A 57,671-nucleotide genomic window follows, 5' to 3' on the forward strand; every position below is an offset into this window, starting at 1 on the left:
TTTATGGGCTGGCTACAATAGATCCTCCAAAAATATGAGTAACTTACAGAACCCCCCCACATTGAATTCACTCAGCCCACTGGGGTTTTGGGATGGTGCACTTGGTGCGCTAGCTCGCGAACTGTCCCCCCAACAATTTAAGACCTGGATTCAGCCGTTAAGCTTGGTTTCCTATGATGAAAGTGGGCAATCACTCATACTGGGAGCTCCAAATAGATTCAAACTTGATTGGATCAAGAAAACTTTTTCTGATCGCTTCCAGGAGATGGCAGACCAGTATTTTGGCTATCCAATCAACCTAAGCTTTGTACTCAATGTAGAAGGTTCGGGCACGCAATCACCTGAGATTGGCTCGCCTCCCCAGGATAAGCTTGAGCAACAAGAGGTTTTGCTAGACGCAGACAGCAGCTCTACAGAAGAGCAAGCTTTTGAAATTGAAGATCACTCTAAATTAAACCCAAACCTTACTTTTGAGACCTTTGTAACAGGTAAGGCCAACCAACTTGCAAGGGCTGCATCTATTCAGGTTGCCCACAACCCTGGCACCTCCTATAACCCAATGTTTTTATATGGCGGGGTTGGTTTGGGCAAAACACATCTAATCCATGCTATTGGGAATCACCTCCTAAAAGAGAAGCCGAATGCTCGAATTCGATACATTCACGCCGAACAGTACGTTTCTGATGTTGTTAGGGCTTATCAACAAAAAGCTTTTGATCGCTTTAAGCGCTATTACCACTCCCTTGACCTGCTTTTAATTGACGATATTCAATTTTTTAGTGGCAAGTCTAGGACGCAAGAGGAATTTTTCTACGCTTTTGAGGCGCTCTTGAGCAATAAGGCTCAAGTCATCATCACCAGCGACACTTACCCAAAAGAAATGGCGGGAATAGATGATCGACTAATTTCCCGTTTTGACTCAGGACTTACAGTTGCAATTGAGCCGCCGGAACTAGAGATGCGAGTCGCTATTCTGATGAAAAAAGCTCAAAATGAGGGCATCCCCATGGGTGAGGATGTGGCTTTTTTTGTAGCAAAGCACCTTAGATCCAATGTGCGTGAGCTTGAAGGAGCGCTAAGGAAAATCTTGGCATTTGTTCGCTTCCATGGCAAAGAGGTGACGATTGATGTGGCCCGGGTGGCTCTAAAAGATTTGCTCTCCATTCAAAATCGACAAATTTCTGTTGAAAACATCCAAAAAGCGGTTGCAGATTTTTACAGCATTAAGGTGGCCGATATGTACTCGAAAAAGCGTCCAGCAAATATTGCCCGACCCCGGCAAATTGCGATGTTTATGGCCAAAGAATTAACCCAAAAGAGCCTGCCAGAGATTGGTGAGTTGTTTGGTGGAAGAGACCACACAACCGTTCTACACGCAGTCCGGAAGATTGGTGCAGAAAGGTCACATGATGGGCAACTCAATCACGAAATCCACGTTATTGAGCAAACCCTGAAATCCTAAGTTTTTTACTTGTGGATAAGCCTGTGGACAGTTCAATGGATAACTTTGGGGACAAGGTGTGGATAAATTGTGGAAAGCTCCCGCTTCATGCAAAAATAGGGTATGCATGAAAAGTTATCCAATATTTACTCAGCGTTTATACAAAAGTTTTCCACAGGTTTTTTAGGTTTTAAGGGGTTGTTTTAAATAAGGTTTTTGAGTTATCCACTGAAAAAAGAAGCCTTATTACTACTACTAATAAGATATATACAAGGATTTAAAAGCAATGCAACTCGTAAACACATCGCGTGATAGTTTATTAAAACCACTTCAAGTTGTTAGTGGCATTGTTGAACGGCGACATACTTTGCCAATCTTGGCAAACCTGTTATTTAAAAAACAAGGTGACAAAGTATCTTTTGTTTCAACGGATATAGAAATTCAAATTACAACTAACGCTAGTTTTGGTGTTGGTGCTGAAGACGTTACTACAACTGTGGCTGCAAGAAAGCTATTGGATATTTTGCGCGCTCTACCAGAGGGGCCTGTTGCTTTAAATCTCAAAGACAACAAGTTGGTTGTTCAGAGCGGTAAAAGCCGTTTCTCTTTGCAAACTCTTTCAGCAACCGAGTTTCCTGTTATGCAAAGTGTTGGTGAGGTAACTGCTAGTTGGAAGATGACTCAAAAAAGTTTTCGCCAACTAGTTAGTCAAGTTCATTTTGCAATGGCGCAACAAGATATTCGTTATTACCTTAACGGCATGTTGTTGGTTGTTGAGGGTAAACAGGTAATTGCGGTTGCTACCGATGGTCATCGCCTAGCTTATTCTCAAGTTGAGTTAACTGATGCTCCAGTGGGGTCTGGTCAGAGACAGGAAATCATCATTCCTCGTAAAACCATTCTGGAGTGCCAACACCTACTTGAGGACTCAGATGAACCACTGGAGATGAGTCTCACATCAAATCAAGTGAAGTTTACGTTTGGTGATATCGAGTTGATTTCTAAATTGGTTGAGGGAAAATTCCCTGACTTTCAGCGCGTGATTCCCAAGGGGCATAAAAACTCCTTAGTAGTTGGGCGCGATGTATTGCAATCAGCCCTACAACGCGCAGCAATTCTGACAACAGATAAATTTAAGGGCGTACGCTTTTCTTTGTCACCAAATCGAATTACTGTTCAATCCACCAATGCTGAGCAAGAAGAGGCTCAAGAAGAGATTGAGACTGAATATGGTGGTGATGTTGTTGAGATTGGGTTCAATGTGAGCTACTTATTAGATGTTTTATCAAACCTAAAGAATGAAAAAATTCAAATTAGTTTGGGTGATGCCAACAGTAGTGCTGTGATTACGTTGCCCGGTTCGGAAGACTTCAAGTATGTTGTGATGCCAATGCGTATTTAATTTAGAAAAAAATGACTGAAGAAAAAAAAGTAGTAGAGCAGTATGGTGCATCATCGATTCAAATCTTAGAAGGTCTCGAGGCTGTTCGTAAACGTCCAGGTATGTATATCGGGGATACCTCCGATGGAACAGGCCTGCACCACCTAGTTTTTGAGGTTTTAGATAACTCTATTGATGAGGCCCTAGCAGGATATTGCTCTGAAATTACCGTCGTTATACAAACCGATAACTCTATTTCTATAGTTGATAACGGGCGTGGTGTACCTACAGGTATTAAATACGACGATAAGCATGAGCCAAAAAGAAGTGCAGCTGAGATTGTGATGACTGAGCTGCATGCTGGTGGTAAGTTTGATCAAAACAGTTATAAGGTTTCTGGTGGTTTACATGGTGTGGGTGTTAGTTGTGTAAACGCACTCTCTAAGTGGTTAAAGCTCACTATTCGTCGCGATGGTAAGGCGCACTACATGGAGTTTGCGCGCGGCGTGATTCAGAACCGCAATATTCAAGAAGAAAATGGTGTTGCGGTTTCACCAATTACTATTATTGGTGACACAAGCTTATCTGGCACTGAAGTACATTTCTTGGCTGACGAAGAAATCTTTGGAAGTATTGAATTCCATTATGAAATTCTTGTTAAGCGTATTCGCGAACTCTCATTTTTAAACAATGGAGTTCACATTAAGTTAATTGATCAGCGCTCTGGTCAAGAAGAGGATTTTGCTTTTTCAGGTGGTGTTAAAGGTTTTGTTGAATACATTAACCAAACAAAAAATGTTTTACATCCGAATATTTTTTATGCAGAAGGAATTCGTCCATCTGATTTGGGCGGCAACATCACCGCTGAAGTATCCATGCAATGGAATGATAGTTTTAGTGAGCAAGTTTTGTGTTTCACTAACAATATTCCACAACGTGATGGCGGTACCCATCTAACAGGTCTTCGCGCAGCCATGACTCGCGTCATTAATAAATATATTGATGAACACGAAGTTGCTAAAAAAGCAAAGGTTGAAATTTCTGGCGATGATATGCGTGAGGGACTTGCTTGCGTCTTATCCGTCAAGGTCCCTGAGCCTAAGTTTTCGAGCCAAACAAAAGATAAGTTGGTCTCTAGTGAGGTTCGTGGTCCGGTAGAAGAAATTGTTGCTGAGGCTTTGAGTGCTTATTTGCAAGAGCGCCCTGCCGATGCAAAAATTCTTTGCGGAAAAATTGTAGATGCTGCGCGCGCTCGTGAGGCGGCTCGTAAAGCTCGCGACATGACTCGTCGTAAAGGTGTTCTTGATGGTTTGGGTCTTCCTGGGAAGTTGGCAGACTGCCAAGAGAAAGATCCAACTAAATCTGAATTATTTATTGTCGAGGGAGACTCCGCGGGCGGTTCTGCAAAGCAGGGTCGCGACCGACGCTTTCAGGCGATTCTTCCGCTGAAAGGAAAAATTCTCAATGTTGAGAAGGCTCGATTCGATAAGATGTTGGCTAGCCAAGAGGTGGTTACTTTAATTACCGTTCTTGGAACCGGTATTGGTGTTGAGGAGTACAAGGCTGACAAGTTGCGCTATCACCGCATCATCATCATGACCGACGCGGACGTTGATGGTAGCCACATTCGCACGCTCCTACTCACCTTCTTCTATAGACAAATGCCTGAGTTGATTGAGCGTGGCCACATTTATATTGCGCAACCACCCTTGTATAAGGTGAAGTTTGGCAAGAATGAGCAATACATTAAAGATGATGCGGAGTTGAATCAACTACTGTTAAAGATTGCATTAGAGTCGGCCTCACTTCAAACCCCCGCGGGAGAAATTATTGAGGGCGAAGCATTGGGTGAGCTAGCCAAACACTATCAAGTCATTCAATCGGTTGTTGATCGCTTATCTCGCACCATTGACGAAGATGCTTTGCGTGCCATTGCTTCTGGTACTCAACTCAACCTAGATGCTGAGAAGTCTGCACATGAATCGGCTGAGCGCTTGCGTGTCGCGCTTGCTGATTCTTTAAATCCTTTAGCACTACCCCCAGAGATTATTGTGCAAAAGGAAGAGCGTACCGATCGCTATAAGTTGCTTCTCTCCCGTCGCATTCATGGCAATTTGAAGTTATCGGCAATCAATTCTGATTTTGTTCATGGTGATGATTACCAAAGCCTGTCAAATGCCGCTGCGGTTCTATCGGGCAAGGTGTTGCCGGGTTCAAAGGTTCGCCGTGGCGATCCAGACAAAAACCAAAAAGAACAAGCAATTCAAGATTTCAGGGCCGCTTTCTCCTGGCTGCTCTCTGAGGCCGAGCGCGTGCTCAGTCGTCAGCGCTATAAAGGTCTTGGTGAGATGAATCCATCCCAGCTGTGGGAAACCACCATGGATGCTGGTTCAAGAACATTACTCCAAGTCAAAATCGAAGATGCGATTGCAGCCGATCAAGTCTTCACCACCCTAATGGGGGATGAGGTTGAGCCACGTCGTGCCTTTATTGAAAAAAATGCCTTGATCGCTCGTAACCTGGACGTCTGATTTAAATGGCTAAAAAGAAATTGGCGGTTCCAAAAATTGATCGCTCACGCATTGTTGTGAAGTCTTCCCCGATTCATGGCAAAGGAGTGTTTGTTGTTAAGCCAATTAAAAAGGGTGATGCGATTATTGAGTACAAAGGGGAGCGCATTAGTTGGAAGTTGGCCGAGAAGCGCCATCCACATGACCCTAAAGACCCAAACCATACTTTTTATTTCTCTCTTGAGGATGGCCGTTGCATTGATGCTAAATACGGCGGCAATGCAGCACGCTGGATTAACCACTCCTGTAAGCCTAGTTGTGAAACTCGAGAAGATATTTTTGACGGTGAGCCACGTGTATTTATTTATGCGAAACGCGACCTTAAGTTGGGTGAAGAACTTTTTTATGATTACTCGCTCGATATTGGCGGCCGCGTTACCAAGAGGTTAAAGAAGGACTATGAGTGTCGCTGCGGCGCAAAGAAATGCCGTGGAACGATGTTGTCTCTCGACACCAAATAATTTTAAAAAATGTTGTTTCTCAGTATTCAAGATTTAGAGGCGGCTATTAATTATTGGCGCAGCCAATCGCCCGCGGCTGGAGAAGAATTGCATTTGTGCCCAGAGGCCGCTGCGCTTGCAAAACCTTATGCACTTATGATTGTTCAAGGGTCGCAGAGGGTTCCCATGGATGTCTTGGATGAAATAGCAAAATCAGCAATCCAAAAGTTTTTTAAAACCAAACAAACGAACTAAACAACCCATCCTTTGTGTGTTTAGGGTTATCTCTATATTAGTGAACACTCTCTTGGAGTATCCTCAAACTCTTGCCCAAAGATGTGCATGAGGATTTAAGTTTGCAAGAAACAATATTAAAAACAATTGGTCTTGGGAAAACTTTTAAAGGGTTTTCTGCGGTGAGTGACGTCAATCTAGATGTCACTCGTGGAACTATTCACGCACTTATTGGGCCCAATGGGGCAGGCAAAACCACCTGTTTTAATTTGCTCACCAAATTTTTAGAGCCCAGCGCCGGTCAAATCCTTTTTAATGGCTTTGACATCACAAAAGAGAGGCCGGCCCAAATTGCAAGGCGGGGTGTGGTTCGATCATTTCAAATCTCCGCTGTTTTCCCCCATCTAACTGTTCTGGAAAACGTTCGTGTTGCACTGCAGCGAGGATTGGGTACGGAATTTCACTTTTGGAAGTCTGGCGACTCACTAAGTGTGCTCAATGAGCGTGCTGAGGAGTTGTTGTGTGAGGTTGGCTTGGCAGACTTTGCCCACGAAGAAACCCTAAATTTGGCTTATGGGCGCAAGAGAGCCTTAGAAATTGCCACGACCATGGCCATGGAGCCCGAATTAATGCTGTTGGATGAGCCAACACAGGGTATGGGCCATGAAGATGTCGAGCGTGTTACAGAATTAATTGATCGGGTGTCTAAGGGTCGCACCATCTTGATGGTTGAGCACAACATGAAGGTGGTTTCCTCAATTGCCGACAGAATTACGGTGTTGCAGCGGGGCTCGGTATTGGCTGAGGGTTCATATCATGAGGTATCAAACAACCCCTTGGTGGTTGAGGCTTATATGGGCAGCCATGGGGGTGACAACTTATGAGCACCATGGCATTGGAGGTTAAAAATCTCGAATCTTGGTATGGCGAGTCTCATATCCTTCATGGTGTGAACTTTTCAGTTTGTGATGGTGAGGTAGTTACGCTGCTGGGTCGCAATGGAGCTGGCCGAAGCACGATTTTAAAAACTATTTTAGGTTTAACAAGCAAAAGAACGGGTTCGGTAGAGATATATGGCAACCAAACCATTGCCATGCCAACCTATAGGATTGCTCGGCTTGGTGTTGGCTTTTGTCCTGAGGAGCGCGGCATCTTTGCCAGCTTAAGCGCCGAAGAGAATTTGTTGTTGTTGCCTGAGATCGCCCCTGGCGGCATGGGCTTAGATGAGATTTATGAGATGTTTCCTAACCTTTATGAGCGACGCAATAGTCCAGGCACAAGGCTCTCTGGTGGCGAGCAGCAAATGCTTGCAATGGCACGCATTTTGAGGACGGGTGCCAAATTACTGTTGCTGGATGAAATTACCGAAGGTTTGGCGCCGGTGATTGTTCAAAAGTTGGGTGAGGTGGTAACAAGCTTACGTAACAAAGGCTTCACTATTGTGTTGGTGGAGCAAAACTTCCGATTTGCTGCACCTCTAGCAGATCGTCATTATGTGGTTGAGCATGGCAATGTGGTCGAGGTTGTCAATCAAAGTGAGTTGGCTGAGAAGGCAAGCTTATTAAATGAGTATCTTGGTGTTTAGTGGTTATTTATAGGAGGCTTAAATGAAGTTAAAGCAAATTACCGCGTGTCTGGTGGCGGCAACTTTTTTTGGTTCAAACCCAGCATTCGCGCAAACATCTAAAGTTAGTGGTGATGTAATTAAGATCGGTGTTTTAACTGACCTTTCTTCTACCTATTCTGATTTGGCTGGTCCTGGTGCGGTGATTGCCGCAAAAATGGCAATTGCCGACTTTTCAAAAGATGGCACTGTTATTGGCAAGAAGATTGAACTTGTTAGTGCTGACCATCAGAACAAAGCAGATATTGCCGCCAACAAAGCGCGCGAGTGGTACGACAAAGACGGTGTTGATGTGATTGTTGAGTTGGTTTCGACCAACGTTGCACTTGCTGTTATGGAAGTCGCGGAACAAAAGAACAAGATTACTTTGGTGTCTGGTGCAGCATCATTACCAATTACCAATGAAAAATGTACTGCTAATAACGTGCATTGGACTTATGACACTTATGCGCTTTCAAACGGTACTGCCAAGGCTGTTGTTAAGCAAGGCAAAAAGAACTGGTACTTCTTGACTGCTGACTATGCTTTCGGAGCGGCCCTAGAGAAAGACTCAACCAACGTTGTTAATGCTAACGGCGGCAAAGTGCTTGGTACAAGTAAGCACCCATTCCCCAATAGCGACTTCTCTTCATACTTGCTGAAGGCTCAGGCCAGTGGCGCTGATGTTGTTGCATTAGCAAATGCTGGTCAAGACACCATCAACTCCGTTAAACAAGCCTCAGAGTTTGGTATCAATAAAAAACAAACCGTTGTTCCTTTGCTCATGTTTATTTCTGATGTTCACTCTTTGGGTTTGAATGCAGCCCAAGGTATGTACTTAACAGAAGGCTTCTACTGGGATAGAGATGAGAAGACCCGCGCGTTTGCTAAACGCTTTATCTTGCAGCATAAGCGTATGCCAACCAGCGTTCAAGCTGGTGTCTATTCATCAGTTCTTGCTTACTTAGCTGCAGTTCAAAAAGCTGGTACAGATGATACTCAAGCAGTTATGAAGGCCTTGAGATCCACCAACATTGATGATGGATTATTCAAAGGAAAAATCCGTGCCGATGGTAAGTTTGAGCATGACATGTATTTGCTCGAAGTGAAGAAACCATCTGAATCTAAGAGCCCATGGGATTATTACAACGTCAAAGCAGTGATTCCGGCTGCTGAGGCAACACAACCACTTTCATTGTCACGATGCAAGCTGGTTACTAACAAGTAATCCATTTTTAATTAAGCATGTTTGAACTTCTTGGAATTACCCCACAAGGGCTGGTTGCTCAGCTCTTGGTGGGGCTTATCAATGGCTCCTTTTATGCCATTTTGAGTTTGGGTTTGGCCATTATTTTTGGCCTACTCAATATCATCAATTTTTCCCATGGTGCTCAATACACGATGGGTGCATTTGTTGCATGGATTGGTTTAACTCAGGTAGGCCAATGGTTTGGCTTTCCTGAGTTTTCTATTAATTATTGGTTTGCATTAATTTTGGTGCCCTTGGTTATGGCAGGCTTTGGTTTGATTCTTGAGCGCACTATGCTCAAGCGCCTTTACCACCTAGACCACTTATATGGCCTTTTATTAACTTTTGGTTTGGCACTCATTATTGAGGGAATGTTCCGTCACTGGTACGGAATTTCTGGTGAGAGCTATCCAGCGCCAGAGATATTGCAGGGTGCTATCCCATTAGAGTCGATCGGCATCATCTTGCCTAAATATCGTTTGTGGGTTGTAGTTGCCTCTTTAGTGGTTTGCTTCTCTACTTGGTATGTTATCGAGAGAACGAAATTGGGCTCTTATCTTCGTGCTGGAACTGAAAACCCAAAACTACTCCAAGCATTTGGCATCAATGTGCCTTTAATGATTTCTTTGGCCTATGCTTATGGCGTGGGTCTTGCCGGCTTTGCTGGAGTTTTGGCTGCGCCAATTTTTCAAGTGAATCCATTGATGGGTTCGAATCTTATCATTGTGGTTTTTGCAGTTGTCGTGATTGGTGGCATGGGTTCTATTATGGGATCCATTTTGACCGGCCTAGCTTTAGGCTTAATTGAAGGCCTAACTAAAGTTTTTTATCCAGAAGCATCTGGCGTAGTTATTTTCGTAATCATGGCAATTGTTTTGCTTATTCGTCCTGCTGGACTTTTCGGCCGGGAGAAATAAGGTGAACTCAAAAACAAAATTACTGTACGGCATTCTAGTTTTAATTGCCCTGTTGCTGCCCTTCCAAGATTTCATTTATCTTGTGTTTGCAATGAAGGTTTTATGCTTTGCACTCTTTGCTTGCGCCTTCAATTTGTTGCTGGGTTTTACGGGCCTTCTTTCTTTTGGGCATGCAGCATTTTTTGGAACCTCTGCTTACATTACCGCGTATCTTTGCAAAGAGGCTGGTCTGTCCCCTGAGTTTGGAATTGCTTTGGGTGTTCTTGGCTCAGCTTTCTTGGGTTTTTTAATTGGCTCTTTAGCAATTCGCAGGCAAGGTATTTATTTTGCGATGGTTACGCTTGCTCTTTCTCAAATGGTCTACTTCCTCGCAGTGCAACTTCCCTTTACTGGTGGTGAGGATGGTATTCAGGGTGTACCACGGGGCATGTTGTTTGCTTTGATTGACTTAAAAGATGATGTCAGCATGTATTACTTTGTTCTGGCTGTTTTCTTGCTGGGGTTTGCGTTGATCGTTCGTACAGTGCACTCACCATTTGGCCAGGTCTTAAAAGCTATTCGTGAAAATGAGCCGCGTGCAGTGTCTTTGGGTTATGACGTTGATCGTTTTAAGTTAATTTCTTTTGTAATTTCTGCTGCGCTCGCCGGTCTTGCTGGTTCTTTGAAAACACTGGTATTCCAGTTGGCAACTTTGACTGATGTGCATTGGCATATGTCTGGCGAAGTTGTTTTGATGACCTTGCTCGGCGGCATGGGAACCATTCTTGGTCCGGTTGTCGGCGCCGGCATTGTTGTTGGTTTACAAAATTATTTGGCCAATATTGGATCCTGGAGCACTATTGCAACGGGATTTATTTTTGTAATTTGCGTATTAGCTTTCCGTCGTGGTGTTGTTGGCGAAATCACCCATCTCTTCAAGAAGAAAAGCTGAATTAGTTTTTTTCTTATTAGCTTTTAGTACGGCGCTGCGGCGCCGTACTCATTTAAGGCTCGTAGCCCCATACAGCTACCGTGTTAAATATCCCCGGGCGTTATTCATTGATTCTCCCCAATCCCATTAATTCGATGTGATTTTATAAAAAATATAATTAAATCAATGACTTATAAAATAATCATAATAGATATTGTTATTTGTTTGCAGATTTGTTTCACGTGAAACCCACAAAATGCTATGATCATCGCCCTATCTGAGGCAAATCATGCGTTATACAAAGAACTTCGATGTCATTGTGGTTGGTGGTGGTCACGCCGGGACCGAGGCCGCCCTCGCAGCTGCACGTATGGGATGCGACACCCTCCTGATTACACACAGTATTGAGAGTTTGGGTGCCATGAGTTGTAACCCCTCAATTGGTGGTATCGGCAAGGGTCACCTAGTTAAAGAAATTGATGCGATGGGCGGCGCTATGGCGGCCGCTACCGATGAGGCCGGTATTCAGTTTAGGATCCTCAATTCAAGCAAGGGCCCCGCTGTTCGTGCAACGCGTGCACAGGGCGATCGTATTTTATATAAGGCGGCGATCCGCCGTCGCCTCGAAAACCAAGAGAATCTGACCCTTTTCCAGGTCGCCGTAGATGATCTTCTGGTTGTGGGTGATGAGGTTCAGGGCGTAGTTACACAAATGGGCCTGAAGTTTATGGCCAAGAAGGTGGTGCTTACCGCGGGTACCTTTTTGGATGGCAAGATTCACGTTGGTTTAAATAATCATGCAGGGGGCCGTGCTGGTGACCCAGCAGCAGTTTCATTGTCGGCTAGATTAAAAGAGCTGAAGCTTCCTCAGGGAAGATTAAAGACTGGCACCCCACCACGGATTGATGGGCGAACCATTGATTTCTCGGTGATGTTGGAGCAGCCGGGGGATTTAGACCCTGTCCCCGTTTTCTCCTATCTGGGTCGTCCAGAGCAACACCCAAAGCAAGTCCCTTGCTGGATTTCCCACACGAATGAGCAAACACACGACATTATTCGGGGTGGCCTGGATCGTTCCCCTATGTATACCGGTGTTATTGAGGGGGTTGGTCCGCGCTATTGCCCTTCTATTGAAGACAAGATTCACCGCTTTGCCTCCAGAAATAGTCATCAGATCTTCTTAGAGCCTGAGGGCCTAACAACGAATGAGTTTTACCCGAACGGCATTTCTACCAGCTTGCCATTTGATGTTCAATGGAATTTGGTGCGTAGCATTCGTGGCTTGGAGTCTGCCGTCATTGTCCGCCCTGGTTATGCAATTGAATACGATTTCTTTGACCCACGTCATCTACGCCATAGTTTGGAGACCAAGGCAATTGCTGGCCTCTACTTTGCAGGTCAGATTAATGGGACAACGGGCTATGAGGAGGCTGCCGCTCAAGGCATGCTTGCTGGAATTAATGCTGGCTTGGCGGCACAGGGCAAGGAGCCTTGGCTGCCCAAAAGAAGTGAGTCCTATATTGGCGTTTTGGTGGATGACCTGATTACTTTGGGTGTTCAAGAGCCATACCGTATGTTTACTAGCCGCGCTGAGTACCGCTTAAGTTTGCGTGAAGACAATGCTGATTTGCGCTTAACCACCATTGGACGAGAGCTTGGTCTAGTAGACGACTACCGTTGGAATACGTTTTGCAGAAAACAAGAGGCTGTTTCACGTGAAACATCTCGCTTGCAAGATATTTGGATTGGGCCAAAGCATGTATCAGCCAAGGCCGTTTCAGAGCTTTTGGGGCAAGATTTATCGCACGAGTGTAGTTTGGCCGACCTTTTAAGGCGCCCTGGCATCACTTATGAGGCGGTTATGGGCTTGGCAGAAGGCCTTTGGTCGCCAGGAACATTGGACGATGACCTAGGTTTGGCCCAACAAATTAGAGACCAGGTTGAGATTTCCATTAAATATCAAGGCTATATAGATAGGCAGGCGGTTGAAATTGCTCGTCAAGAGCATAACGAGAGCTTTCCTTTGTCGGAGTCATTGGATTACACCCAGGTTCTGGGTTTATCGAAAGAGGTGCAACAAAAACTCAATTTGCATAAGCCGGGAACCCTTGGCCAGGCTGGAAGAATTTCTGGGGTGACACCCGCAGCCCTCTCCTTGCTGTTGGTCCATCTTAAAAAGGGCTTAGGTCGCACCCAAGAAGAAACGCATGAGTAACGATTTAGTTTCTTTGGGGATTGAGAGTTTAGGCTTGAATCTTGGCGCCGCCAATATTGCCGATTTAGAACTCTTTTTGCAGGAAATGGGTCGCTGGAATCAGGTCCACAATTTGACTGCAATTGAGGGTGAAAAGAACTCCATTCGTCTGCATCTCATTGATTCTATTACAGTTTTACCGATCATGCGCCAATTTCTAGACCAAGAAAACCCCAAAATTGCAGATCTTGGCTCTGGTGGTGGATTGCCAGCCATACCCATCGCGATTTTGCAGTCAGGTTGGCATGTAACCCTGATTGAGGCGATCCGTAAAAAGACAGCATTTTTGCGGCATGTACGCGGCAAGTTGGGCTTAAAGAATATTGAAGTCTTGAGTGAGCGTGTTGAGATGGTGGCGAAATCACAGCCGGGACAGTTTGATGCAGTGATTTCTAGGGCATTTACCAATCTTGCGCATTTTTTGGAGCTTGCCCACCCACTTCTCAAGCCAAATGGTTTGGTGTTTGCAATGAAGGCCAAGCGGGCAGATGAAGAGTTGCAAGAGGTTTGCATGGATGATTGGCGATTAGTTGCTGATGAGCCTTTGCAGATTCCAAACTTAGCGGTGGAAAGACGACTTTTGGTTTTATCCCCCGTGAGAAAATCACCCCTTTAAAGCACGACCCTTTTTAAGAAAAATTATGGCCAAAATATTTTGTATTGCTAATCAAAAAGGTGGGGTTGGAAAGACCACCACCGCAGTTAATTTGGCCGCAGGTTTGGCTGGGCATCAGCAGCGCGTTTTGTTGGTGGATTTAGATCCACAAGGTAATGCAACGATGGGGTCTGGAGTTGAAAAGGCAGACTTGAATAGCACCGTGTATCAAGTCTTAATTGGCCTATCAACAGTAAAAGAATCCGCAGTACCTTGCGAGAGCTCTGGCTATGATGTGTTGCCAGCCAATCGTGATTTAGCTGGCGCAGAAATTGAGTTGGTGGACTTAGATTCTCGCGAACAAAGATTGAAAGATGCGCTCGCTTTAGTTGCAAATGATTATGACTTTATTTTAATTGACTGCCCTCCCGCACTATCTTTGTTAACGCTCAATGGATTGTGTGCCGCGAATGGTGTGATCGTGCCAATGCAGTGTGAATATTTTGCACTGGAAGGATTGTCAGATTTAGTGAACACCATCAAGCAGGTTCACGCCAACTTAAATCCTGATTTGGTGATCATTGGTTTGTTGCGCGTAATGTTTGATGCGCGCATGACATTGCAGCAACAAGTTTCCGATCAATTGCTTGAGCACTTTGGCGACAAGGTATTTAAGAGCATCATTCCCCGTAACGTTCGCCTGGCAGAAGCCCCGTCATATGGGCTTCCTGGGGTGGCGTTTGATAGGTCATCTCGTGGCGCTAAAGCATATTTAGATTTTGGTGCCGAGATGATTGAGCGCATTAAGCAAATGTAAAACCTAGGAACAATAAAAAAATTATGGTTGCAATAAAGAAAAAAGGTTTGGGTCGCGGCTTAGAAGCGCTGCTTGGTGATAAGGCTCAGAAAGAAACTACAGCAGAAATTAATCGTTTGCCGTTGACTGCATTGCAGGCGGGTAAATATCAGCCGCGTCAAAAAATGGAAGCGGTGGCATTACAAGAGTTAGCTGAAAGTATTCGTGAGCAAGGAGTGATGCAGCCATTGTTGGTGCGTTTGGTTGCTCCTGGCAAATACGAAATTATTGCGGGTGAGCGTCGCTTTCGTGCCGCAACTTTAGCGGGCTTAAAAGAGGTGCCAGTTTTAGTTTCTGGTGCTAATGATCAGGCTGCTGCAGCAATGGCCTTAGTCGAGAATATGCAGCGCGAAGATTTGAATCCGCTAGAAGAGTCCCAAGGACTTGCAAGGCTGATTGAAGAGTTTGGTTTTACGCATGAGCAAGCTGCAAAAGCGGTGGGAAAATCACGCAGCGCTGTAACCAACTTGTTGCGCTTAAACCAGCTGGCAAAACCAGTGCAAGCCATGCTTTTGGCGGGCGACATTGATATGGGTCATGCTCGTGCACTTTTGCCTTTGCCAGGAGCAAGTCAGGTAGCTTTGGCGCAAAGAATTGCGGCTCAAGGCCTTTCTGTTCGTGAGGCCGAAAGAATGTCTACCGCCTTGGCGCTGGCCGGCGGCCAAATCGGGGATAAAAAAGCCAAAACGAAGGCTGAGGGGGGTAAGCCAACCCATGACCCAGATATGCGTCGTTTAACACAAGAAATCGCCGATTTAATAGGTTTAAATGCTGAATTCAAGTTTAAAGGCAAGGGTGGCGAGCTTAGAATCCGCTTTAGCCAATTCGACGAGCTAGATTCTTTGTTAAAAAAACTGGGTGTTGAGGCCTAAAAAGTCTTCAAAAATAGCCCTAAAACATTTGACCTATTGCACTGCACACATTAAACTCACGGGGCTAAATTGATTCCTCAAAAAAATCGATTTTCCGAGGTAAATGACTGGGATGAGCCCGAAGAAGAGATATACCGGGTTTTAAGTAAAGAGGAAATGGCGGCCTTGCAAGCTAGCAATGCCGTTAAACACCCCCCGCTGTCGCCTTGGAGGATTTTGGCCGCACAAGTACTGGTTACCGTGCTTAGTATGGCGATTTGGTCATTTTTTGGGGAGCCGATTGGGGTTAGCCTTTATACTCAGTCGGCCTTTTTAGGTGGTTTAATTAGCGTATTGCCCTCTGCCCTTTTCCTAGTTCGGCTGGAGTTGGCGAAGAAAACGCAGATATTGAATCCAGGGAATTATTTGGCGGCATTGGTTTCTGGCGAATTTATCAAAATCGTCGTTACCTTAATGCTGTTTTTAGGGGTCGCTTATCTGATCCCGGGCGTGTTGTGGGTCCCATTATTGGTGACTTATGTGCTAGCCCTTAAGTGTGTTTGGCTAGCGTGGTTGTGGCGCTAAAAGTAATAAATGTGATTGAACCAAAGGACTTTTAAGAGATGTCTAGCGAAGTAAACCAAGCCCACGCGGCTGCTGAGCAAATGACGCCAACGGCGTACATTTCAGAGCATTTACAAAACCTCAACAATACAGGTGGACCACAGACGTCCATCATTGATTTCAGCATTATCAATTTAGATACGATTTTTTGGGCATCAGCCATGGGCTTGCTCGCCGTATTTATCTTATTGATTGCAGCACGTCGTGCAACACCTGGTGTGCCTGGCCGTTTCCAGTGTTTTGTTGAAATGATTGTAGAGATGGCAGAGACACAATCAAAAAGCATTGTTCATGGCGACCGCTCTTATATTGCCCCGCTTGCACTATTTGTATTCTTTTGGATCATCCTACTTAACACCTTAGACTTAGTGCCGGTAGATTGGGTTTTAGGCGTTAACCATTTTATTGAAAGCTTTGGGGTGCATGTACCTCACCATAAAGTGGTTCCTACTACTGACCTCAATGCAACGATGGGTATGTCCATGTCCGTCTTGTTATTGGTTTTCTTTTATAGCTTCAAAGTCAAAGGTTTCGGCGGCTTCTTACATGAACTCATTTCCGCCCCGTTTGGTGCGAAGTGGTACTTGGCCCCATTCAACCTCGCTTTGAATATCATCGAATATCTTGCTAAAGGTGTTTCATTGGGAATGCGACTATTCGGCAATATGTACGCCGGAGAGCTGGTTTTCTTGCTGATCGCATTGCTGGGTAGCGTGTGGACATTTAGTTTAGATTTATCCCTGTTCGGATTGGTGGGCCATGTTATTGCAGGATCGGCTTGGGCCATCTTCCACATTTTGGTTATTTTGTTGCAAGCCTTTATTTTCATGATGCTGACCTTGGTCTACATCGGGCAAGCGCATAGCCACCACTAAGATTTTTATTTTTAACTTATCTCTTTAACTTCAGGAGTCAGCAACATGCAACAATTTCTCGCAAACATTCAAGGTTTTACAGCAATCGCTATCGGCATCATCATCGGCCTCGGCGCGATCGGTGCTTGTTTAGGTATTGCATTGATGGGCGGTAAGTACATCGAAGCTTGTGCACGTCAACCAGAATTGATGGAGCCACTCCAAACTAAGATGTTCCTTTTGGCTGGTTTGATCGACGCTGCGTTCTTGATCGGCGTTGGTGTTGCAATGTTGTTTGCATTCGCAAACCCACTGCTCGCAGTTATTAAGTAATTGTTTTGGCGTGGGTGACCATCGGGTCATCCAACCGTTCTCAACAATACTGAAAGGAATATCGTGAATCTGAACGCGACCCTATTCGCGCAAATGATCGTTTTCTTCGTCTTATGGTGGGTTGTTGCACGCTTTGTGTGGCCGCCGCTAGTAAAGGCGTTAGATGAGCGTTCAAGCAAAATTGCTGACGGCTTAGCTGCTGCCGAGCGCGGTAAAGAAGCACTCGCATTAGCAAGCAATGAAGCAGAGCAAGAATTAACTAAAGCACGTCAAGAAGGTGTGCAGCGTGTTGCTGAAGCAGAAAAACGTGCGCAAATGTCCGCCGAAGAAATTCGCGTCAACGCACAAGCAGAAGCAGCCCGCATTATTTCTCAAGCCAAGCAAGATGCAGATCAACAAGTTACTCGCGCACGTGAAGTGTTGCGCGCTGAGGTTGCAGTGTTGGCTGTTAAAGGTGCAGAGCAAATTTTGCGTCGTGAAGTTGATGCAAAAGCCCATGGCGCATTGCTTGATCAACTAAAGGCAGAACTTTGATATGGCTGAATTAGCCACAATTGCACGCCCTTATGCTGAAGCGCTTTTCCAAAGCGCTAAGCCTGCTGAGCTTGCCACTTGTTTAGAGCAGTTAAATGAATTGGCGCAGCTTGCTGCATTGCCAGAAGTTGCTGCTTTATCAAATAATCCTAAAGTATCCGCAGATGATTTAAGCAAATTGCTTTCCGGCATGGTGAAGACAAAGCTGGACGGCAAGGTTGCGAGCTTTTTAAATCTTGTAAATCAAAACCATCGCTTATCTGCCATTCCTGAAATTGCTCAGCAATTTGAAGCAATGAAGAATCAGAGCGAAGGTGCAGCAGAAGTAATGATTACTAGCGCATTCCCATTAGAGGGCCCTGCGCTAAAAGATTTGTTGTCAAGTTTGAAGAAGCGCTTTGGGGGTAAAGAATTGCGCCCAACTATTCAGGTTGATCCATCTTTGATTGGCGGAGTACGCATTCAGGTTGGTGATGAGGTAATGGATAGTTCTGTTAAGGCACAGTTGGCTCAAATGCAAGCAAGTCTTGGCGCATAAGTTATCCCTATTAAGAACATACGAAATAAGACCCAGGAGTAAGTAATGCAACTCAACCCTTCCGAGATCAGCGAACTGATCAAAAGCCGAATTAGCGAAATGGGTGTTGATTCCCAACTTCGCAACGAAGGCACTGTAATTTCAGTGACCGACGGTATCTGCCGCGTACATGGCTTGTCTGGTGTTATGCAGGGCGAAATGTTGGAATTCCCTAACAACACAATCGGCCTCGCTTTGAACCTTGAGCGTGATTCGGTTGGTGCTGTGGTCTTGGGTGAGTACACCCATATTAAAGAAGGCGACCCAGTTAAATGTACTGGCCGCATTTTGGAAGTTCCAGTTGGTCCAGAGTTGCTCGGTCGCGTAGTAAACGCACTTGGCCAACCGATTGACGGCAAAGGCCCAATCAATACTAAGTTGACTGACTTTATCGAAAAAGTTGCTCCAGGCGTTATCGCTCGTCAATCCGTTAGTCAGCCAGTTCAAACTGGTTTGAAAGCGATTGATGCGATGGTTCCTATCGGCCGCGGTCAGCGCGAGTTGATCATTGGCGATCGTCAAACAGGTAAAACAGCCGTTGCGGTGGACGCGATCATTAACCAAAAAGGTAAAGGCGTTTATTGCGTTTACGTTGCTATTGGTCAAAAAGCTTCTACGATTGCTAACGTTGTTCGTAAGCTCACAGAGTTAGGCGCAATGGAGTACACAGTAGTTGTTGCAGCAAGTGCATCTGAGTCTGCAGCAATGCAGTACCTCTCAGCCTATGCTGGTTGCACCATGGGTGAATACTTCCGCGATCGTGGCGAAGATGCATTGATCGTGTATGACGATTTAACAAAACAAGCTGTTGCATACCGTCAGATTTCTTTGCTCTTGCGTCGCCCACCAGGCCGCGAAGCTTACCCTGGCGACGTGTTCTATCTCCACTCACGTTTGCTTGAGCGTGCTGCTCGTGTAAGCGCTGACTACGTTGAGAAATTCACCAATGGATCAGTAAAAGGTAAGACAGGTTCATTGACAGCATTGCCAATTATTGAAACTCAAGCAGGCGACGTTTCTGCATTCGTTCCAACCAACGTGATTTCGATTACTGACGGCCAGATCTTCTTGGAAACTGACTTGTTTAATGCAGGCGTACGCCCTGCGATTAACGCCGGTATTTCTGTTTCACGTGTTGGTGGCGCAGCTCAAACTAAAGTCATTAAGAAATTATCTGGCGGTATTCGTACTGACTTGGCGCAGTATCGTGAATTGGCAGCGTTTGCTCAGTTCGCTTCTGATCTTGATGAAGCAACCCGTAAGCAGTTGGAGCGCGGTCGTCGCGTGACTGAATTGTGTAAGCAAGCTCAGTACAAGCCTTTGCAAGTTTGGGAAATGGCTGCCTCACTCTACGCTGTTAATAATGGTTACTTTGATGACCTCGAAGTGAAGAACGTTTTGCCATTCGAAAAAGGTTTGCAAGATCACTTGAAATCTAAATACGCTGATTTAGTTGGTCGTATTGAAGAGACTAAAGATTTGAGCAAAGATGACGAGGCTGCATTGCGTGCCGCAATTGAGGATTACAAGCGTTCAGCCTCTTTCTAAGAGGGCTCGCATAAATCATGGCAAGCACAAAAGAGATACGATCTAAGATCAAGAGCGTGCAAAACACGCGCAAGATCACGAAAGCAATGGAAATGGTCGCCGCATCTAAGATGCGTCGTGCCCAAGAGCGCATGCGTAATGCGCGTCCATACGCAGAAAAAATTCGTGAGATTGTTGCTAATCTTTCTAAAGCAAATCCCGAGTTCCGCCCTGCTTATATGGCCACTCGTGAAGTGAAGAAAATTGGCACGATTTTGGTTACAACAGACAAAGGTTTATGCGGCGGTTTGAATACCAACGTATTGCGTCTGATTGCAAACCAAGTGCGCGATATGGAAGGCAGTAATATTGGCATTGAATACACTGCCATTGGTTCTAAGGGCCTTCAGTTTTTAAATCGCTCAAAAGCAAAACTCATTTCTCAAACAATTCAGATTGGCGATACGCCTCATATGGATGTTTTGATTGGTGCAATTACTGCCCAATTGGAAGCGTTTGAGCGTGGTGAAATAGATGCTGTTTATTTGGCATACACACGTTTTGTTAATGCAATGAAACAAGAGCCTGTTTTAGAAAAACTCTTACCTTTGGAGCCTGCTGCGGTAGCTCCAGAAGAGAAGACAGGAAATTCTTGGGATTACATCTACGAGCCGGATGCAGAGTCGATTTTGAATGGCTTGCTCAAGCGTTACGTAGAGGCAATGATTTATCAAGCTGTTGCTGAGAATATGGCTTCTGAACAATCTGCACGCATGGTCTCCATGAAGGCCGCTTCAGATAATGCGAAGAATGTAATCGGCGAATTGCAATTGGAGTACAACAAGACACGACAGGCTGCCATTACTAAAGAGTTGTCAGAAATTGTTGGCGGAGCGGCTGCGGTTTAAGCGGTCAGCGTTTAGGAATACGAAAGAATTCAGGAATTAAAAGCGGAGAAATGCGATGAGTAACGGAAATATCGTGCAGTGTATCGGTCCAGTGGTGGACATTCAGTTCCCACGCGACAAAATGCCAAACATCTATGATGCGTTGACATTAGTTGATAGCGGCGAAAAATCATTTGCTGAAAAAGGTTTGACCTTTGAGGTGCAACAACAGATTGGCGACGGCGTAGTTCGTGCGATTGCCATGGGTGCAAGCGATGGTTTGCGTCGCGGCATGGAAGTGAAATCTACTGGCGGTCCAATTTCTGTTCCTGTTGGCCCGGCAACATTAGGACGCATCATGGACGTTTTAGGTCGCCCAATTGATGATGCAGGCCCAATCGCTACTGAAGAGCGTCGCGCAATTCACCAGCCAGCACCAAAGTTTGATGAGCTCTCGCCTTCCGTTGACTTGTTAGAAACCGGTATTAAGGTTATTGACTTAGTTTGCCCGTTTGCTAAAGGTGGTAAGGTTGGCTTGTTCGGTGGTGCCGGTGTTGGTAAGACCGTGAACATGATGGAATTGATTAACAACATCGCTAAGCAACACTCTGGTTTGTCAGTGTTCGCTGGTGTTGGTGAACGTACTCGTGAAGGTAATGACTTCTACCACGAGATGAAAGAATCGAACGTTATAGACAAAGTGGCGATGGTGTTTGGTCAGATGAACGAACCTCCAGGCAACCGTTTGCGCGTTGCGTTGACTGGTTTGACAATGGCTGAAGCATTCCGTGATGAAGGCCGTGATATTTTGTTCTTCGTTGACAACATCTACCGTTACACACTCGCAGGTACTGAGGTATCAGCGTTGTTAGGTCGTATGCCTTCAGCTGTGGGTTATCAACCTACTTTGGCTGAAGAAATGGGTAAGTTGCAAGAGCGTATTACTTCAACTAAGACTGGTTCTGTTACATCTATTCAGGCCGTTTACGTTCCTGCGGATGACTTGACTGATCCATCACCAGCAACAACCTTCTTGCATTTAGACTCCACAGTTGTGTTGTCACGTGATATTGCTGCTTTGGGTATCTACCCAGCGGTTGATCCATTGGATTCAACCAGCCGTCAGCTCGACCCACAAGTGGTTGGTCAAGAGCACTATGAAGTGGCTCGTGAAGTTCAGATGACATTGCAACGCTACAAAGAATTGCGCGACATTATTGCTATTTTGGGTATGGATGAGTTGTCACCAGAAGACAAATTGGCTGTATCACGTGCACGTAAGATTCAGCGTTTCTTGTCCCAGCCTTTCCACGTTGCTGAAGTATTTACTGGTTCACCAGGCAAATACGTTCCATTAAAAGAAACTATCCGTGGTTTCAAAATGATTTGCAGCGGTGAGTTGGATCACTTGCCTGAGCAAGCGTTCTACATGGTGGGTTCAATTGATGAAGCCATCGAGAAAGCTAAGAAGCTTTAATCGAACTCATCTAGGGAAATTATGTCAACCATACGCGTCGATGTAGTAAGTGCTGAGCAATCTATTTTCAGCGGTGAAGCCAAGTTTGTTGCGCTTCCTGGTGAGAATGGCGAGCTCGGTATTTTGCGCGGCCACACTCCTTTGATTACACGCATTCGTCCAGGCTCAGTTCGTATTGAAAAAGCTGATGGTGATGAAGAGTTTGTATTCGTTGCGGGCGGCTATTTAGAAGTTCAGCCTGATCATGTCACTGTATTGGCAGATACTGCTATTCGTGGCCATGATCTAGATGAAGCTAAAGCTAACGAAGCCAAGAAGCGTGCTGAAGAAGCAATGCAAAATCGTGGCACCGACTTTGATTTGGCATTGGCTCAATCTGAGTTTGCAATGGCAGCAGCACAGCTTGCAGCAATTGCTCGTTTCCGTCGTAAAAAGTAAGAGCCGGCCATCTCTTTGCTGTTAAATGATCGGTTTTTAAAAGCCTGCTTGGGCGAAGCGGTTGATCAAACACCGCTTTGGCTCATGCGCCAAGCGGGCCGTTATCTGCCTGAGTACAACGCTACGCGCGCTCGAGCTGGAAGTTTTCTCGGCCTCGCAAAAAATCCCGCATATGCCACCGAAGTAACGCTCCAACCATTGGATCGCTATCCATTGGATGCAGCGATCTTATTTTCTGATATCTTGACTATTCCCGATGCAATGGGATTGGGCTTGAAATTTACTGCAGGTGAAGGCCCGAGTTTTGAGCACCCCCTTCGAACGGAAGAGGCAGTAAAAAAATTACACGTGGCTGACATGGGTCAGCTCCAGTATGTATTCGACGCAGTTTCAGAAATTCGTAAAGCATTGATCCAGGATGGCAAGCAGCGCGTCCCACTAATTGGTTTTTCTGGAAGCCCTTGGACATTGGCTTGCTACATGATTGATGGTTCTGGTTCTGACGATTTTCGACATGCCAAAACCATGATGTTTAGCCGGCCAGATTTGCTGGAACACATTCTTGAAATTAATGTGCAGTCAGTAGCCGCTTATTTAATTGAGCAAGTAAAGGCTGGCGCACAAGCACTCATGATTTTTGATACCTGGGGAGGTTTACTTCCTGACGGTTGGTATCAGCGCATGTCTTTGGCGGCGATGCAAAAAGTGATTGCACTACTACCGCGTGAACATGGGGGTCGCAAGATTCCGGTAATTATGTTCACTAAGGGGGGTGGTATTTGGTTAAATGATATGGCTCAAGTAGGTGCAGATGTTATTGCGATTGATTGGACGATGCGCCTAAGCCGTGCCCGCAAGCAGCTTTTAGACATCAATAAGCCCTTGGCATTGCAAGGAAACTTAGACCCTCTCATTTTGTTCTCAGAGCTAAAGCAAGTTGTAAGTGCAGCTGAAGACCTTTTGACAGACTTAGCTGGTGCACCAGCATTAAAGCCAGGTTTACACTCGCTTGATGGCCACATTTTCAATTTGGGCCATGGCATTAACCAATTCACGCCACCTGAAAGTGTGACAGCCCTCTCGGAGGCTGTAATCTCTAAGTCAAAAGCCCTTCGGGCATAGCAATAAGCACAAGTAATTGCTAACTTTAGCCAATTTGTGGCAAAAGTTATGCACAGAAATGTGCAAAACCTTAAATACAGCGAGATTCAAGAGAATTATCAACTTTCACATTTAATAAGCGATATAAATTATTGATTTATATGGTTAATTACAAAATTGCTGAAATTCTGTGCAGAAGTACATTCCTATAAAATAGATATGGAAATATAAAGTAGCGAATGATATCCACAGACTTATCCACAGGGTAAGGCAGATAATAAGAATAAATGACCCAATATCCCATTGTTGTTCAGGTAGTGATAGATAAGCCTCTGGCGCAGGGGTTCGACTATCTATGGGATGTAGAAAAATTAGGCAAATTCCCCGAAATAGGTAATGTAGTGGAGGTACCCTTCGCACGGGGTAAAGAAATTGGAGTTGTAATAAAAGTGAGTGATCACTCCGAATATGAGATAGAAAAGCTCAAATCTATAGATCGCCTTGCCCCCCTTCCGGCATTCGATCCCTCATTATTGCGGCTGATGAATTTTGCAAGCCAGTATTACGTTCATGCACTTGGTGAAACTATCTTGCCAGTTATCCCGCAGATGTGGAAAAAGGCTGATAACTGGGAAAAAATTCCCGAAAAACTAGAATCAGCTAAAAAGAGCAAAAAAAAGCTTGATGTCATTGCGGAGGGATTGATAAGCCAAGAACAATTAAATCCAAGCCAAAAAAATGCCCTGCAAGAATTATTAGTAAATCAAGAAAAAGAAAATCAATTTAGAGCAATCCTATTACAGGGTCAGACCGGAAGCGGCAAGACTGCTGTTTTTCTAAATTGGCTAGCAAGCATCCTACAAGATGAGAGCGCACAGGTGCTGTTGCTGGTGCCAGAAATTAATTTAACACCACAACTAGAAAGACGCGTTAAGGCATACTTTCCTGATAAAAAAATGGCTGTACTGCATAGTGGAGTCAGCGAAAAGAAAAGGGGGATTGCTTGGTATGAGGCAATGACTGGTAAAGCACAGATCATTTTGGGAACAAGGTTGGCAGCATTGACGCCAATGCCAAATTTACGAGCAATCGTGGTGGATGAGGAGCATGACCCATCCTACAAGCAACAAGATGGAACGCGTTACTCTGCTAGAGACTTAGCAATATGGCGTGCCCATGATCAAAGAATTCCCATCCTCTTATCTTCTGCAACACCATCATTGGAAACTTGGCTTGCTGCTCAATCTGGTCGATATGAATATATCCGACTGGATCAGCGCGCCCAGGGTGCAAGCTTGCCCAGCGTCCATTTGATTAATACGCGTGATCCACAAAATCAATTTAGTCCGGGTGATGTAGGTGCGCCAAAGGAAAAAAGCCTAATTAGTAAAACGCTAGCAAGTGCTATTACTAAGACTTTGGGTGAAAAAAAGCAGAGCTTAATTTTGATTAATCGCCGGGGTTATGCCCCTGTACTGAGTTGCTCGGCCTGCAATTGGCTGTCAAAGTGCACACAATGCTCAACCTACACCGTGATGCATAAGGCAGGAGCATTGGGGAAAAGACCAGTGTTGAGTTGCCATCATTGCGGATTAGTTAAACCTATTCCTCAGTTCTGCCCAGATTGTGGCAATGCCGATTTAAAAACGCTTGGTCATGGAACGCAAAAGCTAGAAGATGCAATAGAGGAAATGTGGCCACAAGCTAGAGTGCTACGGGTCGATACAGACTCAAGTAGAAAGAGCAAGGGAGCAGAAGCACTCTTTCAGGAAATACATAATGGAAATGCAGATATTGTTGTTGGCACTCAAATGATTGCCAAGGGGCACGACTATCAAAATATTGGATTAGTTGCAGTATTAGATTCAGACAGTCGACTGTATTCAGCGGACTTTAGAGCTGCAGAAAGATTATTTGCGCAGTTAGTTCAAGTGGCTGGTCGGGCGGGTAGATCTGGCAGTAGTACTGATTCTGGTGGTGATATTTATATCGAGACTCAGTACCCCGAGTCACCAGTGTTTCAATATTTACTTAGACACGATGTCGATGGATTTCTAGCATTTATTGCGAGCGAGCGTGAAGAGGCAAAGTTACCGCCCTACTCTTATCAAGCCCTTATTCACGCGGAAGGAAAAAGTCTAGATAAAGCGATTCAGTTTTTGAATGAACTGAAGACTCGCATGAAAAGTCGAGGGATGATTACAAAAGAGCTGAAGGTCTATGATCCCGTGCCCAAGCCGGTCATGCGAGTGGCTGGTTCAGAGCGCGCCCAGTTATTAATTGAGTCAGTCAATCGCAAGACTTTACAAGAGGCCCTTGAAATGATTGATCAAGATTTACGCCAAGAATCCACCGGAAGAATCAGTAAGACATCCCGCATTCGTTGGCTCGTAGAGCGAGACCCAATCAGTATTTAGGCGCCTGGGCCAGATTCATATTGCGCAAGGGACATTAAAGCATCTAGATCGACAGTCAGAGATTCTGTTGATGCTGGTTTAATTTTAAATAGCCAAACTGCATAAGGGTTTTCGTTCACCAACTCAGGACTGGAATCCATAGAGTCATTCAGGGCAACGATCTCGCCACTAATAGGCGCATGAATATCACTTGCAGCTTTAACGGACTCTATTGCTGCGATGGCTTCGCCTTGCTTCACTTGCTGCCCAACTTTTGGCGCTTGAAAAAACATGACATCACCTAAAGATTCTTGGGCATGATTGCTGATGCCGACCCACACTAGCCCATCATCTTCGATGCTGGCCCACTCATGTGATTCTGCAAATTTAAATGTGTCTTGAGTTTTCATTGTGTATCCTGTGAGACATATTCTAGCGTCTTTGCCATCAACTAGTGGCTAATAACTTTAAGCGTTTCTTATTTATGCCGATCAAATTAGGAATTGTGCCCGTTACTCCATTCGAACAAAACTGTTCAATCTTGGTTTGTCAAGAAACAGGGGATGCAGCGGTAGTTGATCCTGGTGGAGATATAGACAAGATTTTGGATGGCGTTAAACAACTGGGCGGCACGGTTAAAAAGATATTACTAACTCACGGCCATCTAGATCATTGTGCTGCAGCTAAGGACTTAGCTGATCAACTGGGCGTACCAATTGAAGGCCCACAAATTGATGAACAGTTTTGGCTAGATCAATTGCCTGAGCAAACTATACGCTTTGGATTTGGGCATGCAAAAGCATTTTTGCCTACTCGCTGGTTAGAGGATGGCGATCATGTACAAGTTGGTAATGTTGATTTAGAAGTGCTGCACTGTCCGGGCCATACGCCAGGTCATGTTGTGTTTTTTGATAAAGAAGATCGCCTGGCTTTAGTTGGCGATGTTTTATTTGCTGGATCAATCGGCAGAACAGATTTCCCGCGTGGTAATCATGCCGACTTAATTAATGCCATTAAGACAAAATTGTGGCCACTAGGTGATGACGTGCAGTTTGTTCCTGGTCATGGACCTATGTCAACATTTGGCAAAGAGCGGCAAACGAACCCCTACGTTGGGGATTGATCAGGTTTGAATTGGTGAAGCCTAATTGAAAGTTAGGCTTTTGCTGAACCGGTGCGATGCGTGCGGTTGTATAAACAGCTGGCGCAAATCCAACGTTGCTTCCGATTGCTTGTCGGAATCCAGGTGCCACCTTCTAGGCGCTTTTCGCGACTGCATGAAGAGCAAAACTTAAGGCTCTGTGAGGTTTCTTGGGTAGCAGCTGGAGTCGAGGTAGTCATGGGCAATCCGGGTAAGCCAAATCTTGTACAGAGGATCTATTTTACCCGTTTTGTCCCGCTGGGGCTGGGCTCAGGACAACTCGGACTGAATCAGCCGTTTTATTGCCATCGAAATCTAACCAAGCCTTATTTTCAAAGTCATACAGCTTGCACTTTCGGGCTGTATCGAAATACCAGGCCCAAGAGAACTTTTGAACAAAAATACGCTCTGGAAGGATGGTTTCAAGGGTATTTTGGGCTTCTTGGAGGCGATATAGGGGTACGCTCATATCTACGTGATGGGCGGTGTGCTCCATGATGTGGTGCATTAAAGAGCCCCAAACCCAGTTAAAGGTCAAATGAACTGTAGTGGACACAAAAGGCTGGGCACGCAACCACTCGGATTTCTTGTCATACCAAGAAACTTTTGGATGGGTGTGGTGAACATAAACCACAAAGCCGATCATCCCGTTCCAGAATAAGAAGGGAATAGCAAAGCCGGTGATCAGGCCAAGCCAAACTGATTGACCGGTGGCAAGGGCGCCAGCAATGAGGCAAGCAATCCAAACTATGGCAAAACCAGTCACCAACAGGTTGTCCTTCAGGAAAATTGGACGATCGCCGGGCTTGTTTTTAGCATTTGGGAAGTACTCGCGTCTCCACCAGATTTCAATGAGGTAATAGAAAACTGGACCCCAGCCGCTGCGGTAAAGACGCTCTAACGCTTTGCGCCATGCAGGCAGAGCATCAAACTCGGCTTTTGATAGGGGGGCCCAGACGAAGTCAAAGCCCTTGAGGTTGGTTTGCCCGTGGTGAACCACGTTGTGGCCTACATCCCATAAGCTATAAGGGGTTAAGGACGGCAAGAATGCAATACGACCCAAGACTTTATTGAGTTCGCGGTGTGGTGTGTAGCTTTGGTGGCAGGCATCATGACCCAAAATGAAGATTCGACCAGTAACGAAGCCAGCAACTAAGCCCAAGATGATCTTGATCAGAATGCTTTCAACAAAAATAGTCCCAGCAATACAGCCCAGCCACAAAGCCGCGTCCAAAACCAGAAGCGCGATTGCCTTTGCTGTTTGCCCTTCAGCCATTGGGATTAGCCAGCTGCGGATGACCTTGCGATGCGGCAATGGAAGATCAGGGGCCAAAGGATTGGCCATAGATGGTTCGGAGAGTGCTGGATTTATGTGATTTGACATGATAAGAATCAATAAGTTAGGTGCAAATGATAGCCTTTTTCACGAATTTACGCATGATATAGGTCAAAAACCCCCGTGTTTTGGTGCGCCCGGCAGGAATCGAACCTGCGACCCTTGGCTTCGGAGGCCAATACTCTATCCACTGAGCTACGGGCGCCAGTAGGAAATTCGCTAACTACGCCATTGTAAGTGCCTATACCCTCCCGGTCTCGTTATAATCACGGCAAAGTAACCTTTCAACCCGTCAAACGATAAAAGTCCTATGAGTGAAGCGCACGGCAACCTAATTAAGTCCCCTAAACAACTAATCATCATGGTGTTTGCTAGCTTTTTTGTGCCACTGATTATTATTTTGTTATTAATGGTGTTTGTAAATAACGGCAAGCGTACGGATGCTGAAGCATCTGCCGAGGTATTGATTAAGCCAGTTGCAAAACTAAACTTTAAAGATGCCAGTAAACCGCGTGAGTTGCAATCTGGCGAGCAGGTATATAAGGCAGTCTGTGCATCATGCCATGCAAGTGGTGCCGCTGGTGCGCCGAAGTTTGGCGATACTGCCGCTTGGAGCGCTCGTCTAGGTAAGGGTTATGATGGCTTGTTGACCTCAGTAGTTAAGGGCAAAGGCGCAATGCCAGCCAGAGGTGGAGCGAGCCCAGCCGATATTAGCGATTATGAATTGGGTCGTGCTGTAGTCTACTTGGCAAATTCTGCTGGTGGTACATTGCCAGAGCCTAAGGCTCCCAATCCCCCTGCCGCTAAATAATTTTTAGCACATTCGAAAAAGCTGGCTACATGCCAGCTTTTTTATTGTCCATCACTGGTCTTTAGCATCAAGCGCAACCTGGTAGGCATCTTTCTTGCTCAGTCCTAGAGTTTGTGCGAGTACAGCGGCAATTTCCTTGCTACCTAAATATGGGCTTAGTGCATTTGCCCACAGCAATAGCGAGGAGCGCTCTGGAGCCTCATCGGCATTAGCCTGGCGGCCAGCTACCAAAACAATAAATTCACCCTTGAGGCTTTCTGCTTTATCAAGCCACGCGGGAACATCTGCAGCAGTGAGTGTGACGAGTTGCTCAAATTTTTTAGTAAGTTCCCTGCCCACCAGTATCTGCCGTTCTGGTTCCAGCTCTTTGTTAATCATCATCAGCGTTTCGCGGATTTGATGTGGCGATTCAAAAAAAATGCTTGCCTTTGAATTACTTCGAATGTCTTTGATGAACGTGCTTCGCTCTTTTGCTTTGTTGGGCCAGAAGCCGAGAAACTGAAAGCGTCCTTCCGATGGCAGCATTACTGAGCCACTGGCAGAGATGGCAGAAGATACTGCGCTAGCACCGGGTATGGGGATAATTCGAAAGCCTGCTTTTTGAACCGCATTTACCAGGCGTGCACCTGGGTCAGAAACGCCTGGAGTGCCAGCATCTGAAACATAGGCCCAACGTTCGTTTTGAGAAAGATGCTCAATAATATTTTGAGCGCCAGCAATTTCATTGTGCTCATGCAGGGCGACACATTTTTTATGAATCCCAAAGTGTTGAAGCAGGGGCGCGCTATGCCTAGTGTCTTCACAGGCAATACCATCCACGGAATTTAGGACGTGCAGCGCGCGTAAGGTGATATCCCCTAAATTACCAATAGGGGTGGCAACCATATACAGGGCTCCCGCAGGAAGATCCTGCTGTTTTAAAAAGTCAAAGGAGCTTAATTCCATGGGGCAATCTTTTACGCAGAGATATCAATAAGTAAGAGGATACGTCCCTTTTGAATTCAGGGGCAGCATAGACATCTTGCGCGTACTTTGGCGCATAATAATGTGATGGATAAAGATACCCTCGAACGTTTGCGCGCTCGCGCATCCCAACATTTCTTGGACAGCATTGCTGTAAAGCAAGAAGCTGAAAAAATACTTCCGGAGCAAATTGCGCGTGGCATAGTCGCTATGACAAACTGTTTGCATGCCGGTGGGAAAGTGATGGCTTGCGGCAATGGCGGATCTGCTGCAGATGCACAACATTTTGCTGCCGAGCTGATTGGCCGCTTTGAGAGAGAGCGACAAGAGTTAGCTGCGATTGCATTGACAACCGATACTTCAATTTTGACCGCAGTCGGAAATGATTACAGTTATGACGAGATCTTTAGCAAGCAAGTACGCGGCCTTGGAAAAAAAGGCGACATCTTAATTGGCATTTCTACTTCAGGAAATTCAAAAAACGTAGTGAAGGCTATTGAGGCTGCAAAAAAAATGGGGATCAAAATTATTGCCTTGACTGGTAATGGCGGTGGAAAAATTGCAAGCCTATTGGATGCGGATGATATCCATCTGTGCGCACCCTCCACTCGTACTGCACGCATTCAAGAAACACATTTAGTTTTGCTTCACGCGCTATGTGATGGCGTAGATCATTTATTGCTTGATTAATAGTTTCACTAATTAGAAAGTTCCTACATGAGAAATACACCCACCATCAAACTCTTTGCTGCACTTTTGATTGCATCATTTTTATCTGGTTGTGGTGTGTTGGCTGTTGGTGGTGTTGTGGCGGGCGCGAGTGTTATGGCAGATCGTCGCACGCCTGCAGTTCAGGCAATCGATAAGGGTATTGAGTTGGAGGCAGGAAATGCTCTGTCCAAACGTTATGGCGATGATGCGCACATCAATGTCACCTCATTCAATCAAAAGGTATTGTTAACTGGCGAGGTTAAAGATGCCGATATTAAAGGCCAGGCTGGCGCTTATGTAAAGGCGATGAAGAATGCGCGTTCCGTTTTTAATGAATTAATCATTGGACCAAATAGCTCTTATACAGCTCGCGCGAACGATGCCTTCCTTGAATCCAAAATCAAAACACAAATGATTTTTACCGATAAGTTGCCATCCAATTCGATGGCGATTGTTGCTGAAGGTAGTAGCGTTTATTTGATGGGAATTCTGACGCAAAATGAAGCGGCAATTGCCAAGAAAGTAGCAAGCAACGCTGACGGTGTAAAAGATGTTTACGCCTACTTCGACATTATTTCTGAGGCAGAAAAAGTGCGCCTAGAAAAACAAGGCAAGGCTGATGAGTCTCAGCCTAACTCTGCTCCAAAGCAGTAAGTTGTTTTGGTAGTAAGTCAGAAAAATTATTTTTTGAGATCAGATGTGAAATTTTTTTTGCTCGCCACCATCCTCTCACTTTTCTCTGCAAGTGCGACTGCAGATGATGCAAAGGCATTCGCACTTGCAAAACAAAGTGCTTGCTTAGGGTGCCATGCAAAAGATAAAAAAATTGTGGGACCAAGTTTTCAGGCGATTGCAAAAAAATATGCGAATGACCCTGGTGCAACAGTGTTTTTAAAAAACAAAATTATTAAAGGTGGCTCTGGATCCTGGGGTGTTGTGCCTATGCCAGCAAATGCGAAGTTAAGCGATGCCGATGTATCTTTACTAACAGGTTGGATTTTGCGCGGAGCGCCTAGCGCAAATTAAGTTGGGCGAACTAGAGGTTTGCCTAGAAACCAGGACCACGCATCATTTGAGCGCTTGAAATTTTCTTTCAGCGCATAGTCAAAGTCAGCCCATTGCTCATTGGCAGCTTCTTCAACAATTGTGCCGGGATTTGCGGGCGGTAATTTCAAGTAAGCATCTGCATCGCCATATGCATATTCAACGCGCATTCCAGCCTTTTGAGCCAGATGCATCATGGCTCTATTATTTGCTAGGCAGTGCACAAACAAGGTTTCGATACGAGTATTGCGTGAGTGCACTGAAGCGCGTGCTAGCAATGCTGTGCCTATGCCCTTTCCACGTCCAGTCGGAAGCACAGATACACCAAACTCGGCGGCTCGTGGTTGATCTTTGATCTTTGGTAAGTAGGCTAAATGCGCCATGCCAATCAGGTTAAGTCCAGAATCAAAGCTGCCAAAAACGGTATCCCTATTGAAATCTAGCTCATCTACATAATGATGAATAACCTCATCAGGCGTTTGAGTGCCAAAGCGTAGACGGCGATCCTCTTCACTTAGAAGTAAAAGATGACGCAATATCTCACCCTTGTGTCCAGCATGTAATTCACGAACAGGAACAACCGAGCCTGCCGTATATGGCTTGCTAGGTAAGTGATTGGTCGCTAATTTATGGTGCATTGCAGTATCTTAGCAGAAATCACTAAAATTTTCAGGGTTTTCCCTAGGTTTATGTAATTTCCGGGGGGAGAATGAATAGATGGGTAAAAACTGCGGGTTTACCGCCATTTTTTTATGCCCTATTCATAAAAATACGTAAATTTTGAAAAAAAGTTCAAAATTTTTTCAATCTCTATCCTATTGTTTTTAATGGGTTTATTTCAAAAGTAAGAAAAAACTTTGAGTTTTTAAAGAAAAAGACTACGAAAGGTGTTGACAGACCCAAATACGTGGGATATAGTCTCATCTCTCTGCTGAATGTTTTTAAGAAATACGAAACAAGTCAGCCCTCTTTAAAAATTAGTCAACCGATAATTGTGGGTACTAAGTGAAAGCATCAAGTCCTTCGGGACAGATGTAAATAAATAGTACTCATAGACAGTAAAAAGATTTGGTTTTATTACCAAGTCAATTTCTTGAATGAGTGCGACGATCCGCAAGGATCACAGGAATTGAACTGAAGAGTTTGATCCTGGCTCAGATTGAACGCTGGCGGCATGCCTTACACATGCAAGTCGAACGGCAGCACGGGTGCTTGCACCTGGTGGCGAGTGGCGAACGGGTGAGTAATACATCGGAACGTACCTTATCGTGGGGGATAACGCAGCGAAAGCTGTGCTAATACCGCATACGCCCTGAGGGGGAAAGCGGGGGATCGAAAGACCTCGCGCGATTAGAGCGGCCGATGCCTGATTAGCTTGTTGGTGGGGTAAAAGCCCACCAAGGCGACGATCAGTAGCTGGTCTGAGAGGACGATCAGCCACACTGGGACTGAGACACGGCCCAGACTCCTACGGGAGGCAGCAGTGGGGAATTTTGGACAATGGGGGAAACCCTGATCCAGCAATGCCGCGTGAGTGAAGAAGGCCTTCGGGTTGTAAAGCTCTTTTGTCAGGGAAGAAACACCGGCTCTAACACAGTCCGGGAATGACGGTACCTGAAGAATAAGCACCGGCTAACTACGTGCCAGCAGCCGCGGTAATACGTAGGGTGCGAGCGTTAATCGGAATTACTGGGCGTAAAGCGTGCGCAGGCGGTTATACAAGACAGGCGTGAAATCCCCGGGCTTAACCTGGGAATGGCGCCTGTGACTGTATAGCTAGAGTGTGTCAGAGGGGGGTAGAATTCCACGTGTAGCAGTGAAATGCGTAGATATGTGGAGGAATACCAATGGCGAAGGCAGCCCCCTGGGATAACACTGACGCTCATGCACGAAAGCGTGGGGAGCAAACAGGATTAGATACCCTGGTAGTCCACGCCCTAAACGATGCTGACTAGTTGTTCGGGATTTACATCCTGAGTAACGTAGCTAACGCGTGAAGTCAGCCGCCTGGGGAGTACGGTCGCAAGATTAAAACTCAAAGGAATTGACGGGGACCCGCACAAGCGGTGGATGATGTGGATTAATTCGATGCAACGCGAAAAACCTTACCTACCCTTGACATGTCACTAACGAAGTAGAGATACATTAGGTGCCCGTAAGGGAAAGTGAACACAGGTGCTGCATGGCTGTCGTCAGCTCGTGTCGTGAGATGTTGGGTTAAGTCCCGCAACGAGCGCAACCCTTGTCTTTAGTTGCTACGCAAGAGCACTCTAAAGAGACTGCCGGTGACAAACCGGAGGAAGGTGGGGATGACGTCAAGTCCTCATGGCCCTTATGGGTAGGGCTTCACACGTCATACAATGGTGCATACAGAGGGTTGCCAACCCGCGAGGGGGAGCTAATCTCAGAAAATGCATCGTAGTCCGGATCGTAGTCTGCAACTCGACTACGTGAAGCTGGAATCGCTAGTAATCGCGGATCAGAATGTCGCGGTGAATACGTTCCCGGGTCTTGTACACACCGCCCGTCATACCATGGGAGTGGGTTTTGCCAGAAGCCGTTAGCCTAACCGCAAGGAGGGCGACTGCCACGGCAGGGTTCATGACTGGGGTAAAGTCGTAACAAGGTAGCCGTATCGGAAGGTGCGGCTGGATCACCTCCTTTCTAGAGAAAGATGCTGGAGCTCTAGTGCCCACACTTATCGGTTGACAATAAAAGCCACGGGTCTGTAGCTCAGCTGGTTAGAGCACTGTGTTGATAACGCAGGGGTCGTAGGTTCAAGTCCTACCAGACCCACCACCAGCCAGAAACAAGACTTAGTGGGACGTTGGGGGATTAGCTCAGCTGGGAGAGCACCTGCTTTGCAAGCAGGGGGTCGTCGGTTCGATCCCGTCATCCTCCACCATCATCTAAATGTCAAAACTAAGCGAAGACTTAATCGTTTAGTTTTGCCATTTATGGCTGTTCTTTAAAAATTTGAGTAAGCAAAGTGTCAAATGTTTCTTTGAGAGGACATTTGACAATGTAATAAGGGTAAAGATTGAATCATCAATCAGTAATACAAACGAGTTTTACCAAGTTCTTAACAAAGTACTTACAGTTTGGATTACGGCAAACATGTCAGAAGTAGAAGTAAACCTGTAACAGGTACTAGCAATGGTGCTCGTTATAGGATCAAGTGAATAAGTGCACATGATGGATGCCTTGGCGATTACAGGCGACGAAAGACGTTATAACCTGCGATAAGCCCCGGGGAGCTGGTAAATAAGCTTTGATCCGGGGATTTCTGAATGGGGAAACCCACCACTTTTGTGGTATCCATACCTGAATACATAGGGTATGAGAAGCGAACCTTGTGAACTGAAACATCTAAGTAGCAAGAGGAAAAGACATCAACCGAGATTCCCAGAGTAGTGGCGAGCGAAATGGGAACAGCCTTCTAGTGATAGCTCAGTAATTAACAGAACGGAATGGAAAGTCCGACAATAAAGGGTGATAGTCCCGTATGTGAAAATTATTGGGTGGTACTAGGCTAGAGACAAGTAGGGCGGGACACGTGAAATCCTGTCTGAATATGGGGGGACCATCCTCCAAGGCTAAATACTCGTAATCGACCGATAGTGAACAAGTACCGTGAGGGAAAGGCGAAAAGAACCCCGGGAGGGGAGTGAAATAGATCCTGAAATTGTGTGCATACAAACAGTAGGAGCCTCGTAAGGGGTGACTGCGTACCTTTTGTATAATGGGTCAGCGACTTACATTCAGTAGCAAGCTTAACCGAATAGGGAAGGCGTAGCGAAAGCGAGTCCGAATAGGGCGCTAGTTGCTGGGTGTAGACCCGAAACCAGTTGATCTATCCATGGCCAGGTTGAAGGTGCGGTAACACGTACTGGAGGACCGAACCCACTAACGTTGAAAAGTTAGGGGATGAGCTGTGGATAGGGGTGAAAGGCTAAACAAAACTGGAAATAGCTGGTTCTCTCCGAAAACTATTTAGGTAGTGCCTCGTGTATCACTGTAGGGGGTAGAGCACTGTCATGGTAGTGGGGTCCATTGCGGATTACTGCGCCATAGCAAACTCCGAATACCTACAAGTGCAAGCACGGGAGACAGACATCGGGTGCTAACGTCCGGTGTCAAGAGGGAAACAACCCAGACCGCCAGCTAAGGTCCCTAATATATGCTAAGTGGGAAACGAAGTGGGAAGGCTAAAACAGTCAGGAGGTTGGCTTAGAAGCAGCCATCCTTTAAAGAAAGCGTAATAGCTCACTGATCGAGTCGTCCTGCGCGGAAGATGTAACGGGGCTAAGCATATAACCGAAGCTGCGGATCACAGTAATGTGATGGTAGGAGAGCGTTCTGTAAGCCTGTGAAGGTGTCTTGTAAAGGATGCTGGAGGTATCAGAAGTGCGAATGCTGACATGAGTAGCGATAAAGGGGGTGAAAAGCCCCCTCGCCGTAAGCCCAAGGTTTCCTGTTCAACGTTCATCGGAACAGGGTGAGTCGGCCCCTAAGGCGAGGCAGAGATGCGTAGCTGATGGGAACAAGGTTAATATTCCTTGACCATTGTTAGATGCGATGGGGGGACGGATCGCGGAAAGTTGTCCGGGTGTTGGAAGTCCCGGTTCTTGCGTTGGAGATGGCTATTAGGTAAATCCGGTAGCGTAATTCAAGGGCGTGAGACGAGCGAATTTATTCGCGAAGCAATTGGAAGTGGTTCCAAGAAAAGCCTCTAAGCTTCAGTCTAACAAGACCGTACCGCAAACCGACACAGGTGGGCGAGATGAGTATTCTAAGGCGCTTGAGAGAACTCAGGAGAAGGAACTCGGCAAATTTGTACCGTAACTTCGGGATAAGGTACGCCCTGGTAGTTTGACCCTGTACAAGGGGAGGACGAAAGGGTTGCAATAAAAAGGTGGCTGCGACTGTTTAATAAAAACACAGCACTCTGCAAACACGAAAGTGGACGTATAGGGTGTGACGCCTGCCCGGTGCTGGAAGATTAAATGATGGGGTGCAAGCTCTTGATTGAAGTCCCAGTAAACGGCGGCCGTAACTATAACGGTCCTAAGGTAGCGAAATTCCTTGTCGGGTAAGTTCCGACCTGCACGAATGGCGTAACGATGGCCACACTGTCTCCTCCTGAGACTCAGCGAAGTTGAAATGTTTGTGATGATGCAATCTACCCGTGGCTAGACGGAAAGACCCCATGAACCTTTACTGTAGCTTTGCATTGGACTTTGAACCGGTCTGTGTAGGATAGGTGGGAGGCGTTGAAAGCGGGATGCTAGTTCCGCTGGAGCCAACCTTGAAATACCACCCTGGTTTGTTTGAGGTTCTAACCTTGGCCCATTATCTGGGTCGGGAACAGTGCATGGTAGGCAGTTTGACTGGGGCGGTCTCCTCCCAAAGTGTAACGGAGGAGTACGAAGGTACGCTTGGTACGGTCGGACATCGTACCTAAAGTGCAATGGCAAAAGCGTGCTTAACTGCGAGACCGACAAGTCGAGCAGGTGCGAAAGCAGGTCATAGTGATCCGGTGGTTCTGTATGGAAGGGCCATCGCTCAACGGATAAAAGGTACTCTGGGGATAACAGGCTGATACCGCCCAAGAGTTCATATCGACGGCGGTGTTTGGCACCTCGATGTCGGCTCATCTCATCCTGGGGCTGTAGCCGGTCCCAAGGGTATGGCTGTTCGCCATTTAAAGAGGTACGTGAGCTGGGTTTAAAACGTCGTGAGACAGTTTGGTCCCTATCTGCCATGGGCGTTGGAGATTTGACGGGGGCTGCTCCTAGTACGAGAGGACCGGAGTGGACGTACCGCTGGTGTACCTGTTGTTTCGCCAGAAGCATCGCAGGGTAGCTATGTACGGAAGAGATAACCGCTGAAAGCATCTAAGCGGGAAACTTGCCTGAAGATGAGATCTCCCGTAGGTTTAACCTACATAAAGGGTCGTTGAAGACCACAACGTTGATAGGTCAGGTGTGGAAGCGCAGTAATGCGTTAAGCTAACTGATACTAATTGCCCGTTAGGCTTGATCCTATAACCAGCACTATTGTGTTGGATGTTTGCCAGATTTAATCTGCATCCTTATTACATGCTTACTCAAATAGAGTTGTTGATGATTTATCAGCAGCTCGACCCTCTACGCCCGGTGACCATAGCAAGTTGGAACCACTCCTTCCCATCCCGAACAGGACAGTGAAACGACTTTACGCCGATGATAGTGCGGATTACCCGTGTGAAAGTAGGTAACTGCCGGGCACCAATGCGACGCCCAGACCCTCTTAGGTCTGGGCGTTTTTACTTGTGCAAAGCGTTTTGAGGTTTTAGAGATTGACAGAAACTCCATTTGGAGTCAGAATATTGGGTTCGCGGAGGGGTGTCCGAGCGGCTAAAGGAGGCAGACTGTAAATCTGTTGGCTATGCCTACGTAGGTTCGAATCCTACCCCCTCCACCAGATGTGCGGGATTAGTTTAATGGTAAAACAGCAGATTTCCAATCTTCGGTCAAGAGTTCGATTCTCTTATCCCGCTCCAGTATTAACAGTATTAACAGTATTTGTATTTGCCCATGTGGCTCAGTGGTAGAGCACTCCCTTGGTAAGGGAGAGGTCGGCAGTTCGATCCTGCCCATGGGCACCATGGCTTACGTAGTAAAAAATTTAAATTTCGTGTGTTGGTTTAAGAGTTAACTAAGGGCAGACAAAAAAATGGCAAAAGAAAAGTTTGAGCGGACAAAACCGCACGTAAACGTTGGCACAATCGGTCACGTTGACCACGGTAAAACCACATTGACAGCTGCAATCGCAACCGTGCTTTCAAAAGCATTCGGTGGCGAAGCAAAAGCATACGATCAGATCGATGCTGCTCCAGAAGAAAAAGCACGCGGTATTACGATTAATACAGCACACGTTGAGTATGAGACAGCGAATCGTCACTACGCGCACGTGGATTGCCCAGGACATGCTGACTACGTTAAGAACATGATTACTGGTGCTGCTCAGATGGACGGCGCTATTTTGGTTTGCTCTGCAGCTGACGGCCCAATGCCACAAACTCGTGAGCACATCCTCTTGGCACGCCAAGTTGGTGTTCCATACATCATCGTGTTCTTGAACAAGTGCGACATGGTTGATGACGCTGAGTTGTTAGAGCTCGTAGAAATGGAAGTTCGCGAGCTTTTATCTAAGTACGACTTCCCAGGCGATGACACACCAATCGTTCAAGGTTCTGCTAAGTTAGCTCTTGAAGGCGACGAAGGCCCATTGGGTAAAGAAGCCATCATGAAGTTGGCTGAAGCGCTTGACTCTTACATCCCAACTCCAGAGCGTGCTGTTGACGGTGCGTTCTTGATGCCAGTAGAGGACGTGTTCTCTATCTCCGGTCGCGGTACTGTGGTTACAGGTCGTATCGAGCGCGGTATCGTTAAGGTTGGTGAAGAGATTGAAATTATCGGTATCAAACCAACACTCAAGACAACTTGTACTGGTGTTGAAATGTTCCGCAAATTGCTCGACCAAGGTCAAGCAGGCGATAACGTTGGTATCTTGTTACGCGGTACAAAACGTGAAGAAGTTGAGCGCGGCCAAGTATTGGCTAAGCCAGGTTCAATCACCCCACATACTCACTTTACAGCCGAGGTTTATATCTTGGGTAAAGATGAAGGTGGTCGTCATACTCCATTCTTTAACAACTATCGTCCACAGTTTTACTTCCGTACTACGGACGTAACTGGTTCAATCGAGTTGCCAAAAGACAAAGAAATGGTAATGCCTGGTGATAACGTGACTATTACCGTCAAACTCATCGCTCCTATCGCGATGGAAGAAGGTTTACGTTTTGCGATCCGTGAAGGTGGCCGTACTGTTGGCGCCGGTGTGGTTGCAAAGATTTTGGCTTAATAGTTTTAATAAAGGGGTGTAGCTCAATTGGCAGAGCGTTGGTCTCCAAAACCAAAGGTTGGGGGTTCGATGCCCTCCGCCCCTGCCACGATTTGAACTGAAAGTAATATGTCTCAACATACAGCAAGTCATACTGAAGAAAAAAGCAGCTGGGTCTCTGGACTCGCTGCTTTACTCGTCGTTGCAGCGTTAGTTCTTTACTACACGCTGGCCGATCAATCGATGTTGATTCGTTTGGCTGTTTTGTTTGGCGGAATTGCTGTTGCAGTTTTGATTGTGGCGATGTCGGCAGATGGGCGTCGTTTTATCGCCTACGCAAAAGATTCTTGGTATGAGGTAAAAAAGGTTGTTTGGCCGACTCGCAAAGAGACGACTCAAATGACTCTAGTCGTATTTGGCTTTGTTGTGATTATGTCCCTGTTTTTGTGGATTGCAGACAAATTAATTGAATGGCTAGTTTTTTCAGTCTTCCTAGGCTGGAAGTGAGTAAAAAATGATTGAAACTGAATTGGTCTCAAATAATCCACAAGCTACCGGCAATATGCGCTGGTACGTGATTCATGCCTATTCAGGCATGGAAAAAAGCGTTAAAAGAGGTCTTGAGGAGCGTATTGCGCGCTCTGGAATGCCGGAGAAATTTGGACGCATCTTGGTTCCATCTGAAGAAGTGGTAGAGATTAAGTCTGGCACTAAGTCAGTTTCTGAGCGCCGCTTTTTCCCTGGTTATGTACTAATTGAGATGGAAATGACTGACGAGAGCTGGCATTTGGTGAAAAATACGCCAAAAGTGACCGGTTTCGTTGGTGGTGTAAGAAACCGCCCAAGCCCGATTTCTACCGCTGAAGTGACCAAAATCATGGATCAAATGCAGGCTGGTGTTGATAAACCGAAGCCGAAGACCCTCTTTGAGGTGGGTGAGATGGTTCGCGTTAAGGAAGGTCCATTCACAGATTTCAACGGAAACGTTGAGGAAGTGAACTACGAGAAGTCAAGATTGCGCGTTTCTGTTACAATTTTTGGCCGCGGTACCCCAGTTGAGCTGGAGTTCGGCCAAGTAGAAAAGATGTAAAAACAAGGACTTAGTCCAGTTTTGCAGTAAAGCAGTACAAGTGGTTAGCAATAACCGAGGAGCGGATCTAGAAAGCCAAAAACTAGTGAAGCGTTTACTCAACAGCGGTCTTTCCTAATGAGGTTAGGCGCGCTTTTAGGAGCAATCAATGGCAAAGAAGATCATTGGCTTTATCAAGCTGCAGATCCCTGCAGGTAAAGCAAATCCATCACCTCCCGTAGGTCCAGCATTGGGTCAACGCGGCCTCAATATTATGGAATTCTGTAAGGCGTTTAATGCTCAAACTCAGAGCATGGAACCTGGCCTGCCAATTCCAGTCGTGATTACAGCTTTCGCTGATAAGAGCTTCACTTTCATCATGAAGACTCCTCCAGCGACCATCATGATTAAGAAGGCTGCAAAGATCGAAAAAGGATCACCACGTCCGCATACCGATAAGGTAGGAAAAATTACACGTGCTCAAGCAGAAGAAATTGCTAAAGCAAAAATGCCAGATTTGACAGCTGCTGATATGGATGCTGCTGTAAGAACAATCGCTGGTAGCGCCCGCTCAATGGGCATCACAGTGGAAGGTCTCTAATCATGACTAAGTTATCTAAGCGTTTAAAAGCAATCGAATCTAAAGTAGATCGCAATAAGTTTTATGCATTAGAAGATGCATTGAACCTCGTAAAAGAGTGTGCAACTGCTAAGTTTGATGAGTCTATCGACGTTGCAGTTCAGTTGGGTATTGATGCTAAGAAATCTGACCAAGTTGTGCGTGGCGCAGTTGTGCTCCCAGCTGGTACAGGTAAGCATGTTCGTGTAGCGGTATTTGCACAAGGCGAAAAAGCTGAACAAGCTAAAGCTGCTGGTGCTGAGATAGTTGGCATGGAAGACCTTGCTGACCAAATTAAAGGCGGGAAAATCGATTTCGATATTTTGATCGCATCCCCAGACACAATGAAGATCGTTGGCACTTTAGGTCAAGTATTGGGCCCACGTGGTTTGATGCCGAATCCAAAAGTGGGAACTGTTACTCCTGACGTTGCGACTGCAGTTAAAAATGCAAAAGCAGGTCAAGTGCAATTCCGTGTGGACAAAGCCGGTATCGTGCACGCAAGCATTGGCCGTCGTTCATTCGAGCCTGCTGCATTGAAATCAAACTTGCTCGCATTGCTTGAGGCTTTGAACAAAGCTAAGCCACCTGCATCTAAGGGCGTTTATTTAAAGAAGGTTGCCGTAAGCAGCACCATGGGTGCAGGCGTACGTGTTGACCAGGCATCGATACAAGCTGCTCAGTAATTAGCTTGTAGCAAAAAGAACTTTGGGTCGACTCCCGCTCTTAGGGTGAGAGTCGAACATCAAAGACCGTTGGTGAATTATTTGCTTACTCAGAATTAATTCTTAATCGTTACGAAAGTAATAGCCAGCGCAGATGGCGACCCTGAAAAGATTTCACAAGATTCCCTTGTGACAAATGATCAGACGCTGGTGTGTAACCCCAACTGGAAACAGTTGGTTTTTTAGGAGTTAAACCGTGCCTTTGAATGTACAAGACAAAAAAGCGATTGTTGCTGATGTCGGCGCTCAATTGGCTGGAGCTCAAACAGTCGTGCTCGCTGAATATCGTGGTATTCCAGTAGAGCAGTTGACAAAGCTACGTGCTAGCGCACGTGACCAAGGTGTATATCTTCGCGTTTTGAAGAACACATTGGCACGCCGTGCTGCACAAGGCACACAGTTTGAGCCTCTTGCTGATTCGATGGTTGGCCCCTTGATCTACGGCATCTCTGCTGATCCGATTGCTTCGGCAAAAGTATTGCAGAACTTTGCTAAGACTCAAGACAAGCTAGTCATTACTGCTGGCTTATATAACGGCAAGTTGTTAGATGTTGCGGGCGTTAAAGCTCTTGCAACAATTCCAAGCCGCGACGAGTTGTTATCTCAGTTGTTAGGTGTGATGTTGGCACCAGTATCTGCGATGGCTCGCGTATTGGGCGCAGTAGCAGCGCAAAAATCAGCCGGAGCACCTGCTCCAGTTGCAGCACCTGTAGTTGAAGCAGCAGCACCAGTAGAAGTAGTTGCTGAAGCGGCCGCTCCAGAAGCAGCTGCTGAGCCTGCAGCCGCAGCACCAGAAGCTGGAACAGAAACACCGCAAACCCCTGCCGCTGAATAAGCGCAGATTAACTATTAAGTATTAGGAGCTAAAAATGGCGATTACCAAAGAAGAAATCATTGATGCAGTAGGCAGCATGTCCGTAATGGATTTGAACGACTTGGTTAAGGCGTTCGAAGAGAAGTTTGGCGTTTCAGCTGCAGCGATGGCTGTTGCTGGTCCTGCTGGTGGCGGCGCAGCTGCTGCTGGTGAAGAGCAAACAGAATTTACTGTTAACTTGCTCGAAGCTGGTGCAAACAAAGTTTCAGTAATTAAGGCTGTTCGCGAAATCACTGGTCTTGGCTTGAAAGAAGCTAAAGACTTAGTTGATGGCGCACCAAAGCCAATCAAAGAAGCTGTTGATAAGAAGACAGCTGAAGAAGCTAAGAAGAAGCTTGAAGAAGCTGGCGCTAAAGCAGAACTTAAGTGATACAAACTCAGTTAGTGCCCCTCAAAAAGGGGTGCTAGCCCTGTTGGGTTTGACCATTAGTGGTCAAACCCGATTTCATTTCTGATTGAAATCGGGTTTGCCTTCTGATACGACTGCAGAATGCAAGTTTGGTCGGACACTAGATCTTTCGATTTAGTGTTGTCCGCCAGTGATTGGTAGTGGCCAATCGCCAAATCTTTGTACAGTCGCTGAATTCGGAGATGAAATGAACTACAGCTTCACCGAACGCAAGCGAGTCCGTAAAAGCTTTGCTAAGCGAGTAAATAATCATCAGGTTCCATACCTGATCGCAACGCAGCTGGAATCCTACGCTAAATTTTTACAGGCTGATAAGCCGGCAATGTCTCGTCTTACAGAGGGACTTCAAGCTGCCTTTACATCAGCATTCCCAATTGTGTCTAACAATGGCTACGCACGTATGGAATACGTGTCATACCAGTTGTCACAGCCACCGTTCGACGTTAAAGAATGTCAACAACGTGGTTACACATACCATTCGGCCTTACGTGCAAAAGTTCGCTTGATTATTTATGATCGCGAAGCACCTACTAAGGTTAAAGAGGTAAAAGAGAGCGAAGTCTACATGGGTGAAATTCCACTCATGACTGATAACGGCTCTTTTGTGATCAACGGTACTGAGCGCGTTATCGTTTCTCAGTTGCACCGTTCCCCAGGCGTGTTCTTTGAACACGATAAGGGCAAGACACATAGCTCAGGTAAGTTGCTGTTCTCAGCACGTATCATTCCTTACCGTGGTTCATGGCTCGATTTCGAGTTTGATCCAAAAGATATTCTGTATTTCCGCGTTGACCGTCGTCGTAAGATGCCAGTCACCATTTTGCTCAAAGCAATTGGTTTAAACAACGAGCAGATTCTTGCAAACTTCTTCAACTTTGATCATTTCTCATTGAGCGCAAATGGCGCATCAATGGAATTTGTTCCAGAGCGTTTGCGTGGTCAGTTAGCCAGCTTTGATGTGCTTGATAAGAATGGCGTTGTTGTCATTCAAAAAGACAAGCGTATCAATGCAAAACATATTCGTGAGCTCGAAGCTGCTAAGACAAAGAACATCGTTGTTCCAGATGATTACTTGGTTGGTCGCGTAGTTGCGCGTAACATCATCGATCCAGACTCTGGTGAAATCTTGGCATACGCTAATGATGAAATCACTGAAGAGTTGTTGGCTACATTGCGCGATGCAGGCATCAAGCAATTGGAAACCATCTACACCAATGATTTAGATTCTGGCGCATACATTTCTCAGACATTGCGTACTGATGAAACTGCGGATCAAATGGCTGCTCGTATTGCCATCTATCGCATGATGCGTCCTGGTGAGCCTCCAACAGAAGATGCTGTTGAAGCCTTGTTCCAGCGTTTGTTCTACAACGAAGATAGTTACGATTTATCTCGCGTTGGTCGTATGAAAGTCAACAGCCGTCTCGGTCGCTCAGAGATGGAAGGCCCAATGGTCTTGTCGAACGAAGATATTCTCGACACCATTAAGTCTTTAGTTGATCTGCGTAACGGCAAAGGCGAAGTTGATGATATCGATCACTTAGGAAATCGTCGTGTACGTTGCGTAGGTGAGTTGGCAGAGAATCAATTCCGTGCAGGTTTGTCACGCGTTGAGCGTGCGGTTAAAGAACGTCTCGGCCAAGCCGAAACCGAAAACCTCATGCCGCATGATTTGATTAACAGCAAGCCAATCTCTTCAGCAATTCGTGAGTTCTTCGGTTCTTCACAGTTATCCCAGTTTATGGACCAAACAAACCCATTGTCAGAGATCACGCACAAGCGTCGTATCTCTGCATTGGGACCTGGTGGTTTGACACGTGAGCGCGCAGGTTTCGAAGTGCGTGACGTACATCCAACCCACTACGGACGTGTTTGCCCAATTGAAACTCCAGAAGGACCAAACATTGGTCTGATCAACTCACTCGCGTTATTTGCGCGTTTGAATGAGCATGGTTTCTTAGAGACTCCATACCGTAAAGTTTCCAATAGCAAAGTAAGCGACGAAGTTGTTTACCTATCCGCTATTGAAGAAGCGAAATACGTGATTGCTCAGGCAAATGCAACGATCGACAAGAGCGGTAAGTTGGCCGATGAATTGGTTTCAGCGCGTCAAGCTGGTGAGACCATGATGGTTAGCCCAGAGCGTATCGATTTCATTGACGTTGCTCCTAGCCAGATCGTTTCTGCTGCTGCTTCATTGGTTCCATTCTTGGAGCATGATGATGCGAACCGTGCGTTGATGGGTGCGAATATGCAACGTCAAGCGGTTCCTTGCTTGCGTCCAGATAAGCCATTGGTTGGTACAGGTTTAGAGCGCATTGTTGCAGTTGATTCAGGTACAGTAATTTTGGCTTCCCGTGGCGGAATCGTTGACTATGTTGATGCAAACCGTGTAGTTATTCGTGTAAACGATGACGAGACAGCGGCTGGTGAAGTTGGTGTGGATATTTATAACCTCATCAAGTACACCCGCTCAAACCAAAATACCAACATCAACCAACGTCCAATCGTTCAGGCTGGTGATCGTGTAGCCCGTGGCGACGTAGTTGCTGACGGTGCATCTACCGACTTAGGTGAGTTGGCTTTAGGTCAAAACATGACTGTGGCATTTATGCCATGGAACGGTTACAACTTCGAAGATTCAATCTTGATCTCTGAGAAAGTGGTTGCTGATGACCGTTACACCTCTATTCATATTGAAGAGTTGTCGGTTGTTGCTCGTGATACCAAGCTTGGTTCAGAAGAAATTACACGCGATATCTCCAACTTGGCTGAGTCACAACTCTCCCGTTTGGATGAGAGCGGTATTGTTTACATCGGTGCTGAAGTTGAAGCTGGTGACGTATTGGTTGGTAAGGTAACTCCAAAGGGTGAGACTACTCTCACTCCAGAAGAGAAGCTCCTCCGTGCGATCTTCGGTGAAAAAGCGTCTGACGTAAAAGATACTTCTTTGCGTGTTCCATCTGGAATGATCGGTACGGTTATCGATGTTCAAGTCTTCACCCGTGAAGGTATTGAGCGCGATGCACGTGCACAGTCAATTATTCAAGAAGAATTACAACGCTATCGTTTGGACTTAAACGACCAGTTGCGTATTGTTGAAGGCGATGCCTTCATGCGTTTAGAAAAGCTGTTGATTGGCAAGGTTGCCAATGGTGGTCCTCAGAAATTAGCTAAAGGCACTAAGCTCGACAAGGAATACCTTGCCAGTTTAGATAAATACCATTGGTTTGATGTTCGTCCAGCAGATGATGAAGTTGCTACACAAGTTGAAGCAATCAAATCTTCTATCGAAGCGAAGCGTAAGCAGTTTGATGAAGCTTTTGAAGAGAAGCGCACTAAGCTTACCCAGGGCGATGATTTGCAGCCTGGCGTAACGAAAATGGTTAAGGTGTACTTGGCTGTTAAGCGTCGCTTACAGCCTGGTGACAAGATGGCCGGTCGTCACGGTAACAAAGGTGTGGTTTCTAAAATCGCTCCTGCAGAAGACATGCCATTTATGGCTGACGGACGCCCTGTTGACATCGTCTTGAACCCATTGGGTGTTCCTTCCCGTATGAACGTAGGTCAGATCTTGGAAACCCACTTAGGTTGGGCGGCTCAAGGTATTGGTAAGCGTATTGATGAGATGGTTCGTCAACAAGCTAAACAAGCTGAACTCCGTAAGTTCATGAAGCAGCTTTACAACGAAACCGGTCGTATCGAAGATATCGATAATTTCACTGATGAGCAGATCACTGTTTTGGCTGAGAATTTACGTCAAGGCTTGCCATTTGCTACTCCAGTGTTTGACGGTGCAACTGAAGCTGAAATCGGCCGCATGCTCGAGTTGGCTTATCCAGATGAAGTGGCTACTTCATTGAAGATGACGCCTTCACGTCAGCAAATGATTTTGTGCGACGGCCGTACTGGCGATCAGTTTGAGCGTCCTGTAACTGTTGGTGTAATGCACGTCTTGAAACTCCACCATTTGGTCGATGACAAGATGCATGCACGTTCAACCGGACCTTACTCTTTGGTAACGCAACAGCCATTGGGCGGTAAAGCTCAGTTTGGTGGTCAGCGCTTTGGTGAGATGGAAGTTTGGGCCCTCGAAGCATACGGTGCTTCATATGTCTTGCAGGAAATGCTGACAGTGAAGTCCGATGACGTCGCAGGCCGTACCAAGGTTTACGAAAACATCGTCAAGGGCGAGCACACAATTGATGCTGGCATGCCCGAATCCTTCAACGTGTTGGTAAAAGAAATCCGCTCGTTGGGTATTGACATTGACATGGAGCGCAACTGATATGAAAGCATTGCTCGATTTATTTAAGCAAACGCAGGGTGATGAGCAGTTTGATGTCATCAAGATTGGTCTTGCATCCCCTGAGAAAATTCGCTCATGGTCTTTTGGTGAAGTACGCAAACCAGAAACCATCAACTACCGGACTTTTAAGCCCGAGCGTGATGGTTTGTTCTGCGCCAAGATTTTTGGACCAACCAAAGACTACGAGTGCTTATGCGGCAAGTACAAGCGCTTAAAGTTCCGTGGCGTTATCTGTGAGAAGTGCGGCGTTGAAGTTACGCTCGCTAAGGTACGTCGTGAGCGCATGGGCCACATTGAGTTGGCAGCTCCTGTAGCGCACATCTGGTTCTTGAAGTCATTGCCATCCCGTTTGGGTATGGTTCTCGATATGACATTGCGTGATATCGAGCGCGTTCTTTACTTTGAAGCATATGTAGTCGTTGATCCTGGCATGACACCTGAAGGCGCAATGAAGCGCGGTCAGATCATGTCTGAAGACGAATACATTGCCAAGACTGAAGAGTATGGTGATGGTGCGTTTACTGCCATCATGGGCGCTGAAGGCATTCGTGATCTCTTGCGTTCGATTGATATCGATCGCGAAGTTGAGACTATTCGTGCTGATTTGAAGGCTACTGGTAGCGATGCCAAGATCAAGAAATACGCGAAGCGCTTAAAAGTGCTCGAGGCGTTCCAGACTTCAGGTATTAAGCCTGACTGGATGATCATGGAAGTGTTGCCAGTATTGCCACCTGAACTGCGCCCATTGGTGCCATTGGATGGCGGTCGCTTTGCTACTTCAGATTTGAACGACCTCTATCGTCGCGTGATTAACCGTAACAACCGTTTGAAGCGTTTGTTAGAGTTGCGCGCACCAGAGATCATCGTTCGCAACGAAAAACGTATGTTGCAAGAAGCGGTTGACTCATTGCTCGACAACGGTCGTCGCGGTAAGGCTATGACTGGCGCTAACAAGCGTCCTCTCAAATCCTTGGCTGAGATGATTAAAGGTAAGAGCGGTCGTTTCCGTCAAAACTTGTTGGGTAAACGTGTTGACTACTCAGGACGTTCAGTCATCGTGGTTGGTCCTACATTGAAATTACATCAGTGCGGCTTACCAAAATTGATGGCCTTGGAATTGTTCAAGCCATTTATTTTCAACAAGCTTGAGACTTTGGGAATTGCAACCACGATTAAGGCTGCGAAGAAAGAAGTTGAAAGTCAGACTCCAATCGTTTGGGACATTCTCGAAGAAGTGATTCGTGAACATCCAATCATGTTGAACCGTGCGCCTACATTGCACCGTCTCGGTATTCAGGCTTTCGAGCCAATGCTGATTGAAGGCAAGGCGATCCAGTTACACCCATTAGTCTGCGCGGCATTTAACGCTGACTTTGACGGTGACCAAATGGCGGTTCACGTTCCTTTGTCGCTCGAAGCACAAATGGAAGCACGTACATTGATGTTGGCTTCGAACAACGTATTGTTCCCAGCTAACGGCGAGCCATCTATCGTTCCTTCGCAGGACGTGGTGTTGGGTCTGTACTACGCTACTCGTGACAAGATCAACGGTAAAGGCGAAGGCATGGTCTTCGCCAATATCACTGAAGTAATTCGTGCATACGAGGCTGGCCAGGTTGAATTGGCTTCACGCGTTGCTGTGCGTATTACTGAGTTTGAGATTGTGGATAAGAAGGCAGAGGGCGACGCCCGTTTTGCTGAAAAGACCAAGATCTATCAAACTTCAGTTGGCCGTGCAATCTTGTCAGAAATTTTGCCTAAAGGCATGTCTTTCGAGGAAATCAATAAGCCTCTGAAGAAAAAAGAAATCTCACGTTTGATCAACACTTCATTCCGTAAGTGTGGTCTTCGTGAAACAGTTATTTTTGCTGACCGCCTCTTGCAGTCTGGTTTCCGCTTAGCGACTAACGCCGGTATCTCGGTTGCAATCGACGATATGCTGATTCCAAGCTCTAAAGAGCGCATCATCACCGAGGCTTCTACCAAGGTTAAAGAATATGACAAGCAGTTCATGTCAGGTCTCGTAACCAATCAAGAGCGTTATAACAACGTGGTTGATATTTGGGGTGCCGCTGGTGACCAAGTTGGTAAAGCGATGATGGATGAGTTGTCACACGTTGACGTACTCGACCGTAACGGTAAAACTGTGCGTCAAGAATCTTTCAACTCCATCTACATGATGGCGGATTCTGGTGCGCGTGGATCTGCTGCGCAGATTCGTCAGTTGGCTGGTATGCGTGGTTTGATGGCGAAGCCTGATGGCTCGATTATTGAAACTCCAATTACTGCAAACTTCCGTGAAGGTTTGAACGTGTTGCAGTACTTCATCTCAACTCACGGCGCTCGTAAAGGTCTGGCTGATACAGCGTTGAAGACAGCGAACTCCGGTTACTTGACGCGTCGTTTATGCGACGTAACTCAAGACCTCGTGGTGATTGAAGAGGATTGCGGAGCAACTTCTGGCGTAACAATGAAGGCTCTTGTAGAGGGCGGCGAAATTATCGAAGCATTGCGTGACCGTATTTTGGGTCGAGTATGTATCGGTGACATCGTTCATCCTGACACTCAAGAAGTCATTGTTCCTAACGACACATTGCTCGACGAAGATCATGTTGATCAAATCGTTGCCTTGGGTATCGACGAAGTTAAAGTTCGCACAGTGTTGTCATGCTTAACTCGCTTTGGCTTGTGCGCTAAGTGCTACGGCCGTGATTTAGGTCGCGGTGGTTTGGTGAACGTTGGTGAGGCGGTTGGTGTTATCGCTGCTCAGTCCATCGGCGAGCCAGGCACACAGTTGACTATGCGTACCTTCCACATTGGTGGTGCGGCGTCACGTGCATTGGTTGCAAGCAATATTGAAGCGAAGTCTAACGGTACTCTGAAGTTCTCTGGCACGATGCGTGTTGTGAAGAATGCGAAGGGCGAGCAGATTGTGATTTCACGTTCAGGTGAAGCTGTGATCATTGACGACAACGGTCGTGAGCGCGAGCGTCATAAAGTGCCTTACGGTGCAACACTCTTGTTGAAAGAAGATGCAGCAGTCAAGGCCGGCGCAAGCTTGGCAACATGGGATCCGTTAACACGTCCAATCATTTCTGAGTACGCTGGTATTGCTCGCTTCGACAACGTTGAAGAAGGCGTTACTGTAGCTAAGCAGGTTGACGAAGTAACCGGCCTCTCCACTTTGGTGGTAATTGACGGTAAGCGTCGTAGTGCTGCTAGCAAAGGTGTTCGTCCAATGATCAACTTAGTTGATGACAAGGGCGGCGAAGTGATGATTGCGGGTACAGATCACCCGGTAAACATCGGTTTGCAAGTTGGCGCTTTGATCACTGTTAAAGATGGTCAAAAAGTTGAGGTTGGTGAAGTATTGGCACGTATTCCAATCGAATCACAGAAGACTCGCGACATTACCGGTGGTTTGCCACGCGTTGCTGAATTGTTCGAAGCACGTTCACCAAAAGATGCTGCTGTATTGGCTAAAGTCACTGGAACTGTTTCCTTCGGTAAAGAAACCAAAGGTAAGCAGCGTTTAGTGATTACCGATATGGATGGTGAAGCTAATGAATTCTTGATTCCTAAAGAGAAGCAAGTTCTCGTTCATGACGGTCAAGTTGTGAATAAGGGCGAGATGATTGTGGAAGGCCCTGCCGATCCGCATGACATCTTGACGCTCAGAGGTATTGAGGAGTTGGCAATCTACATCGTGGACGAAGTTCAAGACGTTTACCGTTTGCAAGGCGTGAAGATTAATGACAAGCACATTGAAGTCATCGTGCGTCAAATGTTGCGTCGCGTGCAAATTACTGATGGTGGCGATACTGCCTACATCACTGGTGAGCAAGTTGAGCGCTCTAAGTTGTATGACGCAAACGATGCTGTGATTGCGCAAGGTAAGCGCCCAGCTCAGTTCGAGAACGTGTTGCTTGGTATTACTAAGGCATCCTTGTCGACAGACAGCTTCATTTCAGCGGCTTCTTTCCAAGAAACCACCCGTGTATTGACCGAAGCCGCAATTATGGGCAAGACCGATACACTCCGTGGCCTCAAGGAAAACGTCATTATTGGTCGCCTGATCCCTGCTGGTACCGGCTTGTCTTACCGCCGTGCACGCAAGGTCAGAGAGCAATTCGAGCGTGATCGCGCTCAAATGATTGCCGCCGAAGAGGAAGCAATGGCTGATATGCCTGTAGAAATAGAGGCTGAAGTGATTGCTCCTGCTGGGGAGGCTGATCCAAGCTAATTTGGTATTCCTGGCCAGAAATGGCCAGTTTTTTCCCTCGAGGTTGACGGAAAGGGCTGGCCAGGCTAGAATGCTGAGTTCTACTGATTCAGAAGAGGGTCGTTTTGACCTAGGATTTCTCTAAGTCATTGATTTTCTTGAAGAAAGCAACAAAGAAGTACTAACCGAGCTATTTTATGCCAACAATTAATCAATTATTACGTAAGCCAAGAACACGGCTGACCGTTAAAAGCAAGAGCCCTGCGTTGCAAAACAGCCCGCAGCGCCGTGGTGTATGTACACGTGTGTACACAACCACTCCTAAAAAGCCTAACTCTGCGCTACGTAAAGTAGCAAAAGTTCGCTTAACCAATGGTTTTGAAGTCATTTCATACATTGGTGGTGAAGGCCATAACCTCCAGGAACACTCAGTAGTGTTGATCCGTGGTGGTCGTGTAAAGGATTTGCCAGGTGTTCGTTACCACATCGTTCGTGGCTCACTTGACTTGCAAGGTGTTAAAGACCGTAAGCAATCACGTTCCAAGTACGGTGCTAAGCGCGCTAAGAAAGCTGCTTAATAGCAACTTACAGTATTTGTAGTAAGTCTTCGTTTGTCAGACTTTAAAGACAAGTAAGTGGTCGTTCCGTCTAGAGATTTCTCCAGATAGTAGGACGGCCGGAGCGGGTGATCCATGTGGGCCACCCCTAACTGAACTGAAGGAGTAGTTATGCCACGTCGTCGTGAAGTTCCCAAACGGGAAATCTTGCCTGATCCAAAATTCGGCAATGTAGAAGTAGCAAAATTCATGAACGTCCTCATGTTGGACGGCAAGAAATCGGTTGCAGAGCGTATCGTTTACGGTGCCTTTGATCACATCGAGAAAAAAGCAAATAAAGAACCACTCGAAGTTTTCTCAACAGCTATGGGCAATGTTAAGCCAATGGTTGAGGTGAAGAGCCGTCGTGTTGGTGGCGCTAACTACCAGGTTCCTGTTGAAGTTCGCCCATCACGCCGTTCTGCTTTGGCAATGCGCTGGGTGCGCGAAGCCGCTAAAAAGCGCGGTGAAAAATCAATGGCTCAACGTTTGGCCAACGAATTATTAGAAGCTGCAGAAGGTCGCGGCGGAGCAATGAAGAAGCGTGAAGAAGTTCACCGTATGGCAGAAGCTAACAAAGCTTTCTCACATTTCCGCTTCTAATCGCACAGTAAAGAAAAGGTACCAACAGTGGCACGTAAAACCCCTATCGACAAATACCGCAATATCGGTATTTCTGCGCACATTGACGCAGGTAAGACAACAACAACAGAACGCGTTTTGTTCTACACCGGTGTTAATCACAAAATTGGTGAAGTGCATGACGGCGCTGCAACCATGGACTGGATGGAGCAAGAGCAAGAGCGTGGTATCACAATTACTTCTGCTGCTACTACAACGTTCTGGAAGGGCATGGCTGGTAATTTCCCAGAGCACCGTATCAACATTATTGATACCCCAGGACACGTAGACTTCACTATTGAAGTTGAGCGTTCAATGCGCGTTTTGGATGGCGCTTGCATGGTTTACTGTGCAGTAGGTGGTGTGCAGCCACAATCTGAAACTGTTTGGCGTCAAGCTAACAAGTATCAAGTTCCACGTTTAGCTTTCGTAAACAAGATGGACCGCACTGGTGCCAACTTCTTCAAGGTCTATGACCAAATGAAGATGCGCCTCAAAGCAAATCCTATCTTGATCCAGATTCCAATCGGCGCAGAAGAAAACTTCAAAGGTGTTGTGGACTTGGTAAAGATGAAGGCCATCTATTGGGATGAGGCTTCACAAGGTACTAAATTTACATATGAAGATATCCCTGCTGAATTGCAAGCTTCTGCTGAAGAGTGGCGCGAGAAAATGCTCGAAGCTGCTGCAGAGAGTTCAGAAGAGTTGATGGAAAAGTATCTCGGCGGCGAAGGCTTGACCGAGGAAGAAATTAAAGCTGCATTGCGTCAACGTACGATCGCCAATGAAATCGTTCCAATGTTGTGCGGAACAGCGTTCAAAAACAAAGGCGTTCAGGCGATGTTGGATGCGGTTGTTGAATTGTTGCCTTCACCATTAGACGTTCCACCAGTTCCATGTGAATTGGAAGATGGCACACCGACAACACGTGAAGCTTCTGATAGCGCGAAGTTCTCAGCGTTGGCATTTAAGATCATGACTGACCCATTTGTTGGCCAGCTCATCTTCTTCCGTGTTTACTCCGGTGTAATGAAATCTGGCGACACAATCTACAACCCAATCAAGGGCAAGAAAGAGCGTGTTGGTCGTTTGTTGCAAATGCATGCAAACGAACGTGAAGAAATTAAAGAAGTATTTGCTGGCGATATCGCAGCTGCAGTTGGTCTAAAAGACGCAACAACAGGTGAAACATTGTGTGATCCAGATAGCATCGTTATTTTGGAGCGCATGGTATTCCCAGAGCCAGTGATCTCTCAAGCTGTAGAGCCAAAGACAAAAGCTGACCAAGAAAAAATGGGTCTTGCTTTGAATCGCTTGGCACAAGAAGATCCTTCTTTCCGCGTGAAGACAGACGAAGAGTCTGGCCAAACCATTATTTCCGGTATGGGCGAGCTCCACTTGGAAATTTTGGTTGACCGTATGAAGCGTGAATTCGGTGTTGAAGCAACTGTTGGTAAGCCACAAGTTGCCTATCGTGAAACGATTCGTAAGGTTTGCGAAGAGATCGAAGGTAAATTCGTTAAGCAGTCTGGTGGTCGTGGTCAATACGGTCACGTGGTATTGAAGTTAGAGCCACAAGCCCCAGGCAAAGGTTTTGAATTCGTTGATGCTATTAAGGGCGGTGTTGTTCCACGTGAATACATACCTGCAGTAGAAAAAGGAATTATCGAAACATTGAACTCCGGTATTTTGGCTGGCTATCCAGTTGTAGATATCAAAGCAACATTATTCTTCGGCTCATACCATGACGTTGACTCCAACGAAAACGCATTTAAGATGGCGGGCTCGATGGCATTCAAAGATGGTATGCGCAAAGCAGCACCAGTGTTGCTTGAACCAATGATGGCTGTTGAAGTTGAAACACCAGAAGATTTCATGGGTAACGTAATGGGTGATCTCTCATCACGTCGCGGTATTTTGCAAGGTATGGATGACATTCCAGGGGGCGGCAAGATCGTTCGCGCTGAAGTGCCATTGGCAGAGATGTTTGGTTATTCAACTGGCTTGCGCTCGTTGACCCAAGGTCGCGCTACCTACACCATGGAATTTAAGCATTATTCCGAAGCACCTAAGAACGTTGCTGAAGCAGTGATGGCTGCTAAAGCGAAGTAATTTATCCACATTATTTTGAATATTGACTAGCTAAGAAGGCAGACAAAAAAATGGCAAAAGAAAAGTTTGAGCGGACAAAACCGCACGTAAACGTTGGCACAATCGGTCACGTTGACCACGGTAAAACCACATTGACAGCTGCAATCGCAACCGTGCTTTCAAAAGCATTCGGTGGCGAAGCAAAAGCATACGATCAGATCGATGCTGCTCCAGAAGAAAAAGCACGCGGTATTACGATTAATACAGCACACGTTGAGTATGAGACAGCGAATCGTCACTACGCGCACGTGGATTGCCCAGGACATGCTGACTACGTTAAGAACATGATTACTGGTGCTGCTCAGATGGACGGCGCTATTTTGGTTTGCTCTGCAGCTGACGGCCCAATGCCACAAACTCGTGAGCACATCCTCTTGGCACGCCAAGTTGGTGTTCCATACATCATCGTGTTCTTGAACAAGTGCGACATGGTTGATGACGCTGAGTTGTTAGAGCTCGTAGAAATGGAAGTTCGCGAGCTTTTATCTAAGTACGACTTCCCAGGCGATGACACACCAATCGTTCAAGGTTCTGCTAAGTTAGCTCTTGAAGGCGACGAAGGCCCATTGGGTAAAGAAGCCATCATGAAGTTGGCTGAAGCGCTTGACTCTTACATCCCAACTCCAGAGCGTGCTGTTGACGGTGCGTTCTTGATGCCAGTAGAGGACGTGTTCTCTATCTCCGGTCGCGGTACTGTGGTTACAGGTCGTATCGAGCGCGGTATCGTTAAGGTTGGTGAAGAGATTGAAATTATCGGTATCAAACCAACACTCAAGACAACTTGTACTGGTGTTGAAATGTTCCGCAAATTGCTCGACCAAGGTCAAGCAGGCGATAACGTTGGTATCTTGTTACGCGGTACAAAACGTGAAGAAGTTGAGCGCGGCCAAGTATTGGCTAAGCCAGGTTCAATCACCCCACATACTCACTTTACAGCCGAGGTTTATATCTTGGGTAAAGATGAAGGTGGTCGTCATACTCCATTCTTTAACAACTATCGTCCACAGTTTTACTTCCGTACTACGGACGTAACTGGTTCAATCGAGTTGCCAAAAGACAAAGAAATGGTAATGCCTGGTGATAACGTGACTATTACCGTCAAACTCATCGCTCCTATCGCGATGGAAGAAGGTTTACGTTTTGCGATCCGTGAAGGTGGCCGTACTGTTGGCGCCGGTGTGGTTGCAAAGATTTTGGCTTAATAGTAGTAAAAATATTTAGCGGTTTGCTAACCGGTGACGTCCGTGCTGCGGATGTCACCGAGCTCTTTAGAAATATAACGTGGCAGCACCACAACGCTCTTTGGAATTAATATGCAAAACCAAAAAATTCGTATTCGTCTTAAAGCATTTGATTACCGTTTGATCGACCAGTCTGCAGCTGAAATCGTTGATACAGCTAAGCGCACTGGTGCTGTTGTTAAGGGTCCAGTACCTTTGCCAACACGTATTGAGCGCTTCGACATTCTGCGTTCACCACACGTAAACAAGACATCACGTGACCAGTTAGAGATTCGTACCCATCTGCGTTTGATGGATATCGTTGATCCTACAGAGAAAACAGTGGATGCCTTGATGAAATTAGACCTACCAGCAGGTGTGGACGTCGAAATTAAGTTGCAGTAATTCAGTATTTCCAGTCTTAGCGCTTGCCAAGACTGGCCTTTCGGGATAGAATCTAAGGCTTCGCTCAATTATTTGGGCGGATTTTCAGGTTTTATCAGCATTAAAAACGTTGTAAGTTATTGATTTAGAAGTACTTTTACTTGTAAATCACTTAAATTAATTTTGCCGACCAATCGAAGTCGGCGTGGAGCATGAATATGAGCTTAGGCTTAATCGGTCGCAAGATCGGCATGACCCGTCTATTTACGGACGAAGGGGAAGCAATTCCTGTGACCGTAATTGACGTGAGCGACAACAGAATCGCTCAAATCAAGACCCAGGCAACTGATGGCTATGATGCTATCCAGTTGGCACATGGCACACGTAGAGCTACTCGCGTTACCAAAGCAATGGCTGGTCACTTCGCTAAAGCGGGTGTGATGGCTGGTAACGGTCTCAACGAATTTCATTTAGATGCAGCAAAAATCGCAGAAATGACGCCAGGACAAGTAATTCCTGCTGACACTGCA

General features: G+C 46.2%; 50 protein-coding genes, 7 tRNA genes and 3 rRNA genes (1 of these 60 running past the window's edge). 54 read left to right on the forward strand and 6 right to left on the reverse strand.

Annotated elements, in window-relative coordinates; all coding sequences use genetic code 11:
• The first annotated feature begins 34 nt into the window (after positions 1-34).
• From dnaA to priA, 25 genes are all read left to right on the forward strand, one after another.
• On the forward strand, positions 35-1,462 hold the full coding sequence (dnaA, locus tag GQ359_RS00005; protein ID WP_215387005.1) for a chromosomal replication initiator protein DnaA: 1,428 nt from the start codon (positions 35-37) through the stop codon (positions 1,460-1,462).
• A 265-nt stretch (positions 1,463-1,727) separates the two neighbouring features.
• A complete protein-coding gene (gene dnaN / locus GQ359_RS00010; RefSeq protein WP_215387006.1) occupies positions 1,728-2,843 on the forward strand; it encodes a DNA polymerase III subunit beta in 1,116 nt (371 codons plus the stop codon).
• Positions 2,844-2,854: 11 nt separating this feature from the next.
• Complete coding sequence (gyrB, locus tag GQ359_RS00015) at positions 2,855-5,353, forward strand: DNA topoisomerase (ATP-hydrolyzing) subunit B (protein WP_215387007.1); 2,499 nt, start codon at positions 2,855-2,857, stop codon at positions 5,351-5,353.
• A 5-nt stretch (positions 5,354-5,358) separates the two neighbouring features.
• The gene (locus tag GQ359_RS00020) at positions 5,359-5,853 is read left to right on the forward strand and encodes an SET domain-containing protein (protein ID WP_215387008.1); all 495 of its coding nucleotides are present in this window, start codon (positions 5,359-5,361) and stop codon (positions 5,851-5,853) included.
• Between the two features lie 9 nt (positions 5,854-5,862).
• On the forward strand, positions 5,863-6,087 hold the full coding sequence (locus GQ359_RS00025) for a DUF3717 domain-containing protein (protein WP_215387009.1): 225 nt from the start codon (positions 5,863-5,865) through the stop codon (positions 6,085-6,087).
• 101 nt (positions 6,088-6,188) lie between these two features.
• Positions 6,189-6,950, forward strand: a complete 762-nt coding sequence (locus GQ359_RS00030) for an ABC transporter ATP-binding protein (RefSeq protein ID WP_215387010.1) — start codon at positions 6,189-6,191, stop codon at positions 6,948-6,950.
• A complete protein-coding gene (locus GQ359_RS00035; protein WP_215387011.1) occupies positions 6,947-7,651 on the forward strand; it encodes an ABC transporter ATP-binding protein in 705 nt (234 codons plus the stop codon). The genes GQ359_RS00030 and GQ359_RS00035 overlap by 4 nt, the downstream gene beginning before the upstream one ends.
• 22 nt (positions 7,652-7,673) lie before the next feature.
• Entirely contained in the window at positions 7,674-8,897 is a 1,224-nt protein-coding gene (locus tag GQ359_RS00040; protein ID WP_215387012.1) for an ABC transporter substrate-binding protein, read from the forward strand.
• A gap of 17 nt (positions 8,898-8,914) precedes the next feature.
• Positions 8,915-9,835, forward strand: a complete 921-nt coding sequence (locus GQ359_RS00045) for a branched-chain amino acid ABC transporter permease (protein ID WP_215302320.1) — start codon at positions 8,915-8,917, stop codon at positions 9,833-9,835.
• Position 9,836: 1 nt separating this feature from the next.
• A complete protein-coding gene (locus GQ359_RS00050; RefSeq protein ID WP_215387013.1) occupies positions 9,837-10,766 on the forward strand; it encodes a branched-chain amino acid ABC transporter permease in 930 nt (309 codons plus the stop codon).
• Positions 10,767-11,034: 268 nt separating this feature from the next.
• Positions 11,035-12,960: a tRNA uridine-5-carboxymethylaminomethyl(34) synthesis enzyme MnmG gene (mnmG, locus tag GQ359_RS00055; RefSeq protein WP_215387014.1), complete on the forward strand. Its 1,926-nt coding sequence runs from the start codon at positions 11,035-11,037 to the stop codon at positions 12,958-12,960.
• Positions 12,953-13,615 carry a 16S rRNA (guanine(527)-N(7))-methyltransferase RsmG gene (gene rsmG / locus GQ359_RS00060; protein ID WP_215387015.1) on the forward strand — a complete coding sequence of 221 codons (663 nt, stop codon included), beginning with the start codon at positions 12,953-12,955 and terminating at the stop codon, positions 13,613-13,615. The genes mnmG and rsmG overlap by 8 nt, the downstream gene beginning before the upstream one ends.
• A 25-nt stretch (positions 13,616-13,640) precedes the next feature.
• Entirely contained in the window at positions 13,641-14,411 is a 771-nt protein-coding gene (locus tag GQ359_RS00065; protein ID WP_215302324.1) for a ParA family protein, read from the forward strand.
• Between the two features lie 23 nt (positions 14,412-14,434).
• Positions 14,435-15,322 (forward strand): ParB/RepB/Spo0J family partition protein, encoded by an 888-nt coding sequence (locus GQ359_RS00070; protein ID WP_215387016.1) that lies wholly within the window; start codon positions 14,435-14,437, stop codon positions 15,320-15,322.
• Between the two features lie 69 nt (positions 15,323-15,391).
• The gene (locus GQ359_RS00075; protein WP_215387017.1) at positions 15,392-15,886 is read left to right on the forward strand and encodes an ATP synthase subunit I; all 495 of its coding nucleotides are present in this window, start codon (positions 15,392-15,394) and stop codon (positions 15,884-15,886) included.
• Between the two features lie 38 nt (positions 15,887-15,924).
• On the forward strand, positions 15,925-16,800 hold the full coding sequence (gene atpB / locus GQ359_RS00080; RefSeq protein ID WP_215387018.1) for a F0F1 ATP synthase subunit A: 876 nt from the start codon (positions 15,925-15,927) through the stop codon (positions 16,798-16,800).
• Positions 16,801-16,845: 45 nt separating this feature from the next.
• Positions 16,846-17,112 (forward strand): F0F1 ATP synthase subunit C, encoded by a 267-nt coding sequence (gene atpE / locus GQ359_RS00085; RefSeq protein ID WP_012357116.1) that lies wholly within the window; start codon positions 16,846-16,848, stop codon positions 17,110-17,112.
• A 63-nt stretch (positions 17,113-17,175) separates the two neighbouring features.
• Entirely contained in the window at positions 17,176-17,646 is a 471-nt protein-coding gene (locus GQ359_RS00090) for a F0F1 ATP synthase subunit B (RefSeq protein ID WP_215387019.1), read from the forward strand.
• Position 17,647: 1 nt separating this feature from the next.
• A complete protein-coding gene (locus tag GQ359_RS00095) occupies positions 17,648-18,184 on the forward strand; it encodes a F0F1 ATP synthase subunit delta (RefSeq protein ID WP_215387020.1) in 537 nt (178 codons plus the stop codon).
• Positions 18,185-18,229: 45 nt separating this feature from the next.
• Positions 18,230-19,771, forward strand: coding sequence for a F0F1 ATP synthase subunit alpha (atpA, locus tag GQ359_RS00100; RefSeq protein ID WP_015420205.1), 1,542 nt, complete (start codon positions 18,230-18,232; stop codon positions 19,769-19,771).
• A 17-nt stretch (positions 19,772-19,788) separates the two neighbouring features.
• Positions 19,789-20,658 carry a F0F1 ATP synthase subunit gamma gene (gene atpG / locus GQ359_RS00105; RefSeq protein WP_215387021.1) on the forward strand — a complete coding sequence of 290 codons (870 nt, stop codon included), beginning with the start codon at positions 19,789-19,791 and terminating at the stop codon, positions 20,656-20,658.
• Between the two features lie 55 nt (positions 20,659-20,713).
• Positions 20,714-22,114, forward strand: a complete 1,401-nt coding sequence (gene atpD, locus GQ359_RS00110; RefSeq protein WP_015420207.1) for a F0F1 ATP synthase subunit beta — start codon at positions 20,714-20,716, stop codon at positions 22,112-22,114.
• 21 nt (positions 22,115-22,135) lie between these two features.
• Entirely contained in the window at positions 22,136-22,552 is a 417-nt protein-coding gene (locus tag GQ359_RS00115) for a F0F1 ATP synthase subunit epsilon (protein ID WP_015420208.1), read from the forward strand.
• Between the two features lie 9 nt (positions 22,553-22,561).
• On the forward strand, positions 22,562-23,674 hold the full coding sequence (gene hemE / locus GQ359_RS00120; RefSeq protein ID WP_215387821.1) for a uroporphyrinogen decarboxylase: 1,113 nt from the start codon (positions 22,562-22,564) through the stop codon (positions 23,672-23,674).
• A 266-nt stretch (positions 23,675-23,940) separates the two neighbouring features.
• On the forward strand, positions 23,941-26,070 hold the full coding sequence (priA, locus tag GQ359_RS00125) for a primosomal protein N' (protein ID WP_215387022.1): 2,130 nt from the start codon (positions 23,941-23,943) through the stop codon (positions 26,068-26,070).
• Here the strand turns inward: priA and gcvH are convergent.
• Positions 26,067-26,459 carry a glycine cleavage system protein GcvH gene (gcvH, locus tag GQ359_RS00130; RefSeq protein ID WP_215387023.1) on the reverse strand — a complete coding sequence of 131 codons (393 nt, stop codon included), beginning with the start codon at positions 26,457-26,459 and terminating at the stop codon, positions 26,067-26,069. The two genes, priA and gcvH, sit on opposite strands and share 4 nt — an antisense overlap.
• A gap of 74 nt (positions 26,460-26,533) precedes the next feature.
• Here gcvH and GQ359_RS00135 point away from each other — a divergent pair, with 74 nt between their 5' ends.
• Complete coding sequence (locus tag GQ359_RS00135) at positions 26,534-27,172, forward strand: MBL fold metallo-hydrolase (RefSeq protein WP_371822445.1); 639 nt, start codon at positions 26,534-26,536, stop codon at positions 27,170-27,172.
• Between the two features lie 32 nt (positions 27,173-27,204).
• Here GQ359_RS00135 and GQ359_RS00140 read toward each other — a convergent pair whose 3' ends face one another.
• The 3 genes from GQ359_RS00140 to GQ359_RS00150 all read right to left on the reverse strand — a co-directional run bounded on the left by GQ359_RS00140 (position 27,205) and on the right by GQ359_RS00150 (position 28,731).
• A complete protein-coding gene (locus GQ359_RS00140; RefSeq protein WP_112202563.1) occupies positions 27,205-27,390 on the reverse strand; it encodes a hypothetical protein in 186 nt (61 codons plus the stop codon).
• A gap of 41 nt (positions 27,391-27,431) precedes the next feature.
• Positions 27,432-28,574: a fatty acid desaturase gene (locus tag GQ359_RS00145; RefSeq protein ID WP_371743380.1), complete on the reverse strand. Its 1,143-nt coding sequence runs from the start codon at positions 28,572-28,574 to the stop codon at positions 27,432-27,434.
• Positions 28,575-28,655: 81 nt separating this feature from the next.
• Positions 28,656-28,731: transfer RNA gene (locus GQ359_RS00150), tRNA-Arg, on the reverse strand.
• 105 nt (positions 28,732-28,836) lie between these two features.
• On the opposite strand from GQ359_RS00150, the gene GQ359_RS00155 reads away from it, so the two are divergent.
• Positions 28,837-29,337, forward strand: coding sequence for a cytochrome c5 family protein (locus GQ359_RS00155; protein WP_215387024.1), 501 nt, complete (start codon positions 28,837-28,839; stop codon positions 29,335-29,337).
• Between the two features lie 51 nt (positions 29,338-29,388).
• Here GQ359_RS00155 and rsmI read toward each other — a convergent pair whose 3' ends face one another.
• The gene (gene rsmI / locus GQ359_RS00160) at positions 29,389-30,282 is read right to left on the reverse strand and encodes a 16S rRNA (cytidine(1402)-2'-O)-methyltransferase (RefSeq protein ID WP_215387025.1); all 894 of its coding nucleotides are present in this window, start codon (positions 30,280-30,282) and stop codon (positions 29,389-29,391) included.
• Positions 30,283-30,387: 105 nt separating this feature from the next.
• Here rsmI and GQ359_RS00165 point away from each other — a divergent pair, with 105 nt between their 5' ends.
• The 3 genes from GQ359_RS00165 to GQ359_RS00175 are packed head-to-tail and all read left to right on the forward strand — an operon-like array spanning position 30,388 to position 32,037.
• On the forward strand, positions 30,388-30,990 hold the full coding sequence (locus tag GQ359_RS00165) for a phosphoheptose isomerase (RefSeq protein WP_215387026.1): 603 nt from the start codon (positions 30,388-30,390) through the stop codon (positions 30,988-30,990).
• Between the two features lie 27 nt (positions 30,991-31,017).
• A complete protein-coding gene (locus GQ359_RS00170) occupies positions 31,018-31,665 on the forward strand; it encodes a BON domain-containing protein (protein WP_215387027.1) in 648 nt (215 codons plus the stop codon).
• Positions 31,666-31,710: 45 nt separating this feature from the next.
• Positions 31,711-32,037 (forward strand): c-type cytochrome, encoded by a 327-nt coding sequence (locus GQ359_RS00175; RefSeq protein ID WP_215387028.1) that lies wholly within the window; start codon positions 31,711-31,713, stop codon positions 32,035-32,037.
• On the opposite strand, the gene GQ359_RS00180 is transcribed toward GQ359_RS00175, so the two are convergent.
• Positions 32,034-32,693 carry a GNAT family N-acetyltransferase gene (locus GQ359_RS00180; protein ID WP_215387029.1) on the reverse strand — a complete coding sequence of 220 codons (660 nt, stop codon included), beginning with the start codon at positions 32,691-32,693 and terminating at the stop codon, positions 32,034-32,036. The genes GQ359_RS00175 and GQ359_RS00180 overlap by 4 nt on opposite strands.
• 493 nt (positions 32,694-33,186) lie before the next feature.
• Between GQ359_RS00180 and GQ359_RS00185 the strand changes: the two genes are divergently transcribed.
• The 24 genes from GQ359_RS00185 to rplC form a co-directional block, all read left to right on the forward strand.
• Positions 33,187-34,719, forward strand: a 16S ribosomal RNA gene (locus tag GQ359_RS00185).
• Between the two features lie 58 nt (positions 34,720-34,777).
• A tRNA-Ile gene (locus GQ359_RS00190) sits at positions 34,778-34,854 on the forward strand.
• 30 nt (positions 34,855-34,884) lie between these two features.
• Positions 34,885-34,960: transfer RNA gene (locus GQ359_RS00195), tRNA-Ala, on the forward strand.
• Between the two features lie 267 nt (positions 34,961-35,227).
• A 23S ribosomal RNA gene (locus GQ359_RS00200) occupies positions 35,228-38,101 on the forward strand.
• A 108-nt stretch (positions 38,102-38,209) separates the two neighbouring features.
• A 5S ribosomal RNA gene (gene rrf, locus GQ359_RS00205) occupies positions 38,210-38,323 on the forward strand.
• Together the 16S, 23S and 5S rRNA genes with 5 tRNA genes alongside form the textbook arrangement of a ribosomal RNA operon.
• 112 nt (positions 38,324-38,435) lie before the next feature.
• Positions 38,436-38,520: transfer RNA gene (locus GQ359_RS00210), tRNA-Tyr, on the forward strand.
• Positions 38,521-38,525: 5 nt separating this feature from the next.
• A tRNA-Gly gene (locus tag GQ359_RS00215) sits at positions 38,526-38,599 on the forward strand.
• A 30-nt stretch (positions 38,600-38,629) separates the two neighbouring features.
• Positions 38,630-38,704, forward strand: a tRNA-Thr gene (locus tag GQ359_RS00220).
• Positions 38,705-38,772: 68 nt separating this feature from the next.
• A complete protein-coding gene (tuf, locus tag GQ359_RS00225) occupies positions 38,773-39,963 on the forward strand; it encodes an elongation factor Tu (RefSeq protein ID WP_215302340.1) in 1,191 nt (396 codons plus the stop codon).
• A 12-nt stretch (positions 39,964-39,975) separates the two neighbouring features.
• Positions 39,976-40,051 (forward strand) — tRNA-Trp (locus GQ359_RS00230).
• A gap of 20 nt (positions 40,052-40,071) precedes the next feature.
• Positions 40,072-40,449: a preprotein translocase subunit SecE gene (secE, locus tag GQ359_RS00235; protein ID WP_215302341.1), complete on the forward strand. Its 378-nt coding sequence runs from the start codon at positions 40,072-40,074 to the stop codon at positions 40,447-40,449.
• A gap of 7 nt (positions 40,450-40,456) precedes the next feature.
• Entirely contained in the window at positions 40,457-41,032 is a 576-nt protein-coding gene (gene nusG / locus GQ359_RS00240) for a transcription termination/antitermination protein NusG (RefSeq protein WP_215387030.1), read from the forward strand.
• Between the two features lie 148 nt (positions 41,033-41,180).
• A complete protein-coding gene (gene rplK, locus GQ359_RS00245) occupies positions 41,181-41,612 on the forward strand; it encodes a 50S ribosomal protein L11 (RefSeq protein WP_011901890.1) in 432 nt (143 codons plus the stop codon).
• Between the two features lie 2 nt (positions 41,613-41,614).
• A complete protein-coding gene (gene rplA / locus GQ359_RS00250; protein ID WP_015420223.1) occupies positions 41,615-42,316 on the forward strand; it encodes a 50S ribosomal protein L1 in 702 nt (233 codons plus the stop codon).
• Positions 42,317-42,551: 235 nt separating this feature from the next.
• The gene (gene rplJ / locus GQ359_RS00255) at positions 42,552-43,190 is read left to right on the forward strand and encodes a 50S ribosomal protein L10 (protein ID WP_215387031.1); all 639 of its coding nucleotides are present in this window, start codon (positions 42,552-42,554) and stop codon (positions 43,188-43,190) included.
• Between the two features lie 34 nt (positions 43,191-43,224).
• The gene (gene rplL / locus GQ359_RS00260) at positions 43,225-43,599 is read left to right on the forward strand and encodes a 50S ribosomal protein L7/L12 (protein WP_114654227.1); all 375 of its coding nucleotides are present in this window, start codon (positions 43,225-43,227) and stop codon (positions 43,597-43,599) included.
• Between the two features lie 226 nt (positions 43,600-43,825).
• Complete coding sequence (rpoB, locus tag GQ359_RS00265; RefSeq protein ID WP_215387032.1) at positions 43,826-47,926, forward strand: DNA-directed RNA polymerase subunit beta; 4,101 nt, start codon at positions 43,826-43,828, stop codon at positions 47,924-47,926.
• Position 47,927: 1 nt separating this feature from the next.
• Complete coding sequence (gene rpoC, locus GQ359_RS00270) at positions 47,928-52,190, forward strand: DNA-directed RNA polymerase subunit beta' (protein WP_215303685.1); 4,263 nt, start codon at positions 47,928-47,930, stop codon at positions 52,188-52,190.
• Between the two features lie 176 nt (positions 52,191-52,366).
• A complete protein-coding gene (gene rpsL, locus GQ359_RS00275; RefSeq protein WP_041484791.1) occupies positions 52,367-52,747 on the forward strand; it encodes a 30S ribosomal protein S12 in 381 nt (126 codons plus the stop codon).
• A gap of 150 nt (positions 52,748-52,897) precedes the next feature.
• Positions 52,898-53,368 carry a 30S ribosomal protein S7 gene (rpsG, locus tag GQ359_RS00280; protein WP_015420229.1) on the forward strand — a complete coding sequence of 157 codons (471 nt, stop codon included), beginning with the start codon at positions 52,898-52,900 and terminating at the stop codon, positions 53,366-53,368.
• Between the two features lie 27 nt (positions 53,369-53,395).
• Entirely contained in the window at positions 53,396-55,498 is a 2,103-nt protein-coding gene (fusA, locus tag GQ359_RS00285) for an elongation factor G (RefSeq protein WP_215334156.1), read from the forward strand.
• A 50-nt stretch (positions 55,499-55,548) separates the two neighbouring features.
• Entirely contained in the window at positions 55,549-56,739 is a 1,191-nt protein-coding gene (gene tuf, locus GQ359_RS00290) for an elongation factor Tu (RefSeq protein WP_215302340.1), read from the forward strand.
• Positions 56,740-56,850: 111 nt separating this feature from the next.
• Positions 56,851-57,162, forward strand: a complete 312-nt coding sequence (gene rpsJ, locus GQ359_RS00295; RefSeq protein WP_011901899.1) for a 30S ribosomal protein S10 — start codon at positions 56,851-56,853, stop codon at positions 57,160-57,162.
• Between the two features lie 197 nt (positions 57,163-57,359).
• Positions 57,360-57,671, forward strand: the 5' portion of a protein-coding gene (rplC, locus tag GQ359_RS00300) for a 50S ribosomal protein L3 (protein ID WP_046329376.1). 345 nt of this gene lie beyond the right edge of the window; the window shows 312 of its 657 coding nt (coding positions 1-312); the start codon lies at positions 57,360-57,362; the stop codon falls past the right edge of the window.

The sequence above is a fragment of the Polynucleobacter sp. AM-7D1 genome (assembly GCF_018688455.1).
GTDB lineage: Bacteria > Pseudomonadota > Gammaproteobacteria > Burkholderiales > Burkholderiaceae > Polynucleobacter.

Bases quoted from the DNA above. Each gene is read 5' to 3' on its own strand.
- dnaA (WP_215387005.1), top strand. From the start codon at position 35: ATGAGTAACTTACAGAACCCCCCCACATTGAATTCACTCAGCCCACTG.
- dnaN (WP_215387006.1), top strand. From the start codon at position 1,728: ATGCAACTCGTAAACACATCGCGTGATAGTTTATTAAAACCACTTCAA.
- gyrB (WP_215387007.1), top strand. From the start codon at position 2,855: ATGACTGAAGAAAAAAAAGTAGTAGAGCAGTATGGTGCATCATCGATT.
- GQ359_RS00020 (WP_215387008.1), top strand. From the start codon at position 5,359: ATGGCTAAAAAGAAATTGGCGGTTCCAAAAATTGATCGCTCACGCATT.
- GQ359_RS00025 (WP_215387009.1), top strand. From the start codon at position 5,863: ATGTTGTTTCTCAGTATTCAAGATTTAGAGGCGGCTATTAATTATTGG.
- GQ359_RS00035 (WP_215387011.1), top strand. From the start codon at position 6,947: ATGAGCACCATGGCATTGGAGGTTAAAAATCTCGAATCTTGGTATGGC.
- GQ359_RS00040 (WP_215387012.1), top strand. From the start codon at position 7,674: ATGAAGTTAAAGCAAATTACCGCGTGTCTGGTGGCGGCAACTTTTTTT.
- GQ359_RS00045 (WP_215302320.1), top strand. From the start codon at position 8,915: ATGTTTGAACTTCTTGGAATTACCCCACAAGGGCTGGTTGCTCAGCTC.
- mnmG (WP_215387014.1), top strand. From the start codon at position 11,035: ATGCGTTATACAAAGAACTTCGATGTCATTGTGGTTGGTGGTGGTCAC.
- rsmG (WP_215387015.1), top strand. From the start codon at position 12,953: ATGAGTAACGATTTAGTTTCTTTGGGGATTGAGAGTTTAGGCTTGAAT.
- GQ359_RS00065 (WP_215302324.1), top strand. From the start codon at position 13,641: ATGGCCAAAATATTTTGTATTGCTAATCAAAAAGGTGGGGTTGGAAAG.
- GQ359_RS00070 (WP_215387016.1), top strand. From the start codon at position 14,435: ATGGTTGCAATAAAGAAAAAAGGTTTGGGTCGCGGCTTAGAAGCGCTG.
- atpB (WP_215387018.1), top strand. From the start codon at position 15,925: ATGTCTAGCGAAGTAAACCAAGCCCACGCGGCTGCTGAGCAAATGACG.
- atpE (WP_012357116.1), top strand. From the start codon at position 16,846: ATGCAACAATTTCTCGCAAACATTCAAGGTTTTACAGCAATCGCTATC.
- GQ359_RS00095 (WP_215387020.1), top strand. From the start codon at position 17,648: ATGGCTGAATTAGCCACAATTGCACGCCCTTATGCTGAAGCGCTTTTC.
- atpA (WP_015420205.1), top strand. From the start codon at position 18,230: ATGCAACTCAACCCTTCCGAGATCAGCGAACTGATCAAAAGCCGAATT.
- atpG (WP_215387021.1), top strand. From the start codon at position 19,789: ATGGCAAGCACAAAAGAGATACGATCTAAGATCAAGAGCGTGCAAAAC.
- atpD (WP_015420207.1), top strand. From the start codon at position 20,714: ATGAGTAACGGAAATATCGTGCAGTGTATCGGTCCAGTGGTGGACATT.
- GQ359_RS00115 (WP_015420208.1), top strand. From the start codon at position 22,136: ATGTCAACCATACGCGTCGATGTAGTAAGTGCTGAGCAATCTATTTTC.
- priA (WP_215387022.1), top strand. From the start codon at position 23,941: ATGACCCAATATCCCATTGTTGTTCAGGTAGTGATAGATAAGCCTCTG.
- gcvH (WP_215387023.1), bottom strand. From the start codon at position 26,459: ATGAAAACTCAAGACACATTTAAATTTGCAGAATCACATGAGTGGGCC.
- GQ359_RS00135 (WP_371822445.1), top strand. From the start codon at position 26,534: ATGCCGATCAAATTAGGAATTGTGCCCGTTACTCCATTCGAACAAAAC.
- GQ359_RS00140 (WP_112202563.1), bottom strand. From the start codon at position 27,390: ATGACTACCTCGACTCCAGCTGCTACCCAAGAAACCTCACAGAGCCTT.
- GQ359_RS00145 (WP_371743380.1), bottom strand. From the start codon at position 28,574: ATGTCAAATCACATAAATCCAGCACTCTCCGAACCATCTATGGCCAAT.
- GQ359_RS00155 (WP_215387024.1), top strand. From the start codon at position 28,837: ATGAGTGAAGCGCACGGCAACCTAATTAAGTCCCCTAAACAACTAATC.
- rsmI (WP_215387025.1), bottom strand. From the start codon at position 30,282: ATGGAATTAAGCTCCTTTGACTTTTTAAAACAGCAGGATCTTCCTGCG.
- GQ359_RS00165 (WP_215387026.1), top strand. From the start codon at position 30,388: ATGGATAAAGATACCCTCGAACGTTTGCGCGCTCGCGCATCCCAACAT.
- GQ359_RS00170 (WP_215387027.1), top strand. From the start codon at position 31,018: ATGAGAAATACACCCACCATCAAACTCTTTGCTGCACTTTTGATTGCA.
- GQ359_RS00180 (WP_215387029.1), bottom strand. From the start codon at position 32,693: ATGCACCATAAATTAGCGACCAATCACTTACCTAGCAAGCCATATACG.
- tuf (WP_215302340.1), top strand. From the start codon at position 38,773: ATGGCAAAAGAAAAGTTTGAGCGGACAAAACCGCACGTAAACGTTGGC.
- secE (WP_215302341.1), top strand. From the start codon at position 40,072: ATGTCTCAACATACAGCAAGTCATACTGAAGAAAAAAGCAGCTGGGTC.
- nusG (WP_215387030.1), top strand. From the start codon at position 40,457: ATGATTGAAACTGAATTGGTCTCAAATAATCCACAAGCTACCGGCAAT.
- rplK (WP_011901890.1), top strand. From the start codon at position 41,181: ATGGCAAAGAAGATCATTGGCTTTATCAAGCTGCAGATCCCTGCAGGT.
- rplA (WP_015420223.1), top strand. From the start codon at position 41,615: ATGACTAAGTTATCTAAGCGTTTAAAAGCAATCGAATCTAAAGTAGAT.
- rplL (WP_114654227.1), top strand. From the start codon at position 43,225: ATGGCGATTACCAAAGAAGAAATCATTGATGCAGTAGGCAGCATGTCC.
- rpoB (WP_215387032.1), top strand. From the start codon at position 43,826: ATGAACTACAGCTTCACCGAACGCAAGCGAGTCCGTAAAAGCTTTGCT.
- rpoC (WP_215303685.1), top strand. From the start codon at position 47,928: ATGAAAGCATTGCTCGATTTATTTAAGCAAACGCAGGGTGATGAGCAG.
- rpsL (WP_041484791.1), top strand. From the start codon at position 52,367: ATGCCAACAATTAATCAATTATTACGTAAGCCAAGAACACGGCTGACC.
- rpsG (WP_015420229.1), top strand. From the start codon at position 52,898: ATGCCACGTCGTCGTGAAGTTCCCAAACGGGAAATCTTGCCTGATCCA.
- tuf (WP_215302340.1), top strand. From the start codon at position 55,549: ATGGCAAAAGAAAAGTTTGAGCGGACAAAACCGCACGTAAACGTTGGC.
- rpsJ (WP_011901899.1), top strand. From the start codon at position 56,851: ATGCAAAACCAAAAAATTCGTATTCGTCTTAAAGCATTTGATTACCGT.